The sequence below is a fragment of the Ruegeria sp. CDSB136 genome, assembly GCF_059610965.1.
The window spans coordinates 57,672-115,342 of the sequence record NZ_JBXWOP010000016.1 but is presented as its reverse complement, the minus strand read 5'-3'; the positions used below and the strand labels follow the sequence as shown (position 1 = coordinate 115,342).

The following is a 57,671-nucleotide window of genomic DNA, read 5'->3' as shown; positions in this document are numbered from 1 at the left end:
TGACCATTCTGGAAAACTGCACGCTGGCCCCGATCTGGGTGCGCAAGACGCCCAAGAAAGAGGCTGAAGAGCGCGCGATGCATTTCCTGGAAAAGGTCAAGATTCCGGAACAGGCCGACAAGTATCCCGGCCAGCTGTCCGGTGGACAGCAGCAGCGTGTGGCGATTGCCCGCTCGTTGTGCATGATGCCTCGGATCATGTTGTTCGATGAACCAACATCGGCGCTGGACCCCGAGATGATCAAAGAGGTGCTCGACACCATGATCGAGCTGGCCGAAGAAGGCATGACCATGCTGTGTGTGACCCACGAGATGGGCTTTGCCCGTCAGGTCGCAAACCGCGTGATCTTTATGGATGCCGGCCAGATCGTGGAACAGAACGAACCGGAAGAGTTCTTCAACAACCCCAAAAGCGAGCGGACCAAGTTGTTCCTCAGCCAGATTCTGGGGCACTGAACCTGCAATTAAATCCGGAAAAAGGCGGGGTCTGGCCCCGCCTTTTTCAGTTCAAAAGTTCGCGCGGGATTGCGAAGCCCAGGACCTTGCCGCTGTGCCGCTGCAAGCCTCTCCAGGTGTTGATGTCAAATCGAATAATCGTCGTCGCGCAGGTGGGATAGTCGTAGAACCGCACATGGTCCGGTGGGTATTTCACAATCTGATCCGCAAAGGCGGCAATACCGGGATTATGACCCATCAACAGTACGGTGCGTCCGGTCGCCTGTTGCAATACCTTCATCATTTCAGCGGGATCGGCCAGATACAGGTCGCGGGTGAAGGTGGTCCTGGCAGCAGTCAGCCCCATCCGGTCCCAGGTTTCGCGGGTCCGAGTGGCCGAAGAACTCAGAACTTCATCCGGAAGCCAGGCGTTCCGTGACAGCCATTTTCCGACGGCCGGGGCTGATTTACGCCCGCGCTTGTTTAGCGGGCGATCATGGTCGTTGCTCAGCGGAATGTCCCAACTGGACTTGGCGTGACGGGTCAGGATCAGGGTGCGGGTCATGATGGGTGAAACGCCTTCATATGATGCGCAGATTGTTCTGCCAGCCGCCCGGCACCCGCACTTAGCGGGCAGGCAAGTCGCGCGAGACAACCGCCAGCCATGCAGGTCTGGCCTTCCGGCGTGGTCAGATGTGCATGGCAGGTGTCGACGTCGTAAAAGCTGTGGGTCGACAAAGCGCCAACCGGGCAGGCCGAAGTGCAGGGGGCATGGCAGGTGGCGCAGGGGCTTGGTCCTTCGGCGGCAGGTATTGGGAACTCTTCGGCAAAATGCAGCGCACCGCGGAACGAGATCATCATGCCAACAGTGTCATGCACCAATGCGCCAACCGGACTTTGAAACGTGCGCCCGGACTTCAGCGCCCAGTCGATGAAGGGTGTGTAGGGCGGCCCGCCGAACGGATAGTATGGCGTGGCACCCAGTGCGCCAGCCATCGCGCCGACAACCCGCAAGGACCATCTGTCGACCGGGTCCGCCAGCCCATCCGCCCATTCGGGCGACGCCTTCAAAACCGGCCAGAATGTCTGCGCTGCACCCAGCAGGATCAGGGTGCCGCCATCCAGCTGCTTGGCGCCGCTATGCCGGGGGTGCTGCGCACCCATCACGACCAAGGCCGACCGATCAGCGGCTGCTGTCACGTCAGAGTATGTCACTTGCGCCGAAACGGCAGTGTCAGGCTCCATCCCAGCCGGGTTGGTTGTTCGTCCCGCCATTGCAGTCCCACCTTCATCCTGTCATGCCCGTCACCTGGCTGCGCCACATAGGTGCCCATCAATCGATCCCAGACTGACAGCGCAAAGCCGTAATTGCTGTCATGTTCTTCCCTGTGCACCGAATGGTGAACCCGGTGCATGTCAGGCGTCACAAGAACCCTACGCAACACCGCGTCCACGGCAAGGGGGAGTTTGATGTTGGAGTGATTGAACAGCGCAGTTCCGTTCAACAGAACCTCGAACAGAACAACGGCAAGTGCACTGGGACCCAATGCATAGACCAGCGCGATTTTCAGTATCATGGACAGTGCGATTTCGATGGGATGAAATCGCACGGCGGTCGTTACATCCATGTCCCTGTCCGCGTGATGCACCCTGTGCAGCCGCCAGAGGATCGGCACCTTGTGTGTCACCAGATGCTGCAGCCAGATTGCATAGTCCAGAATCAGCACGCTCAGAAGAATTTCCAGCCATCCGGGCCAGGCGGTCCTGTTGAAAAGCCCAATCCCGTGATGACTGGCGTCCACCGCCGCCCCAACGGCCAGCAACGGGACCCAGATTGCCATAACCCTCAGCGTCAGGGTGTTGAGAAGCGTTATGGCAAGATTGGTTTGCCAGCGCCGTCGTTTCGAGCAATCTAGCGAACGTCTGGGTGCAAATGTTTCGGCAATTGCGAAAACCGCAAAAAGCCCAAGGAAAATTCCCAGCCGAATAATGGATTCGTGCTCCATATATTCACATTCAGGCATATTAAAGCCCGAGACAAGACCGGGAAATTCACATAGGCGTCAGTCCGGCCGGATCAGAGAGCCCGCACCGTGTTCGGTGAACAATTCCAGCAATACGGCATTTGGGGCACGGCCATCCAGGATGACAACCGCCCGAACGCCACTGTGCAGCGCGTCCAGAGCGGTTTCCGTTTTTGGGATCATGCCGCCGGCAATCGTGCCTTCGCGGGTCATCTCGCGGATCTGTCCGGCTTTGAGTTCGGTTACCACCTCTCCGGCTGCATTCTTGACGCCGGATACATCGGTCAGCAGCAACAGTCGATCCGCCTTCAGGGCCGACGCGATGGCTCCGGCAGCGGTATCGCCGTTCACGTTGAAGGTTTCACCGTCTTTGCCTGCTCCGAGCGGCGCAATCACGGGGATTACATCATGCGAGAAAAGATCATGCAGCAGTTTGGGATTCATCTCGGATGGTGTGCCGACGAAGCCCAACGAGGAATCCGTCTGCTCGCAAACCATCAGGTTGGCGTCCTTGCCGGACAGCCCGACCGCCGTTCCGCCCTGACGGTTGATGGCCTGCACGATCCGTTTGTTGACAAGGCCAGACAGCACCATCTCGACGACTTCGACCGTGGCCTTATCGGTGACCCGCTTGCCATTCACGAAATCCGACTGGATGTCCAACTGATCAAGCATCGCGTTGATCATGGGTCCGCCACCATGCACGATGACCGGGTTTACCCCGACCTGCCGCATTAGCACGACATCGCGGGCAAAGCTTTCCATCGCCTCGTCGCTGCCCATGGCGTGACCGCCCAGTTTGATCACGACGATCGCGCCGTCATACCGCTGCAGGTAGGGCAGTGCGCTATTCAGAGTGGCGGCGGTGGCAATCCAGTCCCGGTTCATGTCTCGTGTCTTCATGGCTTAGGTCCTTCTGGCGAACCGTGTTAGGGCCTTTGGACGGTGCTGCCAAGGGCGAAGCTACTCAAGATGTGCAATGATCGAGCGCAGGGTCGGTATTCCGTCCCCTTTCTCGGAGGAGGTCAGCACAATCTCGGGGTAGGCGGCAGGGTGTTTAGACAGCGCGGTGCGGACCTGATCCAGCACCTTCTCACGCTCCTTGGCCTTGACCTTGTCGGCCTTGGTCATGACGCATTGAAAGGTCACGGCGCTGGTATCCAGCAGCTTCATGATCTCGTCGTCCACAGGTTTTACTCCATGGCGCGAGTCGATCAATACAAAAGCGCGGCGCAGGGTTTGACGTCCGCTGAGGTACTGTTTCAGCAGTCGCTGCCATTTCTCGACTACTTTGACCGGCGCGTTGGCATAACCGTAACCGGGCAGGTCAACCAGATAGAGGTCGGGCCCTTGCGTGAAAAAGTTGATCTCCTGCGTGCGGCCGGGCGTGTTCGATGCGCGCGCCAATCCCTTGGTCCCGGTCAGCGCGTTGATCAGGCTGGATTTCCCCACGTTCGAGCGGCCCGCAAAACACACCTCAAGCCGGTCGGGGGCGGGCAGGCCGTCCATGGCAACCACGCCTTTGACGAATTCGGACGGGCCAGCAAACAGCTTGCGCCCGGTTTCCTGCGCAATCGCATCCGGCGCGTCCGCCATTGGAAAAGGAAGCGTGCTCATACCGGTTCTACCTTGTCGCCGACACGGATATCTCCGCCCTGGATAACTTCGGCGTAGACGCCAAAATCCTGATGATCCCAAGCGTTCAGGGCGCCCAGCGTGTCTGCATCCCGCGTGCCGGTTTCCGGGTTGGCGGTCGTGGCCAGACAGCGCGTGATACGTTCCCGAACGCTCAGAACGGCCTGACCGATGCGAATGTCGCGGTTCAGCCAGTCAAACTCTTCCCACAGGGGCAGCCCGTCGAACCAGATGTTGCCGCGCCAGCGGACAAGGGATAGATCCTGCCCCAGCTTCTGCTCGACCGCCCGGTGCGAGGCCATATTGCACAGGCTGATCGAGGGGAAGTCACTGTCGGTCATTCCCCGTCCCGGAACCCGGATAATCCGTGCCGACGCAGCCCTGTCGACGGGCATCAGCGGTTTGACCCAGTCCAGAAAATCATCCTGCTGCGTGTCGGGATCGAAGCTGATCTCGGGGCGCCGCGGGTGGTTGAGCGTCACGGTGCCGCCGTTCATCCGGGCCGATATGGCCGCCAGTTGCGGGGCTTTGGAGCAGCGGCTGAAATTGGCACAGGGCGCCCATTCCGAACCATCGGCTTTTGACGCCTCGTGTGCGACGGCCCAAACGCGATCCCCGGGCATTGTCTGCCCGGGGGTCACGGTTACATCACTCAGGCTTTCCCGCCCGTGACTTTTGATTGGATGCCGCCAGAGGCTGGTGACAGACCCGCTCATTTGTCATCCGTCTTCGGGGTCCGCTTGAACCCGGACTTGATGTTGCCGAACACGTCCGGCGTGTAGCCCTGGCTGCGCATGATCAGGTACTGCTGCGTGAACGTGATCGTGTTGTTCGCAATCCAGTAAACCACCAGGCCGCTGGCAAACCCGCCCAGCATGAACATGAAGACCCACGGCATCCAGGCAAAGATCATCGCCTGTGTCGCATCCGTTGGTGCCGGGTTCAGTTTCTGCTGCAGCCACATCGAGATACCCAGCAGCAGTGGCAAGATACCGATGAACATCAGCGCCATCAGCGTATCAGGCTGCGGTCCGGCCCAGGGCAGCCATCCAAAGAAGTTGAAGATCGAGGTCGGGTCCGGCGCGCTGAGGTCCTGGAACGGGCCAAACCAGGGGGCCTGACGCAGTTCAATGGTGACAAAGATCACTTTATACAGCGAGAAGAAGATCGGGATTTGCATCAGGATCGGCAAACAGCCAGCGGCCGGGTTCACCTTTTCCTTTTTGTACAGCTCCATCATGCCCTGCTGCATCTTCTGGCGGTCATCGCCGGCTGCCTCTTTCAGGGCCTCCATCTGCGGCTGAAGTTCCTTCATCTTGGCCATCGAGACGTAGGACTTGAACGCCAGCGGGAACAGGATCGCCTTGATGATCAGGGTCAGGCCGATAATCGACCACCCCATATTGCCGATCAAAACGTTGATGTTGTGCAGCAGCCAGAAAATCGGTTTGGTCAGGAAGTAAAACCAGCCCCAATCGATGCTGTCCACGAACTTCTGCACACCTTCCGCCTGATACTCGCGGATGGTTTCCCATTCCTTGGCGCCTGCAAACAGGCGGGTGGTGACTTCCTCGGTCGCGCCGGGCGCAACGGACAGGGTCGGCAGTACGGTTTCAGTTTGATAAATCTTGCGGCGCGCGTCGTATTTTGCCGCCGCCTTGAAGGCCGAACCTTCAGCCGGGATCAGGGTGGTCATCCAGTAGTGATCGGTAAAGCCGACCCAGCCACCTTCCTTGATCTGAAAGACTTCGGCTTGCGCGCGTTCATTCGGATCAATGTCGAAGTCGCGGACATCGCCATAATCGATCTCGTCCAGAACGCCGTCCGCCATGACCATGACGCCTTCGTGCAGGATAAAGAAGTTCTTCAGGCCCGGCAGGTCACCATCCTCACCCATCCCGTGGCGCGCCAAAATGCCATAGGGCGCCATGCCAACTTCGGACTGCGTGGTATTCTCGACCGATTGCGTGACCGAGAACATGTAGTCTTCATCAACCGACACGGTGCGTCGGAAGATCAGGCCCTTACCGTTGTCCCAGACCAGTGTGACCGGGCTGTCGACGGTAAGCGTGTCGCCTTGTTCAGTCGACCAGAGCGTGTTCGGCCCAGGGACATCCGCGCCGGCAACGCCCGCCCCGGGCGCCCAGCCATACAAGGCGTAATAGGCAGAATCGGACCCGACGGGCGAAAGCAGCTCGACGATCGGGGCGCCTGCTTCGATCGAGACCTTGTAGTCTTTCAGAAACAGCTCATCGATGCGCCCGCCGGCCAGGGACATGCTGCCAGACAGGCGAGGCGTGTCGATCTGAATGCGCGGGGCCTCGGCTTCGGCTTGTGCTTCTTCTGTGACAGCAGATGCATCGCCGACGGCTGTGTCACCCGCTGCGCTCGGAGTCTGAAGCTTACTGCCCTCGGAGGCGCTGACTTCCACCTGATCCGGTGTCGGTGCCTGTTCCGGGGGTGGGAAAAGGACGAACCAGACGAGGATCACCAGAAAGCTGAGCGCAGTTGCGAGGATGAGATTCTTGTTCTGATCGTCCATCTGGGACAGCCACCTTGAGCTGGGAAACACATCGGAGGTGTTCAACAGAGTGCAGCCCCAAAGGTCAAGTGGAATCGCCCGTCAATTTGCCACCGGAAGGGATTGCGCCTTGCAAAATCCCGGATTTCATCCGGTTTGCCGTCCAATCCCGGGAACCTTGTTCACTTTTGCGCGGTGCGAAGCGATCCAGTCGAGCGTCTGCTCGAGTGGCATCGGTTTGCCAATTCCGAACCCCTGCACATGATTGCAGCCAAGCTGCGCCATCAGGGCATGCTCGCCCGGGGTTTCCACCCCTTCGGCCAGTGTTTCCAGGTTAAGCCGTTCCGCCATCGTCAGGATGGCACTGGCCAATTGTTGCTGACCGGGATCCCGATCGGATTTTGTCACAAAGGACCGGTCGATCTTGATCCGCGAAACATCAAAGCGCTTAATGGACGCGATCGAGGCATGACCGGTGCCGAAATCATCCAGATCGATACAGCATCCCAGCGCGGCCATTCCGGTCACATTGCGGGTGATGACGTCATCGGGGCGTTTGGCAAATACCGTTTCGAGGATTTCGACCGCAAGCCTGTCCGGTGTCAGGTCAAACTGGTCCAGTTCCCATTTCAGGCGATCCATGAGCCCCGGGTCGCGGAGTTCATCGGACGAGAAATTGATACCGATCCGAGGAACCACAACGCCAGCCCGGTCCCAGGCCTGCATGGCAGTAAACGCATGGTGGCACATCGCATGGCCCAGCCGTTCCATCAGTTCCGCCTGCTGGGCGAAGGGTAGAAACACCTGCGGGCCCAACACACCTTTTTGCGGATGCTCCCACCGGGCCAGTGCCTCAAAACCTGTGACGCGCCCTGTGTCTGTCGAGATTTGAGGCTGAAACCAGGGGCGAATTTCACCATTGTCCAACGCTGCCTCGAAATCTTTGCGCAGGTTTGTGCGGATCCGGGACCGGCGGCGCGTTTCGACGGAATAAGCCCGAATGGTCGAAGGGCCGTTTCTTTGTGCTTCGGCAAGTGCGGCGTTCGCCGCCTCGATCCCGTCGGTTGCGTCACCGTCGAAGTCATGAGGCATCAGGCAAAACCCGATCGAGCACGAGACGCAAAGCCCGGCACCATTCAGCATGATCGGTTCTTCGATAGCAGTTTGGATGCGGCCGGACATCTGAATGCAGGATTCCAGGTCAAGATGCGGAGATGCCCCAAGACCCAAAGCGATTTTGTCTCTGCCGTCCCGGGTCACGATGTCCTGGGACCGGATCGTGGACAAGGTCCGGCTGCAGGCCAGTTCGGCGATATGGGCGGCCGCCGCCTGCCCGTGCAGGTCTAGCAGCGACCCATAGTCATCCAGTGAAATCACGAAACAGGCCGAGCTTTCCATATTTTTCCTCGCGCCATCCAGCAGGTTCCCCAACCTGGTACGAAACACCTGTTCCGGCATCATCCCGCCAGAGTTGTCGCGAAGTGAATTCCCAATCGCAGGCCAGATATTTGCAGCGCTCGCTCCGGCATGGATCAGGGGCAAGCCCAATGCGACGATCAACAGCACTTGCTCTCCGCCGATCCAGAAGGCTGCAAGGCTGAGTGCCGGTATGAAGGCCAGTGCGGAAGGGCCGTTCAGGCCCGCGACAATCGTGTTGAGGACTCGTTTAAAGATTGATCGGTTCCGCATTGGTTCTAACGGCCTTCAGCTTGGACTCAGCGCGCAAGCCCAACCGTAGGAAACCAAACTGAGTCAGTCGTTAACGCAGACGCGGAATTTCGTCCGATTTTTCGTTTTTTTGACCCGGATCAAGCGAAAGATTCGCGAAATCGAACAATTTCGGGTCCAGCAGATGCGAGGGCCGCGCGTTTGTCAGGGCCCGGAACATCACCTGACGCCGGCCGGGGCTGTTCTTTTCCCACTGATCGAGAATCTGTTTCACCTGTTGGCGCTGCAAGCCGTCCTGACTGCCGCAGAGGTCACAGGGGATGATGGGATAGTTCATGGCGGTTGCGAATTTCGCGCAATCGGCCTCGGCCACATGGGCGAGGGGGCGGAAAACGAACAGGTCGCCCTCTTCATTCACAAGTTTAGGCGGCATGGTGGCCAGACGCCCGCCGTGGAAGAGGTTCATGAAGAAGGTTTCGAGAATGTCGTCACGATGATGACCCAGTACCACGGCCGAGCAGCCCTCTTCCCGGGCGATGCGATACAGGTTGCCACGGCGCAGGCGTGAACACAGCGCGCAATAGGTGCGGCCCTGTGGAACCTTGTCCATCACGACGGAATAGGTGTCTTGATATTCGATGCGGTGAGGAACTCCCATGCGTTCCAGAAACTCGGGTAGAACGGTGGCGGGAAAACCCGGCTGACCCTGATCCAGATTGCAGGCCAGAAGGTCGACCGGCAGCAGTCCGCGCCATTTCAACTCGTGGAGAACCGCAAGAAGGGTATAGCTGTCCTTGCCGCCTGACAGGCAAATCAGCCAGCGGGGCGGTTTGCCTTCCTTGTCATGGGCGGACGGGTCCACCATCCCGTAATGCTCAATGGCCTCACGGGTCTGGCGCACGATGCGCTTGCGCAGCTTTTTGAACTCGGTGGTCGAGGGCGCACCAGCAAAAAGCGGGTGGATATCGTCAGCTTCGTCAAACATGGGCTGCCCCTACAGCAGTTGCGGCAACCGGGCAAGTGGGCGGGTCAGCCCAGACGCGCCAGCAGGGCGTCGGTGTCCAATCCTGTGACCGATCCCGGGATGCGACCGCTTTCACCTGACAGACGCGTGGCAATGAAGCCGTCGGCAACTGGGCCGGGGGCATGTCGCACCAACTGCGCCGCCGCCAACAAAAGTGCTGTACGCTCGGCGAACCACCGTGCCTCTGCCTCGGGTGGCAGGTCGGGCCAACGGTCGCGATGCGCCTTCAACGCTGCGTCATAGCCCCGGTCTGCACCTCTTGCGGCGTCCAACTCGGCTTGCAGTACCTCGGCGGCCAGCGGTTCTCTGATCAGGGTGCGCAGAATGTCGAGGCAGATCACGTTGCCTGACCCCTCCCAAATGCCGTTTAGCGGGGCTTCCCGATAGAGCAGGGGCAGAGGGGTATCCTCGACATAGCCCATGCCGCCCAGCACCTCCATCGCCTCGACCACGACAACCGGACAGCGCTTGTTGTTCAGGAATTTGGCCAGTGCGACGCTGATGCGGGCAAAGGACCTGTCTTCGGGCGACCTGCCTTCGAATGCCTTCGCAACCCGCATCCCCAAAGTTAGAGCGCTCTCCCAATCCAGTGCCAGGTCGGCCAGCACGGCGCGCATCAGGGGCTGGTCGATCAGACGGCGCTGAAACGCGGTTCGGTGGCTGACCCAATGATGTGCCTCGGACAGGGCGGCACGCATCAGTCCGGCCGGAGCCATGGCAGTGTCCAGCCGGGTGTGGTGCACCATTTCGATGATGGTCTGAACGCCAGCGCCTACGTCGCCCAGCTGATAGGCCAGCGCGTCGTGGTATTCGATTTCGGCAGAGGCGTTGGATCTGTTGCCCAGCTTATCCTTCAGACGCATCAGATGGATCGCGTTGCGCTCGCCCTCCAGCCAGCGGGGAACAAGGAAACAGGTCAGCCCACCCGGCGTCTGCGCCAGCGTCAGGAAGCCGTCCGACATCGGGGCCGAGCAGAACCATTTGTGACCGCGCAGACGCCAGTGACTGCCGTCGCGGGTGGCAATGGTGGTATTGGCGCGCACGTCCGAGCCACCCTGTTTCTCAGTCATCGCCATACCCAATGTGGCGCTGGCTTTTTGGTCGATCGGGCGCGTCGACGGATCATAGCTGTGCGCCATGAGATTTGGGCGCCAGACCGAGGCGATCTGCTGATCGACCTCAAGCGCCGGGATCGCCGCATAGGTCATGGTCATCGGGCAACAATGCCCCGGCTCGACCTGTCCCGCCAAGTAGACCATGGCTGCGTGGGTGGCGTGCCCACCCGGCTGACCGTCCCAGGCCATTGCGGCGTAACCGGCGGACTGGCTGACCTGCATCATCTGGTGGTAAGCGGGGTGAAACCGCACCTCGTCCAGACGCCGACCGCCCTGATCGAATACCCGGAGTTCGGGCGGCTGCCGGTTGGCTTCGCGCCCCAACTCTCGTGTTTCGGCACGTCCAAGTGTTTCGCCGAAAGCCGCCAAAGGCGCTGCGCGCGCGCCGGACATGTTCACCGTGTCTCGAAGCACCGGATCGCAGGCCCACAGGTCAATGTCACCACGAACTTGCGGTTGGTTGTGGACGGTGTGCGTGGGCAGAGTGCGGCGTGCGTCTGGTGGCATCAGAACCTCGGGTTGGACTGATCCGAATGTTGAGCGCAGGTTCAACCGGGTCAAGTCTGACCGGGGGTCATTAAGTTCTGCTCTGCTCGTCAGGGCTTTCCGGCACGGGGTCGTAGCCGTCACCGCCCCAAGGGTGGCATCGGCCGATCCGTCGGGCGGCCAGCCACGCGCCCTTGATCGCACCGTGTTTTTCCAATGCTTCAAGCGCATAGGCCGAACACGTGGGCTGATAGCGGCAGTTGAACCCGACCCAGGGGCTGAAAACCAGCCGATAAGCCCTGACAGGCAGGGCAAGGACATGAGAGAACAGGGTCATTTCCGCGCACCGTGGATTTTGCGCAGCGCATAACGGAGGTCATCCAGAAGGGCGTCAAACGGGCGCGCGGCGGTCACTTCGGCGCGACCGACCAGTACATAGTCCCACCCATCAAGCCCACTGACGGGCAGCACAGCGCGGGCGGCCTCGCGCAAACGCCGCTTGGCGCGATTGCGGGCAACGGCATTGCCGACCTTCTTTGAACAGGTAAACCCGACGCGAATTCCGGTCGCCTCGTGCGGCGCGCGTTTGCGGCCCTGCACCATCATCGAGGATGTGCCCTGTCTGCGCGCGCGGGCGGCTTTCAGAAAATCGGATCGTTTCGTGAGAACGGTCAGAGTTTCAGGCGCGCAAACGGACGCCGCCGGGGGCGTTTCCCCGGGCTGGTTCTTACCATCCACGAGGGGCCTCCGGCGGCGTCATGTTCATAACCTGACAGGTCGAGCGGTTTACGCGCTCAGCGACTTGCGGCCACGAGCGCGGCGCGCGTTCAGGATCTTGCGGCCGGCCTTGGTGGCCATGCGAGCGCGGAAACCGTGGCGGCGTTTGCGAACCAGGTTCGAAGGCTGATAGGTGCGTTTCATCGCTCCGTCTCCAATCTATGCGGTCGGGTGCGGCGCGGATTCGCCTGCCCGTGGTGTTCGAAGCCCGTCCTCTACTGGGTAGCGGGGGGTAAGTCAAACCCCAAGGTGGGGGTTTTAGCGGCTTTTGCAACAATTCTGTAACCCAGCCCGTGAAAAGGTTTCAAAAAGACGGGTCAGCGGCCCCAAACCCTCACATTCCCGGACAAAAACATCAAGGCAGCGTGAGGCCCCTGTTGCCGAGGCGCCATGCGGCGCATGTTGTTTGCAGAATGAAACACACGAAACCGGACAGCCACATGAGTGATGCAACTCAGGCCCCGCACAGAGGGCTTGCGCGACATATTCCGTTGCTGGTGATTCTTACCGTTGCGGCGGTGGGGTTTTTCACGCTGGGCGACTATCTGACATTCGACACTCTGCGCGACAACCGCGAGGCGCTTTTGGCGTGGCGTGATGCCAATTACTGGGCAATGGCCGGTGCTTTCGTGACGATTTATATTGTCATCGTGGCATTTTCGTTGCCGGGTGCGGCGGTGGCCTCGATGACCGGCGGGTTCCTGTTCGGACTGATCGCCGGAACCGTCTTCAACGTATTTGCGGCCACGGTCGGTGCATCGGTGATCTTTCTGGCCGCGCGCTGGGGGTTGGGCGAAGCCCTGACGGCTCGCCTCGAATCTTCGGAGGGCAGCATCAAAAAGCTCAAGGACAGTTTGCGCGAGAATGAAATTCCGGTGCTGTTTCTGCTGCGCCTTGTACCCGTCGTGCCGTTTTTCGTGGCCAACCTTGTGCCCGCTCTGGTGGGCGTGAAATTCCGCAATTTTCTGATCACCACGGCGCTGGGCATTATCCCCGGAGGGATTGTGTACACCTGGATCGGCGTGGGGCTGGGCGGTGTGTTCGACCGGGGCGAGACGCCTGACGTTTCGCTGCTGTGGGAACCCTTTGTCATAGGTCCAATCATCGGCTTGTGTGTCCTGGCCGCTTTGCCGATTGTCATCAAATCCGTTCGAGGCCGAAAGGACGCCTGATTCATGCAAGATCTGAAAGCCGATATCCTGGTGATCGGAGCCGGGTCAGGGGGGTTGTCCGTGGCCGCAGGGGCCAGCCAGATGGGGGCAAACGTCATCCTGCTGGAAGGTCACAAGATGGGCGGCGATTGCCTGAACTTCGGATGTGTTCCGTCCAAAGCCCTGATCGCCAGCGCCAACGCAGCCCATGCGCAGGCCCATGCTTCGGTGCTGGGCGTGGCGGATGTGGCTCCGCAGGTGGATTATGCTGTGGCCAAAGATCACGTCCGGGACGTTATCGCCCAGATCGAACCGATGGACAGCCAGGAGCGGTTCGAGGGCTTTGGCGTCAAAGTTATCCGCGAATATGGCAGTTTTGTTTCTCCGACCCATGTGCAGGCGGGTGGTCACCTGATCACTGCGCGGCGTGTGGTGATCGCAACGGGTTCTTCCCCCCTGGTGCCGCCGATCCCCGGGTTGGATCAGGTGCCGTATTTCACCAACGAGACCATTTTTGACCTGCGCGACAAGCCCGATCACCTTCTGATCATCGGCGGCGGGCCCATCGGCATGGAGATGGCGCAGGCCCATATTCGGCTGGGATGCAAAGTCACTGTGATCGAAGGGATGACAGCACTGGGCAAGGATGACCCCGAAGCGGCCGAGGTTGTTTTGGAGACTTTGCGCGCGGAAGGCGTGGTGATTCACGAAATGGCAATGGTCGCGCAGATCAGGGGCAACGCTGGCACGATTGAGGTAGTGACCGAGAATGGTGACGTCTTCTCGGGCTCGCATCTGTTGCTGGCGGCGGGGCGCAAGGCAAACACAGACCGCCTGAACCTTGAAGCCGCCGGGATCGAGCTGACCCCTGCCGGGATTAAGGTTGACGAGGCGTTGCGGACCACCAATCGCAAGGTCTATGCCATCGGTGACGTCGCTGGTGGGCTGCAATTCACCCATGTGGCCGGATATCACGCCGGGATTGTCATCCGCTCGGCGCTGTTCGGCCTGCCGTCCAAAGCGAAGACGGCGCATATCCCGTGGGCCACCTATACTGATCCGGAACTGGCGCAGGTGGGTCTGACCGAAGCGCAGGCGCATGCACACCATGGTGACAAGGTCGAGGTCGCCCGTTTTGACTATCATCACAATGACAGGGCGATTTCCCAGCGGAAAACGAAAGGCTTCATTAAGGTCATGGTCGTAAAAGGCCGGCCCGTGGGCGCTACAATCGTGGGTCATCAGGCGGGCGAACTGATCAACTTGTGGTCGCTGGCCCTGGCCAATAATCTGAAGATGGGTCAGGTCGCCGCGATGGTGTCCCCCTATCCGACGATCGGAGAGCTTAACAAACGCGCGGCGGGCGCTTATTTCTCGCCAAGGCTGTTTGAGAATCAGACAGTTAAACGAGTGGTCAGGTTCGTCCAGCGCTGGATCCCCTGACCGGGAAAGGAGCGCATATTGAACTCGCTGTCGGGCCGATTTCTGATCCTGACGACGGTCTTCGTGATGTTGGCCGAGGTGCTGATCTTTGTGCCATCGATTGCGCGGTTCCGCGAAGATTTCCTGCTGAACCGTCTTGAACGGGCCCAGATCGCCTCGCTGGCGTTGCTGGCTGATGACATGCTGGCCGAAGATCTGGAGGCCGAACTTCTGGCCAATGCGGGCGTCTACAATGTGGTGTTGCGGCGTGACGAGGTGCGTCAGCTGATGCTGTCCTCACCGATCCCCGAGCCGATCACCAAGACCTACGATCTGCGCGACGCGAGCCCTTGGGTTCTGATCCGGGACGCGATGGCCCGGCTGTTCACTCCGGAAAACGAAGTCATCCGAGTGATAGGCGAGCCGGTCAAGGGTGCCGGGCTGCTGATCGAAGTGACGATCGACAGCGCGCCGCTGCGCATGGCGATGACGGACTACGGCCTGCGAATTCTGGGGCTGTCCTTCGTGATTTCCATCATCACCGCCTTTTTCCTGTTTCTTGCGGTGCGTGTCGTTCTGGTGCGTCCGATCAAAAGCGTGGTCGGATACATGCAGCGTTATGCCAGCGCACCTGAGGATGCGCGCGGCATCATCTCGCCGGATTCCCGGGTGACGGAACTCAGGGAAGCCGAGGAGGCCCTGCAAATGTTGCAGAAGGAGCTGACGCAGGCCCTGAAACAGCGTGAACGCTTGGCTCAGTTGGGTGGGGCCGTGGCCAAGGTCAGTCACGATTTGCGCAACATTCTGACCTCGGCACAATTGTTCACGGACCGCATCGAATCCAGTGACGATCCGGTGGTTCGGCGTCTGGCCCCCAAGCTGGTGAATTCGATCACCCGTGCGGTGTCCTTATGTGAAAGCACGCTGGCATTTGGCCGCGCCGAGGAACCGGCACCCACATTGACCATGGTCCGGTTGCGCGATGTCGGTGAAGATGTTGTGGCCAGTGAAAGGCTGGCGGTTGCCGATTCTTGCGTGGAAATTGTCAACAACCTGCCGCAGGACCTGATCGCCCGCGCCGACCCCGAGCAGATGTTCCGGGTCATGATGAATCTTGTTCGCAACGCGCGTCAGGCGCTTGTCGCCTCGGGCAAGCCCGGGAAGATCACGATAGAAGGCCGTGAAGACGACGATAGCTGGTGCGTTGAAGTCCGCGACAATGGTCCGGGCCTGCCCCCGAAAGCGCGGGAAAACCTGTTTACCCCGTTTCAGGGCGGCGTCCGCAAAGGAGGTTCGGGTCTGGGCCTCGCGATATCGCAGGAACTGGTGCGCGGACATGGCGGAGATCTGGTGCTGAAGCACACAGGTCCTGACGGAACCACCTTTGAAATAAGCCTGCCGCGCGGCGACCGGACTTTTTGAAAGTTTTTTTGAGAATCGACTTGCACGTCCCCGGACCTGGGTCTAAATACCGCCTCACCAACGCGGACCGATAGCTCAGCTGGATAGAGTACTTGACTACGAATCAAGGGGTCGGGGGTTCGAATCCTCCTCGGTCCGCCACTTGGTGATTTCCCTGAATTTTGTTGAACAACACTAGGTCGCTAAAACCTTTGCGTCATATGATTGTAGCCGCGCTAGCGGGTTTCATTGAATTTTCGCCAATGACACCAGTATACTTTCATTAAGTGGTATTTTTGTTGTAGTTTCATGTCGGCGCTCAGCGGAATGCTGGCAAAGAAGCTGGTAGAAAATCTTGGTCCGGGACGACACGGTGACGGTTCTGGCTTCTATCTTGTTGTAGATCCATCGGGCGCACGGTGTTGGATCGTACGTGTTACGGTCAAAGGGCATAGAACCGCACGGGCGCGCCGCTTCGAACGGACTTAGGTTTAGGCGGCGCGGATGTAGTCAAACTGAACCAGGCTCGAGAACGAGCCCTCGAATAGCGGCGAATAGCGAAAGCCGGGTGGAACCCGCGCTTCAACGCCAAGCGCGAAATTCCAACTTTTGAAGAACTCAGCCGGCAGGTTCACATTGACCGCCTGCCAACATGGAAGAATGCCAAGCATGGCCAGCAATGGCTCAACACTTTGCGCTATTATGCGGTCCCCAAGATCGGCCGTATGCCCGCAGATAGCATCGATCAGCCCGAAGTGCTGATGTGCCTGTCGCCCATCTGGACTGAGAAACACGAAACCGCAAAGCGACTGTCGATGCGGATAAGGACGGTACTCGACGTGGCGAAGTCCAACGGCTTTCGCTCGGGCGAGAACTCGGTGACCGCAATCCGCGAAGGTAAGATGCTGCCCAACGTCAAAGCCATGGTCCAGCACCATGACGCGATGCGTGGCGAGAGGTGCCCGCGTTCTATACCGAGTTGCAGACCCGCTCTGCTGTGGCTGCCAAGGCGCTCATATTTGCCTTAAAACAGCGTTCGATGTGTTCTGTGTGACATACAAAAGCCGGCTTCGGGTTACTCGTGACATTACTTGCGAATCCTAAATAGTCGAAACTATTTTGCGATAATTTCCAATACAAGAACTAGAATAACGTATCTCTTGATGGGCAGCGCGCTCGCGTGCTTCACTTTTGTGGCTATGTCAGCCTCAAGTTTCGCTGGCCAAAAAGGACCGGAAGGCACGACCTTCCCGAAAAAAATTCCAAGCGCACCACCGTCCGAAAGGGTGAGAAAAACAAGCGCGGAAGTTTCCCAATATGGAGATACCAGATGAAAAGAATTGCAACGCTACTAGGAAGTGCTTCGGTCGCGATTGCCGGCCCGGCTATGGCCGCAGATATCGTGATCGGTGTGCCGAACTGGGCCTCGGTGAATGCCACGGCACATATTCTTGAGGTGGTGATCGAAGAAAACCTTGGTCTGGACGTGGAACTGCAAAACGGCACGAATCCGATTGTCTTCGAAGCCATGGACAGCGGCTCGATGCACGTCCACCCAGAAGTGTGGATGCCCAACCAGCAAAACCTGCATGACACATATGTCAAAGAAAATGGCACGGTTGTCATGAACCAAAACCCGGTTCAGGCCGAGCAGGGCATGTGTGTCCCGACCTACATCGCTGAACAGCATGACATCAAGTCAATTGACGACCTGAGTGACCCGGACAAGATGGCGATCTTCGATACAGACGGGAATGGTACGCCTGAGGTCTGGATCGGTGCTCCGGGCTGGGCTTCGACCGTTGTCGAGAAGATTCGGGCCAAATCTTATGGCTATGATCAGATATTCGACCTGACGGAATACGAGGAAACCATCGCCTATGCCAACCTGGCAAACGCGACCAAGGCGGGCGATCCGTGGATCGGGTTCTGCTACAGCCCCCACTATATCTTCGTGACCCAAGACCTGACGGTTCTTGAAGAGCCGGCTCATGACCCTGCCACCTGGACAATTGTTCAGCCAACCGATGACCCGGATTGGCTGTCGAAATCCGAAGCGTCCACGGCCTGGAACGGCGCAACTCTTCACCTGCACTACGCGAAAGAGCTGGAAGAGAGTTATCCTGAAGTGGCCGCTCTGTTCAGCAACTATCAGATGTCAGGAGATGATCTGAGCGCGATGGGCAAGGCTCTGGCTGTAGACAACGTCGAAGCCGCGGATTTTGCCAAGCAGTGGGTGGCAGAGAACGAAGATACCGTGATCGGCTGGCTAACCAACTAAACTACGACCTTGCAGGCCGTCGCGGAAAATCGCGGCGGCCTTTTTTCTGTTGGGCAGGGCTATGCCCTGTGGGGGATAAATGGACGAACCTGTCGTAAAACTGGAAAACGTTTGGAAGATCTTCGGCGCACGTGCTGAAGAGGCAATGCAAGCTGTCCGAGACGAAGGAATCGGCAAGCCGGAAGTTTTGGAACGGTTCAACTGCGTTGTCGGTGTTCAGGGTGCCACATTCGAAGTGCCGCGTGGCGAAATCTTCTGCATCATGGGGTTGTCCGGTTCGGGCAAGTCCACGTTGGTACGACACGTGAACAGATTGATCGAGCCGACGGCCGGCCGGATCGAAATCCTGGGTCACGATGTATCGAAACTATCGGAATCCGAATTGCGCCGCATTCGCGCCCAGCAAATCGGCATGGTCTTTCAACATATGGCGCTTATGCCTCATCGTTCCGTCCGCGATAACGTGGCTTACCCCCTGGAGATCAGAAAGGTCCCGAAATCCAAACGTTGGGCTGTTTCGGATCACGCTTTGAGCCTGGTAAACCTAACGGGTTATGAGGACCGCCTGCCCAAGGAGCTTTCCGGCGGGATGCAGCAACGCGTGGGGATCGCGCGGGCGCTGGCGTCGGACCCCGAAATCCTGTTGATGGATGAACCCTTTTCCGCCCTTGACCCTCTGATCCGCCTGCAGTTGCAGGACCAGTTCAAGGCGCTTGTAGCGCAGCTAAAAAAGACCACGCTGTTCATCACTCATGATCTGGATGAAGCCATTCGCATAGGTCACCGAATTGCGATCATGAAAGATGGGGTGATCGTACAGATCGGCACGCCGGAGGATATCGTCATGAACCCATCCGACGATTACGTGCGCGAATTTGTTCAGGGCATCTCCAAGCTCAAACTGGTCAAAGCGCATTCCATCATGGAACCGATGGACAGCTATTCAGGGCCACTCGACGGTGCGCCCAGGGCGGACGAAGGCGCGGATCTGGACCAACTGATCGATCTGGCCGTGAATTCGGAATTGCCGGTCGTCATAACGGATGCGGGCAGTGACGTGGGTGTCGTGACCAAGCCACGCCTGTTGCGTGGTATTCAGGGGGGCAAAAATGACTGACGCAACTTCTGAGCTTAAAGTAACGGCCGCCTCTGACATCGAGGTTGATCGCGAGGCTCTTGATATTTCCATCAAGAAGTTCGCTGGTCCGAACGGAGCCTATTACGTCAACGCCTTTCACAAAATCCACGACGCTACCAGTGCAATTCCCAACACGTTCAACACGTGGGCGGCGGTGCTGGGGCCGTTCTGGTCCGCGTCACGGGCCATTTGGGGCATGTTCTGGACGTTTCTGATCCTCGAGATCATCGCGTGGGTCCAAATCGGCAGAGGCGCGTGGGGCAATCCGGGTGCAGACTTTGCAGAGCGTGCCGCCCGTCAGCAAGAGCGCGCAGCCGAACTGCTGGCCCGAGCGGCGGACGCAACTGAAAAGGCGGATATCGATCGGTTCACCAAGCTGGCTGAGAACATTCAGAAAGCGGCTGATACCAGCTTGGAAAGGGCCGCTGCTGCCCAGTCCGAGGCCACGGGTATTCTTATCACCGGGTTGCTGATGTTGCTGGTTTTCAAGGTGGTTCAGGGTTTGTATGCCGACCGAGTCTACGAAAAACAGTATTCAAACTGGCGTATCGACCCGGGCAGCACGGAAAGCGGACGCTCGACCCGAAACACGGTTTTGGGCGCAATCCTTGTCGCCGCCATTGGTCCCTTGATCGTTTACAAGTTCACCGTAAACGCGTCGCTTCCTTTGCTGGATGCTTTCCCCGAGCAGCAGGTATCCGCGATGATATTGGGAGAGGGCAACGGCACGTTGTTCTCAAACCTGGCTGGCTGGATGGAAGAAAAGATAGACGCGGCCGCTGCAGCAGGGGGCGACGTCTTCGACGGGATAGTAGCCGGTGTGCGTTCTGTTCTTGATGCGTTGACAGTGGCACTTATCGGCTCACCTTGGCCAGTTGTCATGCTGGTCATCTGTGTGACCGCATGGCGCGCGGCGGGACCAAGGGTTGCCATCTTCACCGCAGCTTCGTTGGCCTATATCGCTTTGCTGGGCTATTGGGACGTAGCGATGGAAACCGTTGCTCTGGTGGGTGCGGCGGTGTTGCTCTGCGTTGTCTTCGGCATTCCGCTGGGTATCTGGTTTGGCAAGTCTAAGCGCGCTTATCGCGCGGCGGAACCGGTGCTGGACTTGATGCAAACGCTTCCGGCCTTCGTTTACCTTATCCCGATCATTGCCTTCTTTGGCACCGGCAACCCGCCGGGCATTCTGGCCACGATCATCTTCGGAATGCCGCCGGTTATTCGACTGACGGCACTGGGAATGCGGGGCGTTCCGGAGAGCATCAAGGAAGCCGCCGTCGCCTTTGGGGCCTCGAAATGGCAGTTGCTGAAAGACGTGGAAATCCCGCTTGCCTTGCCATCGATCATGACAGGTGTGAACCAGACAATTCTGATGTGTCTTTCCATGGTCGTAATCATCTCGCTGATAGGTGGTGGCGGCTTGGGCAAAGAAATCCTGGAGGCACTGCAATATGCCGCCAAGGGGCCGGGCCTGCTGGGCGGCTTCGCAATTCTGTTCCTCGCCATGGTCATGGACAGGATCGTGCAAGGCGCATTCCGGCGAGAAGACGAGAAAATCTAACCATCTGCGCCCCCGGTTCTTTCCGGGGGCGTTTTTCATTGACCGGAGAAAACAATGGCCGATCGCTACGAACAGTCCATGATGGACAATCTGTATTGGTGGGGCGTGCCTACTCTGTTTCGTTGCCCCAATGTCGGGCCCAAGGGGCAGGACATTGCATTGGCAGGCGTGCCGCACTCAACCGGAAACGGCACGACTGAGAGGGACCAGCATTTGGGCCCACGCGCCTTGCGGCACGTCTCGGCCGTTCAGCGCAGGGTGCATTCAGTTTTTGAGATCGACCCATGGAACAGTGCGCGGATTACCGACGTGGGGGATGTGCCGTTCCCGAAGGCGAACGACAATGAGGATTGCATCGAACGGATCACCGAATTCTACAAGGACATCGACGCGGCCGGTGCACGCCCGGTTTCTGTCGGCGGAGATCACTCCATCACTGGTGGGATAGTACAGGCGTTGGGATGTGGAAAATTGGCCGGCGGAGAACCTGTCAGTTTCCTGCATCTGGACGCCCATACGGATGTTTTTACCAAGGTTGACCACTTCCTGGGGGCCAAGAAATCAGCGGCACACTGGGGGGCTTATCTGGCCGATCAGGGGCAGGTGGATCCGGCACGTTCGATGCAGATCGGCTTGCGGGGCCATCCACGCAGTCTGGACTGGCTGCAGCCTTCTTACGACTATGGCTACAACATCGTGACAATGCGCGAATTTCGTCAGCGCGGGCTGGAGGATGTCGTGGCCCAAACCAAAGAGGTGCTGGGCGACCGGCCGGTTTACATCACGTTCGACCTGGATTGCCTTGACCCAACCGTTGCGCCCGCAGTCTCTAACCTTGAGCCGGGTGAAAAGGGGTTTGACATCGATGAGGCGGTTGGAATCCTGAGAGCGGCGCGCGGGTTGAATATCGTTGGCGGTGATGTGGTTTGCATGATGCCCACAAAAGACAGCCCCAACAACATCACTGCCCTGACCGCCGCAGCAGTGATGTTCGAGATGATTTCGATGATTGCCGAAAATGTCGCCGCGGATTAACTGCGGCGCGCCTCGACAGCTTGGGCCAGGACACAAAGTAATTCGAACATCAGCGAAATACCCAGCCACGCTGTCCCACCCTCAGGATCGAAGGGTGGCGACACTTCGACAAGATCGGCACCGACAAGGTTCAGGCCAGCCATCTTGCGAATGACCTGCTGGGCCTGAAAACTGTTGGGCCCGCCAATTTCGGGTGTTCCGGTGCCGGGCGCATAGGTCGGGTCCACGAAGTCGATGTCATAGGTGCAGTAGGTCGGCTCCGTTCCGACAATGCTGCGCACTTCATTCATCACATCTTCGATGCCCCGGTCGAACAGTTCTTCGATGCGGATGATACGGATGCCCTGCGCTTCACCCCATTCGATGTCTTCGGTGTTGTATGCCGTGCCGCGAATTCCGACCTGAACAAAGCGTTTGAGGTCCACCAACCCTTCCTCAACAGCGCGGCGGAACGGGGTGCCGTGCGTGAATTTGTGGCCGCCGAAATAAGTGTCGAACAAGTCCGTGTGACTGTCGAACTGGATGAGGCCAACCGGGCCCGAGGCGGCCAGGGCACGCAGAACAGGCAGGGTGGTCAAGTGATCCCCTCCGGCAGTCAATGGCGTGATATTGCGCGCTTTCAGCTTCGAATAGTAGCGAGTGACCCGTTCCAGCGTGTCTTCTATGTCGACCGGATTGGGGGCGACATCTCCTAGGTCCGCGCAATTCGCCTGCGAGAATGGCGCGACGCCCGTGACCGGGTTCATCGCCCTGATCATCGTGGAGTAATCCCGAAGTTGCCGCGGGCCATGCCGTGCGCCCGGGCGATTGGTGGTACCGCCGTCCCAAGGGATGCCGACAAGGCCCAATTCGACATCCGAGATGCGTTCGTGATCCAGATCCAGAATGGGCAGGCGCATGAATGACGGTATGCCCGCAAACCGGGCAAGCTCCATGGCTGAAACCGGTTGAAAAAATGAATCGGCCATGGCTTCCCATCCTCTGCAAGTTTCTTCAGTGACCCTAGCGGTTCAGCAACGGGCTGGGAATGCCTGTAAGACTTCAGGTCAGGATACGAAAACGTCGGCGAATTTCGGCGTCCTGCTCGGAGGTGAGATACTCGGGGTGATGCGAGCTCAAAACCTCTCTGGCGACTTGCCGGGCGGATGACCATGCGTCCCTCGCACCTTCGGTTTCCCATGTGCGCGGCTCCCGGCGATCAGCGAGCTGAGGATAAAAGTAATCTCTCTCCATTGCTTCATATGTATGTGCGCTGCCCAGAAAGTGCCCGTCACCCAAAACCGAATTGCAAATGGCGTCAAAGCCGAGATTCGCTTCGGTGACCTCGATCCCGCGCAAGACCCGATAGGTGTGAGAGTGCATTTCGTTGTCCAGCACAAAGGCCTCGAAACTTGCACCCAACAGGGACGCAGTCATGCCTGAACTTTCATAAATCAGGTTGCCACCGGCCAATGCGGCTGCAAGCGACGTGATGCCTTTTTCAGCCCCGTACTGGGCATCAATGGCCTTGGCATCTGCCATCGAAGCGGCCACGCCCGAAGGCAGTCCCAGCCAGTTCGTGATCTGCGCCGAGGCGGCATTCAGGATCGCTGTCTCGCCGCTGCCGCCTGCAAATGAACCGGTTCTGAGGTCTACGATGAAGGGCCAATTGGAAAAAATCATCGGAAAGCCGGGTTTGATCGTGTTGACCATCACGAGACTGGCAAGCGTTTCGGCCAGTGACTGCGCCAGAAATCCGGCCAGGGTCGCCGGAGCGGTTGCGCCCGCTTGCGCAGCCGTGATGCAGGACATTGGTATGTTATGGGCGATGCACTCATAAACGACGTCCACCGCGTCTTCGCCATATCGCATCGGTGAAATAACCGGGCTGATGTGCGCTTTCAGGAAAGGACGTTTGGCGAACTCACCGACCCCTCCGGCGACGATGTCCAGCATCTCGACAATGGGGCGGACATGTTTGGCCAGCGTGAAAGAGGTGGCGACCGGTTTGGTCGTATTCCGCACCAAGGCGTAAACCGTATTGACGTCCAGATCAAACACGTCCGGGACATCCGTTGCCACGCAGCACCGGGTGAACCAACTGACATTGGCCAGTGTGTCCTGTAGTCGGGTGAAGTCATGCAGATCAACCAATGTAGAGGGACGATAAAGCCCACTGTCAATGTCGAGCGTCTGAACAGCCGCGCCGCCAGTGCCAAAGTACACACGATCCCCGCCCACATCGATAGACCGGCTTTCATCCCGGCCATGGAACATGAAACTTTTGGCAGCGGAATTAATGGCTTGCTGGACCATTGAACGTGGGAAAACCAGCCGCCCCGGTTCCCGGTCCCGTGCCCCTGCGGCCCTTAGGTCGGCGGCAAGCCTATCCGGTACATTGCCCATGCCCAGCTCTTCCAGGAGCCGCAGGGCGGTATCAAATACCTGTTCTATTTCCACGTGGTTCAAAGGTTTGTACGAACCACCTGTCTGACCGGGTGGGCAGGGATCGAATGCTGGCTTGGCTGCACGCTGTGCGTGCCGCGCTTTCCGACCGCTGCGTTTTGAGCCCTCCGATGACATGTATCCCAATCTCTTTGCGTCTTCGTTGCACCGTAAGGCGCAAAACACACGGGCATCAAAGGAGAATTGCCGATTTCAGAATCCGAAATTGCGGTTTCGATTTTACAGTACCGACGACTGCCCTGTTGTCTGCCCAACCCGTTATTCAGCAAGACTTGTGCCGAAACCGAGGGAGCAAAGACCATGAAGTCGCGTACCAGAGTCGTTGTGATCGGAGGCGGGATCGCTGGATGTTCGACGCTGTACCACCTGACCCAAGAGGGTTGGACAGATGTGGTTTTGGTTGAACGGAACGAACTGACCTCGGGCACGACCTGGCATTCGGCCGCACAGGTCACAAATTTCGGGATGAACCAGACCATGGTGGGTCTGAAGTCTCATTCGATCCGCCTGTACAAGGAACTGGCCGACGATCCGGATTACCCGATCAATTACCATCACGGAGACGGCGGAATACGTCTGGCGAATATAGAAGCGCAGATGCAGGGCTACCGTCACTTCGCATCCATGGCGCGGGGCATGGATGTACATTTCGAGGTGATCGATGCGGATGAATGCGCCCGCCGCCACCCGTTGATTTCGACCGACAACCTGATCGGTGGGCTATGGGATCCGTTGGACGGTGACATCGACCCGGCCCAACTGTGTCAGGCCCTCGCGCGACGGGCGCGCAAAGCCGGTGCGGAAGTGTACAGAAACACGCCTGTAACAGCTTTGACGCAGCACAACGACGATACCTGGACCGTGCATACCGAGCACGGAGACATCGACTGCGACATAATCGTCAACGCCTGTGGTTACCGGGTCAACGAGGTTGGCACCATGATGGGAGTTCATCATCCCGTGTCCTCCATGGAACATCAGTATTTTCTGACCGAAGAGATCGAGGCCATCCGGGATGCCGGGCACCGGATGCCGCTGCTGCGCTGCCCAATCAGCGACTACTATTGCCGACAGGAAAAGAACGGTCTCTTGCTCGGGTTCTACGAGCAGGGGTGCAAAACATGGGGAATGGACGGGATCGATCCAAACTTCGTGAACGCACTTTGTCCGGATGATCTGGACCGTGTAACTGATGTGCTCGAGGGTGCATTTGCGCGGATGCCTGCCTTGATGGAGGTGGGCATTCACACGGTCGTAAACGGGCCGATCACTTATTCAATTGATGGTGCCCCGTTGGTTGGGCCGATCCCGGGCAAGCGCAATGCGTACTGCATCATTGGTCTGCGAGCCGGGTTGGGCGAAGGCGGCGGGCACGGGTGGCTGTTGGCACAGCAGATCGTGCATGGTGAGGCATGTTATGACACTTGGTGCCTCGACCCGAGGAGGTTTACAGGGCACGCGAACGTAGAACTCACTGCTCTGAAGGCGATTGAGGATTATCAGAACGAATTCAGGTTCCACTTTCCACATGAACACCGCCCAGCCGGCCGTCCCGCCAAAACGACGCCTCTGACGCCTATTCTCGCATCCGAAGGGGCGGAGTTCACGGTAGTCAATGGATGGGAAAGGGTGGATTACATCAAACCTCACCCTGATTTCGCGCCGTCACTCAGTTTCGATTTTGACGAAACCTTCGATCTGGTTGCTGCCGAAGTCGATAACGTTCGCACTGGTGTCGGGTTGGCGGAAGTAAACGGGTTCAACCGGATTGAGATCACCGGAGTGGACAGGCACGCGTTTCTGGATCGGATGTTTTGCGGAGTTGTGGGTAAGCGCGAAGGGCGTGTTGGGTTGGGCTATCTGCTGAACCATCACGGTATGGTCAAGGCGGAAGCAACTGTTGCCAATCTCCCTGCCAGTGATCGCGGTCCAGCACGGGTTTGGTATGGCTCTGCCGCAGCGAGCGAGTATCACGATATGGACTGGCTACAGAAGCATCTGCGCAACGATGAAGACGTTCAGATGCGCAGCTTGACGAATGACCAAACCATTCTGGTTTTGGCTGGCCCCAAGTCGCGCACTGTGCTTTCTGACTGTGCCAGAGGTGATTGGTCTGCGGACGCATTCCCCTGGCTCAGCGTACGAGAGTGCTTTGTCGGCATCGCTCCTGCCACGGTCATGAACCTTAGTTTCTCGGGAGAGTTGGCCTATGAGATCCATGTCCCAAACGCCTCTCTCTATGCGGCCTATCTTGCGCTGCGGGAGGCGGGCGAAGGGTACGGGCTGAACCTGTTTGGTGCCAGAGCGGTTGACTCGATGCGCATGGAAAAAAGCTTCCTGCACTGGAAAGCCGATTTGATCACCGAATTTGATCCTTGGGAAACGGGGCTGGACAGGTTTGTGCGTCTGGACAAGGGCGAATTTATTGGGCGTGAGGCGCTGTTGAAGCGGCAGTCAGAAGGGCTTCGCCGCAAGCTGGTTCCCCTGCGCATTGATGCAACGCGTGGTCCGGCGCATCCCGGCGCGTCTGTCATGCTGGGCGATAAGGTCGTGGGGACTGTTACCTCTGGGGAATGGGGTCATCGTACAGGATTGAACCTGGCGCATGCATTTGTTCGTCCGTTCATCTCTGAGGTTGGCAGCGAAATGGAGCTGGATAGTTGCGGGCAGCGTTTTGGCGCGACGGTCATAACGTCCAGCCCGTACGATCCGGAATTCGCCCGCATGAAAGGTTAAAAACGACATCTCAGCCAACTTCATTGTTGCCGCAAGGGCGAATCTTTGCTTCGCTAGTTTCGAACTAATCGAAACAATGGTCGGTTGCCGTGTCCAAATCGCTGAGCCTTAGGTGGCTGGAAGTTTTTCAGTTGATCGCCAAGTCCGGATCGATTCAGAAGGTTGCATCCGAAACGGATTTGTCGATCAGTACAGTATCCAACCATCTGCGCAGTCTTGAAAACGCGCTGGGCATCGAATTGGTCGACCATGGACGCCGTCCAATGGGGCTGACACCGGCAGGAGAAGTGTTTGCCCGCTACGTCCGTGAAGGCCTGACCGTATTGAAACGTGGCGAAGCCGAGATCCGTACGGGCAACTGGCAGCACGCGACGGACCTGCGATTGGCTTTGATTGACGATTTCGACAACCAGATCGCGCCCGATCTCGTTCGGTTTTTGGCTCAGGCTCTTCCGCGCTGCAATTTCCGGCACTTCACACGCCCCAGTCACGAGATTCTCGCCAAACTACAAGAGCATAAATTGGACGTTGGTGTTGCCACAAGGCCGCCGGGACGCACTGAGGGGCTGATCGAATACCCTTTGATGCGCGATCCTTTCATCGTCGTTCTTCCCAACAAGTTTGAAGGTTCGCCCGAAGAGTTGTTTACACCAGAGGCGGAATTGCCTTTGTTAAGGTATTCGCGTGACTACGTGATTGGCAAACAAATCGAAATTCAGTTGGCCCGAAGCAAGTTCAGCCTGCCCAACCGGTTTGAACTTGAATGTAATCAGTCCATCATCGGCCTGGTTGCACAGGGCAGCGGATGGGCCATCACAACTGCGGCGTGTTTTCACCGAACGCAGCGGTTTCACAACAGTGTCAAAGCCATGCCGTTTCCTGGCAGGAACTTTGTGCGGACAGTGTCACTTTTTACGACCGAAGTGTACCCGGCGACTACATCACTGCTGATCCAGAAGGCCATGGGAAAACTGATCCGGCAGCATTTTACAAGACCGATGTGCGCCAGGCACACCTGGCTGAAAAACGAATTCCGCACCATGGAAATGGACAGTGCCTAGCCACCATCAATGACTGGCAGTTCTGGCATTCCAAAAAAACAAAACGCGGTTCTGATACCGGCCCGTCGGCATCTTCTGTGGTTCCGTTTGAGAACCCAAAAACTTCCCATGGGTCCAAACCAGAACCCGTCAGACCGATTTCCCGTCGGTCCTTCGGTTCTGAAACGGAACACTAAAACTTACCACTCCCTGCTACGTTAGGCAGGCATCCTAGAATACCGCGCGCTGCTGCCGCCATCGGACAATTTGCAATTCAGCACAGGACCGGGACCAAGCTTAACTATGAATGTCCGCTCTGTTCGCGACTCGGTAGTTTCTGTGGAATTGTCGAGCGTTTGCTGAATGATATCGAAGCTACAGTCGAGAATTGGGTTTGTTTCTGGGTGCTGATGCCAAGCCGATATAAAAGTTACTTGTGTCAATGGGCCGCCTCAGTCCAACATGACATGGTACTTTTGGTAGGATGGCAAGAAAATTTTTCAGAAATTCATCCAATAGATATATGTGTAGCGGAAAATTTAGGCTCCTCCTCGGTTCGCCACTTGGTATTCTGTAAGGCACACATGGTTCTGGCACCAGCGACAAAGCCTTGCCGTTTTCACCTCATTCCCTTCATCCAGCGTCCAAAAACCGATTTCATAGATCCTGACTTCCTATTAGCAAAATCAGGGCCGACATGCGGATCAGGCTGGCACCGATTCATCCTAAAAAAGAAATCCAGAACTTGGCTCGTCAGAAGTGCTCGGCGGCAATCAATGCACGGCAAGTTGACCTGTGCGAACGTCGCATTTGGTGGAGAGCTACCATCAACAAAATAGCCTCAAAGCACCAGAACACAGTCATCTGGCAGCGGTATTGTAAGTGGACAGCATCTTCTTCAAGGCGAAGTATGAGGCTTTCGGAGTACGTTTCATCGTATCGAAATCCACATCAACCAGACCGAAGCGTTTTTCGTACCCCAAGGCCCATTCGTAATTGTCCAGCAGAGACCAAACAAAGTACCCCTTGACGGAAACGCCCTGATCGAGAGCCTCCTGAACGGCGGCAAAGTGCTGATCCAGATAGCTGATACGATCATCGTCTTGTTGGCGCTCTGGGCTGGCCATGCCGTTTTCGGTCACATAGATCGGAAGGTCGCCGGTGTATTCGCGCGCTGTTCGGATCAGGAACCGGCTCAGCGCGGCTGGGTCGATTTCCCATCCCATTTGGGTCTTGGGCAAGGGCCCGGGGATTTCGGTCAGACCGGGCCAGGCGGTGTTCGCAGGGGCGATCAGTTTGCGGGTGTAGTAGTTCAATCCACACCAGTCGACAGGAGCGCCGATGATGTCGAAATCATCCTGCCAGCCGGGCGGAAGGTGGGGTTCCAACCCTTCCAGCACATTCTGAGGATAGGCCTTGTTGAACACGCCACCCAGAAAGAACCGATTATAGATCCCATCATAGAGATCAGCGGCCTGCCGCGCTTGCGGACTGTCATCGGCGGGTTCGGCCCATTCAAGATTGAACACGCCGCCCAGATTGGACATGCCCAGACTGCGCATTGCCTGAATCGCGTGGCCATGGGCCAGCAGGACGTGATGCATGGCTCGAGCTGTGGCCCGAATGTCCCGCAATCCCGGGGCATGAAGTCCTTCGAAATGACTCAGCCAACTGACGCACCAAGGCTCATTGATGGGGGCAACGCTGTACATTCGGTCGCCGAGCCGGCTCATGATGACCTCGGTGAAATCGGCAAACCAACTGGCGATTTCCCGGTTGCGCCAACCGCCCAGGTCAGCCAGAGCCGACGGCAGTTCCCAGTGATAAAGCGTCGCGCACGGGCGGATGCCACGCTCCAGCAGCGCATCAGTCAGCCGGTCGTAATAGTCCAAACCTTCCTGATTGATCGGTCCGCGCCCCTCGGGCATCACGCGTGCCCAGCTGGTCGAGAAGCGATAGCAATCAAAACCTGCGTTGCGCACAAGATCGAAATCCTGTTCAAACCGGTTCAGGTGATCGCAGGCCAGATTCCCATTTTCCCCCCGCACGACGTTACCGGGCGTCGCGGCAAATGTATCCCAATGGGTGGACCCTGCACCGCCTTGGGCGTGACCTTCGATTTGATAGGCCGACGTGGCGACCCCAAACAGGAAATCAGACGGAAAATCGTTTCGCGTAAAGTTCATCGTCGGAACCTGTCGGGTGCAGGGCCGGTTGACTTGCCGACAACCAGCTCCGCCTCAAGCAATCTGGTTTTGACCGGGTCCTCAGGCGATTTGATCCGCTCGATAAGCATCTCGGCGGCCAGTTCTCCTGCGTGTCGCACTGAAGAGCGCGTGGCTGTGAAAATGGGGACGTCCTGCCCGTTCTTTAGGTAAGAAAGGTCATCGTCATGAGCGATGACCGAGACATCCCGACCGATCCGGAGGCCCGCCTCGTCCAGCGCCCGCCGTACTCCGATCGCTGAAATCATCGAGGACGCCAGAATGGCAGTCGGCGGTTCATCCAATTGCAGCATGTCGTGGGTTTCGCGGTGGCCGTAGACTTCGGTCATCTCGGCGCTTCGCATCAGTTGCGGGTCCGAGGTCAAGCCTGCCTGTTCCAAGGCCTGCTGGTACCCTGTACGGCGTCGTTGCGCGAAATCCATATCTTCAAGCCCGTTGATCAGGGCGATCCGGCGATGCCCTAAATCGATCAGGAACTGTGTGGCGCGCAGGAACGAGCTTTTGTTGTTTACGTCAATCCAGTCATATTGCACATCCGCCCCCGTCGAACGCCCATGCACGATGAACGGTACCGCCATCCGCGACAGCAGATCAATTCGGTGTTCGTTGACTTTGGGGCCCTGCAAAACGACGCCATCCACGGCACCGCGCTGAAACAAACTGCGATAGGCCCCTTCGATCGACGTATCATCGGCGGTGGTGAACATCATGTCATAGCCATGCGCCGCGTATGTCCGAGCGGCACCAGCAACAAAGTCACCGAAGATTGGGTTCACCATCTCGTGCTGGGACGAACTGGGGATGACATGCCCAATCACCATGGATTTGCCGGTCGCCAGCCCCTTGGCGCGGATGTTCGGGCGATAGCCATGTTTGGCAGCAGCAGCCTGAACGCGCATCCGGGTTTCCTCGCTCACTTCGGGGTAGCCGTTCAGAGCGCGGCTGACCGTCGTTTGCGAAAGGGCAAGAATTTCCGAGAGCTGCTTCAGGTTCATGATTGTTTCAAAGCGCCTTCAAGTTTTGGCTGTTACCTGTTGTGTGGTCAAATGCTCGTTCCGTCAACCCGTTTCAATCAGCCTTTTGATTATTAGCGTTTTGCAACGCGAATATTGACAGGCGGGAAATGTTAGCGGATAAACTGTATATCCAAAGCGCTTTGGATGCTGAGTCTCTGTGGCGCAAGGAACTGTTGGGAGGAAAATTCATGAGAAACGCGCTTTATGCAGGTGTGGCCACATTTGCTTTGCTGTCCGGAGGCGTCCAGGCGCAGGGCGAGATGATCCACGCCGTGGGCGAGGGCGGCTTTGACTGGGACGGCTTTCAGGCCTTTGCGGACGCCCATGACCTGGCCGGTCAGGACCTTACCATTTTCGGGCCGTGGCTTGCGGGCGAAGGGAAGTCATTCGAAAATCTGGTCGCCTATTTTGATGAGGCCACCGGAGCGAATTCCAGCTATGTCGGATCGGACTCGCTGGAGCAGCAGATCCTGATTGATGCGGCCGCTGGCTCCGCTCCGAACTTGACGGTTTTCCCGCAGCCGGGTCTCGCCGCGAACATGGCCAAGAACGGATACCTGACGCCGCTTGCCGAAGGGTCGGCGGACTGGATCAAGGACAATTTCGCTGCCGGCCAGTCCTGGGTCGATTTGGGAACCTTTGAAAACGCCGATGGCGCCAAAGATTTCTACGGCTTTTTCTTCAACGTCAACGTGAAGTCGCTTGTCTGGTACATCCCGGAAAACTTCGAAGACTTCGGGTACGACGTCCCGCAGACCATGGAAGAGTTCAAGGCGCTGATGGATCAGATGGTCGAGGATGGCGAGACGCCGCTTTGCGTGGGGCTTGCATCCGGCGGTGCGACCGGGTGGCCCGCGACCGACTGGGTCGAGGACCTGATGTTGCGTACACAGCCGCCCGAAGTCTACGACCAGTGGGTCTCGAATGAGATGAAGTTCGATGATCCGCGCGTGATCGCGGCGATTGAGGAATACGGCAGCTTTACCCGCAACGACGACTATGTCGTGGGCAACGCCGACGACACCGCCGCGATTGACTTCCGCGACAGCCCCAAGGGTCTGTTCGACAGCCCGCCTGCCTGCATGATGCACCGTCAGGCGTCGTTCATTCCCGCCTATTTCCCGGAAGGGACCGAATTGGGTGTAGATGCCGATTTCTTCTACTTCCCGGCCTATGCCGAGAAAGATCTGGGAACTCCGGTTCTGGGTGCGGGCACGTTGTTCACGATCACGAACCCGAACCCGGCGGCCGAGGTGTTCATGGAGTTCCTCAAAACGCCCTTCGCGCATGAGATCATGATGTCTCAGGACGGATTCCTGACGCCGCATCTGGGGGCAAATCCCGAGAATTACGCCAATGATACCCAGCGGGGACAGGGTGAAATCCTGACCAACGCAACCACGTTCCGCTTTGACGGGTCGGACCTGATGCCGGGCGCGGTCGGCGCGGGTACGTTCTGGACCGGTATGGTCGACTATTCCTCGGGTGCGAAGGACGCAGCCACAATTGCCGGAGAAATCCAGTCTTCGTGGGATGCTGCGAAGTAAGTGACGGCTGGGGCGGCCCTGACGCCGCCCCAATTTCCAAACCAACGAGGGCATCATGACACCGGCACTTCAGGGCCTGCTGACCATCGCCATCGGTGTGTCGGGTTGCGTGGGCTACTTCTACCTCTCCAACCAGTTTCTGGACAAAGTCCTGTTCCCGCCGCGCGGGCCCAACGCAGGGCGCAACATCAACCGGGCGAACATGATCCGGCCCTGGTTGTTCCTGTTCCCGGCACTTGCTGCGCTGGGCTTGTACCTGGCATACCCGGTGGTCGAGACGCTGCGCCTGTCGCTCACTGAACGCGTGCCCGGCGGTGGGTACAGATGGGTAGGCCTTGATAATTACACCCAGATGGCCAAAGAGCCGAAATTCTGGGAGGCCATGCGCAACAACATGTTCTGGCTGATCGTTGTGCCGGCCATGTCCACCGCTTTCGGCCTGCTGGTTGCACAACTGACCGACCGCATCCGATGGGGTAATTTTGCCAAATCGCTGATCTTTATGCCAATGGCGATTTCATTCGTCGGCGCTTCGGTGATCTGGAAACTCGTCTATGACGCGCGCCCGGCGGAACAGGACCAGATCGGCATCCTGAACGCGCTTTATATCTTCTTTGGCGGCACCGAACCGCAGACATGGCTGACGGTTCCGTTCTGGAACAGTTTCTTCCTGATGATTGTTCTGGTTTGGATTCAGACCGGGTTTGCCATGGTGATCCTGTCGGCCGCCCTTCGCGGCATCCCCGAAGAAACTGTCGAGGCCGCCATCCTGGATGGCGCGAACCCGTTTCAGATTTTTTTCAAGATCAAGGTGCCGCAGATCAAAACCACGATTCTGGTCGTCTGGACGACGATCACCATTACCGTGCTGAAAGTCTTCGACATCGTCTTTGCCATGACCAACGGCCAGTGGGAGACACAGGTTCTGGCCAACTACATGTATGACAAGCTGTTTCGCGCCAACGACTGGGGGGTGGGCTCGGCCTCGGCCATGGTGATCATGTTGCTGGTCACACCGATCCTGATCTGGAACGTGCGCAATGCGCGCAAGGAGATGGAGTAGGCCATGAACGATATTGCGGGAACCAGACCAGCGCTGCGCTGGGTCGTTCATGCCTCGGTCGTCTTTCTGGTGGTCCTGTGGATCATTCCGACGCTTGGTCTTTTGATCTCATCCTTCCGGACGGCGGACCAGATTTCCAGCAGCGGCTGGTGGCGGTCACTCTTCCCGTCCGAGCAGAATCTGACCCTGCGCAGCGCGGCACCCGAAACGCAGGTGCTGGAGAATGAGCTTTACGTAATCCAGGGGCAGCTGTTTGGCGATGAAGAGCAAATCAGGATTTCAGGCTGGGGCATCAGCGCACGCGAAATTGACGCCTTTGCCCCCGGTGAAACCGCCGAGCTGCGCGGAGGCGGCACAATAACAGTCGATGCAGACGGCAACTATCGGATGGAGAATGCCGAAGCATTCAGCGGCAAGCGCGGCGCGCGTGTATTTGTGACGGCTGAATTGCCGCCTGAGTTTACATTGGACAACTACAAAAAAGTTCTGTTGGACCAAAGCAGTACGGACAGTATGGCAAAGGCGTTCTTCAACACGCTGACAGTCACAATTCCCGCGACGATCATACCAATCCTTGTTGCAGCCTTTGCAGCTTATGCCCTGGCGTGGATGGAGTTTCCGGGCCGGGCCTTGCTGATCGCCGCTGTGGTTGGCCTGTTGGTGGTTCCGTTGCAACTGGCGTTGATTCCGCTGTTGAAATTCCACCTGAGTATCGGGGTTGGGAAAGGTTATCTGGGCGTTTGGTTGGCGCATACGGGCTTTGGCATGCCGCTGGCGATCTACCTTCTGCGCAACTACATGGCTGGATTGCCACGTGATCTGATCGAGAATGCGCGGGTCGACGGGGCGACCGAGTTCCAGATCTTCACCAAGCTGATCCTGCCGCTCAGCTTCCCGGCGCTCGCGTCCTTCGCAATCTTCCAGTTCCTGTGGACGTGGAACGATCTTCTGGTGGCCAAGGTCTTCCTGATCGACGCAACCGGCCAGACCACGGTGATGACCAACCGCATTGTCGAGCTTTTGGGCACCCGCGGAGGCAACTGGGAAATTCTGGCGACCGCAGCCTTTGTATCGATCTTTGTGCCTTTGGTCGTTTTCTTCGCAATGCAAAAATACCTGGTCCGGGGCCTGCTGGCCGGGTCCGTTAAATAAAGGCGTCTGATGAACGTGCAGAACACTGTGGAACTTTCCAAATCAACAAAGGCCTCGTCAGACTGGTGGCGCGGCGGGGTGATCTATCAGATCTATCCGCGCAGTTTTCAGGACAGCAATGGCGACGGCATCGGAGACCTGAAAGGTATCACCCGGCGTCTGGATTACATCGCTTCGCTAGGTGTTGACGCGATCTGGATTTCGCCCTTCTTCAAATCTCCGATGAAGGATTTCGGCTATGACGTCAGCGATTATCGCGACGTTGATCCGATGTTCGGATCATTGCAGGATTTTCGCGAACTGCTCGATCAGGCCCATGCCAAGGGGCTGAAAGTGATGATCGATCTGGTGCTTTCACACACATCAGACCAGCACCCGTGGTTCATCGAAAGCCGTGCCAGCCGGGAAAACCCGAAATCCGACTGGTATGTTTGGGCCGATCCGATGCCGGATGGCACACCGCCCAACAACTGGCTGTCGATCTTTGGCGGATCAGCGTGGCAGTGGGACCCGCGCCGCCTGCAATACTATTTGCACAATTTCCTCACGTCGCAGCCGGACCTGAACTTCCACAATGCACACGTTCAGGACGCCTTGCTGGATGTTGCCCGGTTCTGGCTTGAGATGGGCGTGGACGGGTTTCGTCTGGACACGATCAATTTCTACTTCCACGACAAACAGTTGCGCGACAACCCGGCGCTTCCGATCGAAGAGCGCAACGCGTCAATCGCGCCAGCGGTGAACCCCTATAACCACCAAAACCACCTGTATTCCAAAAGTCGGCCTGAAAACATTGCCTTCCTAGAACGCTTGCGGGCGCTGACAGACGAATATCATGGTCGCGCCTGCCTGGGCGAGGTTGGCGATGCGCAGCGTGGGTTGGAAATCATGGGTGAGTACACGTCCGGCGACAAGCGGATGCACATGTGCTACGCCTTCGAGTTTCTCGAAAAACGCGCACTGTCGGCTGATTATGCGAAACAGGTTTTTGATCAGCTTCAGGCCAAAGCCGGGGATGCGTGGCCGTGCTGGGCGTTCTCGAACCACGACGTGCCACGCCACGCCTCGCGCTGGGGCCTGGACGATGCGGCCATTCGACAGCACGCAGTCTTGATGATGTGCCTGCGCGGTTCCGCCTGTCTGTATCAGGGCGAGGAGCTGGGCCTGCACGAGGCCGATGTTTCGTTTGAAAAACTGCAAGACCCTTACGGCATTGAGTTCTGGCCCGAATTCAAGGGCCGGGATGGCTGCCGTACGCCGATGGTCTGGACGGCGCAAGACGAACATTCGGGCTTTAGTACGGGTGAGCCGTGGCTACCGGTCAGTCCCATGCAATCCGAACGGGCCGTGGACCGGCTGGAGGTGGACGATCAATCGATGCTCCACCACTATCGCCGCGCAATTGCGTTGCGCCATGCTCATCCTGCGCTCGCCTCGGGCACGCAATCCGATATGAACCAGGTCGGTCCGGCCCTGACGTTCTACCGCGAAGACGCTTCTGAAACGGTGTATTGCGCGTTCAACCTTGGAACAGAAGCAAGACAGATCGAACTGCCAGAAGGCAACTGGCGGGTCATCGGGCAAGACCTGGGCGGTGTTGATGGCGAACGCGTCGTGGCGCTGCAACCTTCGCAATTCTGCCTGATGGTTAAGGACAAGGGGTAAACCATGTCGGAACTCAAGCTTACAGATGTGGCGAAGTCCTATGGTCCGGTCGATGTACTGAAGCATATCGATCTGGACATCGAGAAAGGCGAGTTGATCGTCTTCGTCGGCCCTTCGGGGTGCGGCAAATCTACCTTGTTGCGGATGATTGCCGGGTTGGAAAAGATTACTGGAGGAACGCTGGAAATCGAAGGGCAGGTCATGAACGATGTGCCGCCCGCCCAGCGAGGCATAGCGATGGTGTTTCAGTCCTACGCGCTCTATCCACATTTGACCGTGCGCGAGAACATGGCGTTTGCGCTCAAGATCGCCAAGATGCCCGCCGCCGAGATCGATGCCGCCGTCGAACGCGCCGCACAGACCCTTCAGCTGGATCCGCTTCTGGATCGACTGCCCAAGGCCCTGTCGGGAGGTCAACGCCAGCGTGTCGCCATCGGGCGGGCCATTGTACGGGACCCCAAGGTCTATCTGTTCGACGAGCCGCTCTCAAATCTTGACGCTGCGTTGCGCGTTGCAACCCGTATCGAGATCGCGCGGCTGAAAGAGGCAATGCCCGACAGCACCATGATCTACGTGACCCATGATCAGGTCGAAGCGATGACCCTGGCCAGTCGGATCGTGGTTCTGGCCAACAAGGGCATTGCGCAGGTGGGCACACCGCTGGAACTGTACGAAACACCGGACAACGAATTCGTGGCGCAGTTTATCGGCTCGCCGTCCATGAACTTGATGCCCGGCAAAATATCCGGGACCGGGGCACAGACATCGGTCAAACTTGATGCGGGCGGCACGGCAGTTTCATCCATTCCAACCAATCCCGATCAAATGGGTCTGCCGGTAAACGTTGGCGTACGCCCCGAAGACTTTTTCGCCGACGATGCCTCTGGGTTTCTGGACGGCAATGTCGATTTCATCGAAGCCTTGGGAGAAGTCACCCTGCTGTATTTGGCCAGCAGGGCAGGGGCCGAAGGCATCGTCGCCAAGTTTCCGGGTGTCGAACGAAGTCTGCGTGGACAAAATGTCAAACTGAACGCTGATCCGGGCAAGGTGCATCTATTTCACAATGGCTTATCTTTGCGGAAATAATGATCGGCCACCCAATCAATGTTGTGAGAATGGGAGCGCAATTCATCTGGGCCTGACGTTGCCCACTTGGCTTGGCCAATGCATCCATCATCAAAGCACAGAGAAAAGTCGAGAATTTTCTAGTCTGGCAAATATCGTTCAAGCAGAGCATCTACCAGCCCTTCTTGAAGGCGGTAGCCTGTCGCCTGGTCAACACGCAGAATGTCTTCAATGATTATAAATTGCTCCATGCCAGTCGTCATGGACAACCGCATCGCCAAGTCTTTAATTTCCTTGGGTTTCATAGATTTTTGCGCTGGTTCAAGTGCCTCAGCAAAAGCAGCAACCCGTCTCGCGCCCCGCATTTTGGTCGTACCCTGCTCAAGCGATGCTTTCAGAGACTCTGCAAGAAACTGCCGGAAATAAGCTTCATGTTCGCGTGAGAAATCCAGATAGTAACGCGCGACAGCGTGTACTCGATCCCGGACATCATGAACCCCCTGAAGCAGCTCAGACGTTGGTTTGACTTCAATGTCCAGAGTCGCATCCAAAGCCAATACGCCCGGATCGGAAAAGTATCGGTAGACCGTCGCACGACTGATTTTGGCATGTTCAGCCACTTTTGCCAGCGTCACTTCCTGTCCCTCCGACATCAGTTCACGAGCGGCCGAAAGAAGCGCATCACGAGTTCGTTTAATTTGGTTTGTTCGGCGCGCCAAGTTAACTCCTTTCATAATACACTTGTCTCATAAGTGGATTTATGTATCATAATGGTATTAATTTTCGAGTAAAGGGAGTAGCTGCAATGACTGAACCTCGCCCTCGGGTTTATCATCTTCTTGGAAATCTTCTGACATTCCATGCTTTTCCCAGCGAAACAGGAAATCGATGTACAATTGTCGAGATCAAAACGGCGCCGGGGGCCGGCGCACCGCCCAACCATCATGCCGGTGAAGATGAAAGCTTTTATGTGCTTGATGGGGAATTCGAGTTTCTTGTGAACGGCGAAACCCACAGTGTAGAGAGTGGTGATTTTGTAAAAGTGCCGGACGGTGCCGTTCACGCCTTTACATGTACCGGAGCGAGGCCCGGTCGATTGCTCTGCATTAATGCCCCTGGCGCTATGCATGACACGTTCTTCACTGAAGCTGGTGAAGCCATGCCCGACGGAACAACAGACATTCCTGCCCCGGATGGACCACCGGATATTCCCGCAATCATGGCCGTAGCCGACAGGGTTGGAATGACGATTCTGGTGCCCACCGAAGTCCCCAGCTAACAGAATTTCAGTTTGGGCCCGGAAGCAACTTATCAGATGCTTCCGGGTCCAAACTCGCGCATGCATTGGTCTCTAGTTGCTCGCTCGCCTCGCCATGCGTGAGCTTCTGCTACGCATTGCCTTGCGGAGGGTCTTTTCTCAAGGGGAAAGGTCGTCGTTAGATGAGCCAAAATTGAATCCAATTTTGCTTAGATTGACCTTCTGCACCCGGTTCACGCTCTGACTTGCCAGTCGGGGACTATTCCTATCGACTGCAAGCTGACACATTTGGTCGCAACAGTCATTTTGGCGACAATGCGCCGCCAAGGTCGAAGTGGTTTGGAAACATTGAGCTCAAGAAGCGGAAGATGATCCTTATTGCCTCGGTTCGGTCAAAAGAATCCGGGTGCAGCAGGTAATCGGTCCACATCCCTTCCAGCATAGCAAGCGTGCCATGAGTTGCGTCACGTGCAACCTGATTGGGGTGTTCGATTTCAGCTTCCTTCGCAATCCGGGCGAACGCGTTGAAAACAAGGTTCCGTAGCTTCGCGTCCCGCGTGTCGGAGAAGGCGGCTATCGCCGCTCGGTTTCTGGCCTCACCGCGAAACGCGTACCAAATTGAAACGCTTTTCTTGTTGAGGATGGTTTCACCCAAATCACCCCGAACAATCATCTCGATATGCTCCTGGCCAGTTTGCCCGGTCGTTTCCAGCAAGGCATAAATGCCATTGTAGTATTGCTCGGACGAATAGCGGGCGGCTTCGTTAACCAGGTTGTCCTTGCCGCCGAAATGAAGGTGAATCATGCCGCGGGACAGCTCGGCGCGCTGGATGATTTCGCTTACGGATGTCTCTGAAATACCCTTCTCTGCGACCGAGTCGAGCACCGCTTCGATCAGGGACAGGCGATTTCGTTCGCGTATTTCTTGTCGTCTTCCGGTCATATGGTCAGGCGGTTCTGTTTGTTTTCAGCCTATTGCGGTGCCTTCTAGCGGCCATTGTGACTTTGGCCAGCCCTAGTTGTGAAATTATCTGTTGACACAGCTGGCCTGAAAATTCCAGATTTAAATGGACGATTGTCCATTTTGTGATGTACGTCGTCGCACCACCGCAAGCAAAACTCAGCAGGGAAGCATGGCTGGAGTCATAAGAAGCGAAACGGGCAAGGGCCTGGCACTGAGCGCGCCTGCGACGCTCTATGTCGGCTTGCTTGTGGCCGTGCCTCTTTGCATTCTGGTGGCCTACAGCTTTTGGACCCAAACCTATGTCGAGATTGATCGCACCCTGACCTGGGCGAACTACCAAGAGGCGTTCACCGACCCCTTGGTGCGGCACCTGATGATCCGGTCGGTTGCAATAGCGGGGGCGGTGACACTGTCGACGGTGTGTTTGGCCTATCCCATCGCCTATTTCATTGCGTTTCGGACGCAGAAGAAGACCCTGTGGCTATTGCTGATCACCATCCCCTTTTGGAGCAGTTACCTGCTGCGGGTGTTCAGTTGGAAACTGATCCTTGGATTTAACGGCGTGATGAATTCGGCCCTGATTTCGCTGGGGCTGATTCAGGAACCGCTGACATTCCTGCTCTACAACGAGTTTGCCGTTGTGCTCACGCTTGCGCATGCCTGGGCGCCGTTTGCGATCCTGCCGATTTACGTGTCGCTCCAAAAGATCGACCGTAGCCTGTTGGAGGCCGCAACCGACCTTGGGTGCAGCAAACTTGAAAGGTTTGTTCGCGTGACGCTGCCCCTGACGGTGCCGGGGATCATCGCGGCTTGCCTGATCATTTTCATCCCGACTGTGGGCGACTATGTCACCCCGGCTCTGGTCGGTGGATCGCAGGGCAAAATGGTGGCGAACCTGATCCAGGTACAGTTTGGCGCCGCCAATAACTGGCCATTGGGCGCAACCCTGTCTCTGCTGGCAATGCTTTCGGTCGGCTGCGTCGCGATCCTGTTCGTGGTGGTCGTCACCGCCTTGGGGCGGAGGATTCGATGACCAAGGCGTTTCGTATCCCGTGGTTGCTTGTCTATGCCATCGCCTACCTGGTGTTTCTCTACCTGCCGGTTCTGCTTTTGCCGCTGTTTTCGTTCAATGACGGAACCATCGTGGCCTTCCCGCTAAAGGGCTTCACGTTGAAGTGGTACGCGCAGTTGGGTCAGCAGGACACACTGTTGCAGGCGATGGTGAACTCGCTGATCGTGGGCAGCGTGACCGCCCTGATGGCAACGTCGCTGGGCCTGTTCGCCGCGCGCGCTTATGTCCGCTATCGCTTCACAGGGCGGGAGTTGTCCGAGGGACTGGTCATGCTTCCTTTGGTCATCCCCGGCATCATCGTTGCCAGTTCGATGCTGGTTCTGTTCATCAGCATCGGGCTGAAACCATCGCTGACAACCGTAATTCTTGGCCATGTTTTCGTGGCTCTGCCCTTCGCAGTGTCGATCATGAAGTCCGCCTTTGACGATTTCGACCAGTCTTTGGAAGAGGCCGCCTTCGACCTCGGCGAAAGCGTTGTCGGGACGTTTCGGCGCGTCACTCTGCCGATTGTTGCTCCGGGCATCATCGCCAGCTTGCTGGTCACGTTCACCGTGTCCTTTGACGAATTCGTGCTGGCCTTCTTCCTGTCCGGCAACAGCCCGACACTGCCGGTCTATATCTGGAGCCAGATCCGGTTCCCCGCAAAGCTGCCCAACACGCTGGCCCTGGGATCGCTGCTTTTGCTCTCGTCGGTCCTGCTGCTGCTGATTGCCGAATACTTCCGCCGCCGCTCCACGCAATCTTCGGATTGAAGCCAAAGGAACAAACAAGATGAGCGAACAGAACATCATCGAGATTAAGGGCGTCGAAAAACGCTTTGGGTCCTTTGTGGCGGTGTCCGATCTGAACCTGACTTTGAAAGAGGGTGAGTTCTTTTCGCTGCTGGGGCCATCGGGTTGCGGAAAGACAACGGCTTTACGCATTATTGCGGGCTTTCAGGATCATGAAGAGGGTGAAGTCCGGATCGATGGACGCACCATGGGCGAGGTGCCTGCAAACAAGCGGCCTACCAACATGGTGTTCCAAAGCTATGCGATCTTTCCGCATCTGAATGTGGGCGACAATGTAGGGTTCGGTTTGCGCAAGACAAAGCTGTCGCGGAAGGAAATCAAGGAACGCGTTGCCGAAGCGCTTGAGATGGTGGAACTCGGCGGGTTGCAGGACCGCAAGGCCAACGAGTTGTCGGGCGGGCAGCGGCAACGTGTGGCGCTTGCACGGGCGCTGGTCATGCGGCCAAAGGTGTTGTTGCTGGATGAACCACTGTCCGCGCTGGACAAAAACCTGCGCGAAGCGATGCAGTTGGAAATGCGCCGCCTGCAGCAGAAGCTTGGCATTACCTTCGTGATGGTGACGCATGATCAATACGAAGCCATGACCATGTCCGACCGCATCGGTGTGATGTTCGCCGGTCAGCTCAAACAGGTCGACAGACCCGAGGTGCTGTACTCGCAGCCATGCAACCGGGAAGTGGCCGCTTTCATCGGCGGTATGAATTTCCTGAATGCTGACGTGACTGCTGAAAACGCCGACACGCTGGACGTGAATGTTCAAGGGTTTGGCTCGATGACAATTGGGGTGAACCCGAATGTTCAGGTGCATGACAAAGATCTGCTGGTCGGCGTTCGGCCTGAGCAGTTGGAAATCAGCGCGGAAAAACCGGATGGATATGACGCGAATGTTCAGGGCAAGGTGTCGGACGTCGCCTTCTATGGCGAAAGCGTCCACTATTATGTGCGCGTCGACGGGTTGCCGGAAAGCATCGCCGTTGCAGTGCCAAACTACTTTCACACAGTCGATCACAACCGGGGCGATACTGTCTGGCTTGGCGTTCAAAGCGCCTCAGTGATCGACTTGGGCAAACGTGAATCTTTGGGAGGAGAGAAATGAATAAAGCAGCATCAATCGCCGCAGCAGTGGTTGCCACCTTTACCGCCAGCCAAGCGCTGGCCAACGCGGCGGACCTGACCGTCTTCGACTGGTCCGGATACGAGGATCAGGGGTTCTACGGCGACTATGTCGAAAAGTACGGCGGCGCGCCCAGCTATACTTATTTCGGTAGCGTGGAAGAAGCGTTCACCAAGCTTCAGTCCGGGTTTGAAGCAGATCTGGCCCATCCCTGCACGGATGCGCTGAGGAAATGGGTCGCGGCGGATATGCTAAAGCCGATCGACACCAGTAAGCTTGAAAACTGGGACAAGCTGATGCCCAAGATCAAGGAAGTCGATGGCATCACGATCGACGGGCAGACCTATATGGTGCCGTTCGAATGGGGCAACACCGGCCTGATCTATCGCACCGACATGATTTCGGCGGATGATGTGTCGCTGCAACTGCTCGCGGATCCTGCCTATCAGGGCAAGGTTGCCATTCCGGATGCCGCCTCCAGCGCATTTGCCATGGCCGCATTGGCGACCGGTGCCTCAAGCTATACCGATATGAGCGACGAGGAATTCCAGAAGGCGGCGGATTACCTGCGCGCGATTCATCCCAATGTGCGCTTCTACTGGTCCGATGCGGGACAATTGGACCAGGCGATTGCCAGTGGCGAGGTGACACTGGGTTGGGGCTGGAACCAGTCGGAACTGAACCTGATCTGGAACGAAACCCCGGCCGTCATGATGCGTGATGTGGACAAGGGTATCGCCACCTGGGTCTGCGGCTATGTGCATCTGAAATCCGCCAAGCAGTCGGATGAGCAGGTCTATGACATGCTGAACGCGCTCAGCTCTGCCGCCAGCGGCAAGTACATCATCGAAAGCTGGGGGTATGCCCATGCCAATGAAGACGCGTTTGCACAAGCAGACCCGGAGCTGATCGAAACCTATGGTTTCTCGGACGTGGACAGCTTCTTTGAGGGCAGCCTGTTCTTCGACGCGGTCAACCCCGAGCTGGAAGCCAAGATGCTGAAAGAGTTCGAGCGCATCAAAGCAGGCTTCTAAGCAGACCTTAACAACACAACCGGAGATGGCGGGACAGACGGTCCCTCCATTCCCACGACAACATTTCCAATTTTCTGGAGGAAGCGCGGCAATGTCAGGCGCTGACGGATATTCTGTTCTTTTCGAACCGGTTCGGATCGGGCCAGTAACGGCCCGAAACCGGTTCTACCAGGTGCCCCACTGCAACGGCATGGGGCATCTCAGACCTCAGGCCGAGGCTGCAATGCGGGCGATGAAGGCCGAGGGTGGTTGGGCTGTCGTGTCCAATCAAGAGACGGAAATCCATCCGACGTCCGACCTGTCGCCTTTCGCCGAAAACCGGCTCTGGGATGAGCGGGATATTCCCGCCCTGCGCCTGATGACCGAGGCGGTGCACGAGAAGGGCTCGCTGGCGGCCATCGAACTGGCGCACAACGGCCACCATGCGCAAAACCACCTGAGCCGCGCGCCCTTGCTGGCCCCATCAGAGCTCGCCCTGCAAACCGCGTATCCCAAGCAGGCCCGCGCGATGGACAAGTCTGACATTCGCGAGTTTCGCAAGTGGCACCGTGCGGCGGCGCGACGCTCGCGTGAGGCGGGTTTCGATATTGTTTATATCTATGCCGGTCATCACATGACCCTGCCGCATCACTTTCTGTTGCCGCAGTTCAACGACCGGACCGATGAATATGGCGGTTCGTTGGAAAACCGGGTGCGCCTGACCCGGGAGCTTCTGGAAGAAACCAAAGAAGAGGTCGGCGATGATTGTGCCATCGCCCTTCGGTTCGCGGTCGACGAAATGCTGGGACCCGACGGGATGCAGGCGCAGGAAGAAGGCCGTGCCGTTGTTGAACTGCTGGCAGAGCTGCCGGATCTCTGGGACGTCAACGTCGCGAATTGGAGCAATGATTCTGCGACAACCCGTTTTGAACCCCGCGACGGTTTTCAAACCTCGTATATCGAGTTCGTCAAACAGGTCACGTCCAAGCCGGTTGTTGGTGTCGGGCGCTTTACGTCTCCGGACCTGATGGTGTCGCTGGTCAAGAAAGGTATCCTTGATTTCATCGGGGCGGCACGACCGTCCATTGCCGATCCGTTTCTTCCCAACAAAATCAAGGAAGGTCGCATCGAAGAAATCCGCGAGTGCATTGGATGCAATATCTGCGTTTCAGCGGATTCCTTGGGGGTGCCCATCCGGTGTACTCAGAACCCGACTATGGGCGAAGAGTGGCGGCGTGGTTGGCATCCTGAAATCATTGAGCGCCGGGGAAAAGAGGAAGCCGCGCTTGTTGTTGGCAGCGGGCCAGCCGGGCTGGAATGCGCCATGCAACTGGCGCGTCGTGGCTACGACGTAACTCTGGCCGAAGCAAAGCAAGAGCTTGGCGGCCGCGTATTGCAGGAGTCCGGCCTGACCGGCCTGTCTGCCTGGAAACGCGTGGCAGATCACAGGATCTACGACCTGCAACAACGCGGGAACGTTCAACTGTTCACCGACAGCCGCTTGTCGGCGAATGAGGTTGTTGAGCTAGGCATTCCCAACGTCTTTCTGGCAACCGGTTCAACTTGGCGGCGGGATGGTCGCGGGAAATCCGCATTTCGCGGCATAGCAATAGAGGCTGGCACCCGGGTTTTCACTCCGGACGACATCATGTCAGGGCAGGTGCCGCAGGGCGGTCCTGTTCTGATCTATGACGATGATCAGGCCTATCTTGGTGGCGTGCTGGCGGATCATCTGGCTCAGGCCGGGCGTGAGGTTGTCTTTGTGACCCCGGCCTCGATGGTTTCGCCATTTACCGAATTGACGTTGGAACAGATCAAAGTTCAGCGCAGTCTGTTGGAAAAGGGCGTTCGATTGGTTCTGTCCAAGACCTTGGCCAGCATCGCGCCCGGTCAGGCAAAAGTACAATGCGCCTATACCGGCCGAGAACAATCCATCGAATGCAGTTCTGTGGTTTTGATCACGCAGCGAACGCGAGAAACCGGCCTCTATGATGAACTTCGTGGTTTGACCGACAGCCCGATGACAAAGCTGGAACTGATCGGCGACGCGGCAAACCCCGGTTTGATCGCGGACGCTGTATTCTCGGGTCACATGGCTGCCAGGAATTTCGAACGCGACGCGGGCGACATCGACCGCGAGTATTTCCGCCGGGAAATCGTTTCCCTTGAAGCTGAATGAGGTGCGCCATGCCAAAAGATGACTTGCAAGTAATGCGCGAACTGATGGAGGCGCAGCGGGAAGGGTTCGCCTTGCCGCGCCATTTCTATACCTCTCAGGCGGTTTATGACAACGACATCAGTACGTTCTGGAACCGCAACTGGATCTGGGTCGGGCATGTCAGCCAGATCTCTGAACCGGGTGACTATTTCCTGTTCGATTACGGCCCCGAGTCCGTGATCATCGTTCGGGATCGCGAGGGTGAGGTGCGCGCGCATCTGAATGTCTGCCGTCACCGGGGATCGCGGGTTTGCATTGAACAGAAAGGCAAGGCGCGCAGTTTCATTTGCCCCTATCACGCGTGGACCTTCGACCTGAACGGCAAGCTGCGAAACGGGCGATCAATGGGCCCGGACTTTGATCCCGGCCAGTACGGGTTGTTCCCGGTTCAGGTGAAGATTTTCCAGGGCCTGATCTTTGTCTGTGTCGCTGAAGACGCCCCGCCTTTGGATGCAGCGCTGGAAAGGCTGGCCCCGCTTTCAAAGCCATTCGACCTAGAGAACCTGAAGGTCGCGCATGAAGCCTCATATCCGGTTCCGGCAAATTGGAAGCTGGCCTTGGAGAACTACCTGGAATGCTACCACTGCGCACCATCCCATCAGGATTATTCCCGCAGTCATTCCCTGAAAGACCCAGCGCAAGTTCTGGAATTCAGCGGGGCACTTCACGAGCGGATGGAAGAAGCCGGAATTCCCGCTGAACAACTGGACCTCACCGGGGAAAACGCGACCGCGCCGGGTGCAGATGTCTACTGGCGGCGCTACCCGCTGTTCCCCGGCTATTTGACGGGCAGCAAGGATGGCGGGCCTCTGGCGCCACCCTTGGGTGATCTGAAAACTCACGATGGGGGCGCCACCGATCTGGGGGTTGGGATGCTCAACTACTTCCTCGTCTACGCAGATCACGTAGTTGGTTATCGGTTCGTCCCACGCGCCCTTCAGGAAACGGACATTCAGATCGTCTGGTACGTGCGCGGCGACGCGGAAGAAGGTCGCGACTATGACAAGGATGCACTGACATGGCTTTGGCATGTCACGTCGCTCGATGACGAACGGATCATCCGCCACAATCAGGAAGGTGTGAATTCACACCATTTCATCCCGGGGCCGCTGTCCGAGATGGAATGGAGCATTCCCGGCTTCTATCGCAACTACTTCAGCATGATCTGAGACGCGCAAAATTCGGAGAAGAACGATGACAGAAATTACGCAGCGCAGATCACGACGGCGCGGGGGCGGGCGTGAAGCACGCGCGGCCGTGCGGACCAGCAATACCGCCTCGCAGGCGATCTGGCCCGGCATCCCCGGTGGCCGGTACAAGCCGCTGTCAGACGCCGATATGGCACGCATCCACGAAGCCGCGCTCGGCATTCTGGAACGCACAGGCGTCGGCGATCCCACGCAGGAAGTCCTTGATCTTGTGATGCCCAAGGGGGCGACAGTGAACGAGCACGGCAGGCTGTGCTTTCCGCGCGCCCTGATGGAGGACCTGTTGGCCAAGGCGGCCAGTGAATTCTATGTCCACGCACGCGGATCGCGAGCCGGCAAGGACGACATGCATTGCACTAAGGACAAGGTGTATTACGCAAACTCCGGCACCGCTGTGACAACGTTCGACGCCGAAACGCGCAGTTACCGGCCATCAACCCTCAAGGATATTTATGATTTCACCCGTCTGGTGGATCGGCTCGACAATATTCACATGACCGGCGACACGGTTCTGGCAACGGATGTTCCGCAGGATTATAAGCATGACATGAGCATGCTCTATGCCATCCTGGCGGGTAGCGAAAAACCGTCCTGCCTGACCTTCCGCACGCGCGAGCATATTCAGGACGCGATCCATCTGTTCGATCTGGCTTCGGGCGGGGAGGGCAAGTTCCTTGAAAAGCCCTCAGTCATCTTTGGTGGCTGCCCAATCGTTTCTCCCCTTCGCTTTGGGCGGGATAATCTGGAGATCCTGATCGATACCGCGAAAATGGGTCTCGTTTGCGATCTTGCAGTTCCGCCGCAAGCCGGGGCGACATCACCCGCGCCGCTGGCGGGGACCTTGGCGCAGGCGGTGGCCGAGACCCTGTCATGCGTCGCCATTGCCAACCTGCTCAACCCGGGCACACCGGTCGTCTTCGCGGCCTGGCCCTTCATCACCGACCTGCGCACCGGGTCGTTCACGGGCGGCAGCGGTGAACAGGCGCTGATTTCGGCCGCAGCCATTCAGATGGGCAATTTTTACAACCTGCCGACCAGCGTCGGATGTGGCATGACGGATTCCAAGATCCCCGACGCGCAATATGGTCTGGAAAAGGCGCTGACCTTCGCCTTGGCGGCCCATGCCGGGGCCAACCGGCTCTGCGAATTTGGCGGGATGGTCGGCAGCCTGATGGGGTGCAGCTTCGAGTCCATGGTCATCGACAATGAGGCCGCCGGAATGATCTCGCGAACGCTCCGTGGAATTGAAGTGAGCGACGAGACGCTTTCCGTCGACGTCATCCATGAATGCGCGATTGACCCCGGCCACTTCCTCGGCAACGCGCAGACCTTGCAATACATGGAGACCGAATATGTCTATCCGACCCTGTTAGACCGGGAACTGACCGACACATGGGAAAAAGCCGGGCGTCAGGACATGTTTGAACGCAGCCGCTCGGTGGTGGATGACATTCTGTCCAATCACTACCCGAACTACTTTGGCAGCAAGGCCGATGCGGAAGTGCGTTCGAGGTTCCCGATCAAACTGCCGCCCGAGGCGATGCGGGCGGGGTGAACTCTGCGGTTAACAGCAAAGGCATCGCAACGTGCAGGATTGCGATGCCGCGCTGTTGTAGTGCCTAAGTCCAAAACGCGCCCTTGTGCGTCAGGTCTTTGATTGCCAGACGGCCTCCAATTTCAAGAAGGCCGAACGCCTGGTTCAACTCGCCTACTGACTTGCCAAATCCAACCACCCTTCTTCGGGTTCTGAAACCGCTAGGCAAGGCAATCATGAACCCGCCGGCCCCTCCGCTTGCGTCTCGTGGTTCAAGCGGCGCAGGTCGTTTATCATTGCTTTGGCCAGCGAGATGCACATGAGCAGCAACACTACGCTGAACGGTAGCGCGCCAATGATCATCGAATTGGTCAAAGCCTCTAACCCGCCGCCACCGGCAATCAGCAAGGTTCCAATGACAAGCGTCAGCAGCGCGCCCCAGATAACGCGATGAAGCAAACCGGTGTCTTCAGACCCACCGGACATGATCGTGTTCATCACGAGAATGCCGGAGTCGGCGGACGTGACGAGGAAGGTCATGGTCAACACCACACACATGACGCTCATGATGATGAGGAAGTCGCCCGAAATCATTTCCCCCAAGGTGACAAACAGTGTCGCTGTTGTTGATGCGGCAAGGATTGACCCGTTGGCGTCCCCATTCAGCTCCATATCGATAGCGGCCCCACCCAGAATGGCCATCCAGGCGAAGCACACAAGGGACGGAGCAATAACCGCGCCAAGGATGAATTCGCGCACCGTGCGCCCCTTCGAGATACGCGCCAGAAAAAGACCCACGAAAGGCGAGAACGCGATCCACCACGCCCAATAGAAGGTCGTCCATCCGGCCTGCCATTCAAACAAGCGCCCCTGTGTGCCCGCGTCATAAGCCGCAGTCTTGGTTGCGTCGGAAAGATTGGCGGTATCGTTTCTCAACCCTTCCAGGAAGGCAGCTTTTGTACCCCAGGCATCTGTTGCGCCCGCAAACAGCTCTTCGACAAAGGGAGCCGCCTCGGCCGGCAGTACGGACGCGTACTCGATCTCCGATATTGGGCGATAAGCCTGAAAACTCAGCGAGATGAAGTTCTTGACGTAGTCGACCAGCGCCGTTGCATAAGTCGTTGCGGCAAACGCAAACGAGCCAAAAACAATGAACACTGCCAGCAATACCAGGGACAACAGCAGGTTGATGTTCGACAGGTATTTGACGCCGCGCCCCACACCAGAAACGGCCGAGAGTGTCGACATCATCATGACCAGAACCAGCGCCGTGATCAGTCCGGCGGTCGACGGCTTCATTGCGGTCGGCGCACTTTCCACAAGCCAATTCGCGCCGGTAATCAGAAACGCGCCATCGACCAGTTGAGAAACGCCATAACCGATCGTCACAGCCACGCCGAGTATCGTCGCCACGACGCCGAGTATATCGATCACATGGCCTGCAATTCCGTTGGAGTATTCTCCGAGCAACGGTGTCAGCGCCGTCCGAATTGTCAGCGGCATGCCCCGGGTATTGGCGTAGTAAGCAAGGCTCAGGCCGGTGACCACGTAAATTGCCCAAGCGTGAAAGCCGGTGTGCAAAAACGTATAGCGGTAAGCGCCTTCAATTGCCTCCTCACTTTTTGGAGCAACTTGCCCGGAAACGGTCAGTGGATTTGTCTCCCACAAACCCAGTGGTTCAGCGGTTGCGTAGACCATAAGACCCACGCCGAGACCCGCGCCAAACATCATCGAAAACCATGAAAAGTTTGAAAATTCCGGCGTCTCAACTTCTGCCCCAAGCCGCATTCGCCCGGTCGCCGGAACAAGCGCAACAAGAAAAAGGAAGAATACAAACAGACCGACCGAAATGTTGTAAAAGGCGTTGAATTCGGCCAGCAACCCTGACTTCCAAGAACGCAACGTGTCGTTTGCAGATAGCGGCCAAACCAACGCCCACAGGACCAGCAGCGAAACCGAGAATTTGCTGAACAGCGCAATCGGCAGGTTATATCCTTTGTAAAACCCGGTCCGCTGCGTTTCTATTTTGAGGTCTGTGAAGGGGTCCTCAAGCGCCATATTCTAACGGTCTCACATAGGTTGACTGTTTCACTTATGGCGCCGCAGCGCTAATCCCTTTGCAAGAACGCGCGACGCTTTCGACAACCAAAGAATAGACCCGAACAACAACTGGTTTCCACCTTCACGTTTTCTGGTTGGTCAGATGTCTCACAGAAAGTCTCGGTAATTCTGTTGGTTGGGTATTGTGCCAAACATCCTGGTGTTGATCGTGGCAGGTTCCGGGTGGCGCAGTTTTTTGTGTTGGTTTATCAGTTGCACGCAGCGTGCCGTTGTCAGCTTGGCGTGTGTGAACACACGCGGCCAAACTCCAATCTGAAATGACCATTGGGGATCAAATCAAACGCCATGGGAAGGCGGAGCGTGTACGCCTCATAATCAAATCGATCGGGTGCGTAACAAACCCGCTCGGTTCAGGCCGCCATGTGCCATAATATCTCGGACCACAGTCACTCAGATGCGATAAACACATTGGATACCAAGCTCGCCACTACGATTATCGCCGATATCTCGGACAGCACTCCGTTCTATGAGTCGATGGAGGATGATCAGGCGCGGAAGCTGATACAATTCGAGATCGACCGACTGCGCGAAGTGACAAGAAAATTTGGCGGAATTGACGTGGGGCAGAAAGGGGATGACGTCCTTTGCTACTTCTTTGATCACGCCGCCGCCGTTCATGCGGCGCTTGAGATGGTCAGCAAGCCCCCGGGAACGGTGCTGTCCGTTCATGCAGGGGTCCACAAGGGCCCCATCGTCATTGCCGAGAATGATATATTCGGCGAAACCGTAAACCTGACGGCGCGGTTGGCGGCGGCGGCCAACCCGGGCGAGGCCTGTCTGAGCGAAACCGTTGTGACCGGATTGCGATCGAACATCCGAAAGCAGTTGATCCCGATTGGAGCGCTGCGCCTGAAAGGCGTCAGCGATCCGGTCAGGGCTTATTCCCTGGTTGCAGCTACAGACGGTCTGAGTACGGTCATGCATTCGCCAACCCGATCCGGCGATGTTCCGCTGGGACAACAGGGCGAGAGTTTCACGCTTGTGCTGTATCACGACGACCAGTCCTGGAGGTGCAGGGAGGGCGAAGAGCTTAGCATCGGAAGGTCCAACCAGTGCGACGTGATATTGCCTCAGCCCTGGGTTTCGCGGCTGCATGCCGTATTCAGCGTCAAAAGCGGCAAGCTTACGCTGACCGACCGAAGTTCGTCCGGAACCTTTGTTCAGATCGAAAACGCAAGGGAAATCCAGCTGAAGCGAGAGACCGTCATGCTGGCTGACAGCGGGCTGATATCGCCGGCGCTACCTGTCCTGCACGCCGATGCGCGCCCGTTGGAGTTTGAAATCGTCCGCCGCTGAATATGATCTGTGTACCGTATTCCCGCTTCTGTGGCGAAAGTCTCAGAAGGAGACCTGCATTTATGTTAGGATCGGCGCGAAAGGTTGGTCTCAGCAAACTTCAGGAGGGAAAGATGTCATTGAATTCTTCTGGAAACCAAGTGCGCCGGGGCTGTCTTATCTTTGGGGCGATCACCTTGTTCGGCAGCATGACCGCCTATGCGCAGTCCACGATGCCCAACGCCTGCCCGGTGGACGGGTGCGAGGTTCAGATTGTTTCGGTCGAAAAAAACGGTGAAGAACTGGTGGTTACCTACGAGGCGAATTTCACGCCTGATGTGTCAAAGAACCACTTTCACGCCTGGTGGGGTGACAGCTATTCGGTCGAACAGGTTGGCCGCAATGCCCAGAGCGATTTCAACGTTGAACAGGGCCGCTGGCACCGGCATGACGAATACCCGAGCTATGTCACCAAAGAGGCGGCTTCCACGGCAGCGCGCGACGGAGGCACGATGATGTGCGTGACTGCCGCCGATCGGGACCACAATATCCTGGATGCGACCAAGTTCCATTGCGTTGACGTGAAAGAGCACCTCTAAGACGCAGACCGCAACATGAGTTTTCCTGCGTTCATTGGCCGGTATGCCGTCGAAAGGGAAATAGCCAGCGGAGGTTTTGCGGCAGTTGTCCTCGCGCGGGATGAGGAACTGGAGGTTCCTGTAACCCTCAAGATCCTCCATTCAAATCTGGCCGCCAATGAAAGCGTCATAGCGCATTTTCTTGAGGAGGCGCGCTTGCTGCGGCGCATCCGGTCACCGCGCGTCGTGTCGGTTCATGACGTAGGGCGGCTGGAAGACGGTCGTCCTTATTTCGTTATGGATTATGCGGACCGTGGGACTCTGGCCGAGCGGCTTAAGCAATTGGACCCCGCCGTGCTGGCAAGGCGCGAGGGTCTGGGCACTCTGATCGATGCACTGGCGGATGGCTTATCGGCGGTTCACGAGGCGAATGTCGTTCATCGTGATGTCAAACCCGCGAATGTTTTGATGCAAAGGGTTAAACGCAGCAGGGACAACGGCAACTCAGCCTCGCTTGACGCACTGGTAGAGCCGGACGAACGCGTCTTTTTAGCCGATCTCGGCATCGCCAAGGATCTTGCGATCGATGTGACCGGCGCGACCATGATGGCCGGCACCCCGTTGTATCAGGCCCCGGAACAGGCTGAACATGGGCATCCTGTCACGCCGATGACGGATATCTATTCCGCCAGCGCGTTGATGTGGCATGTCTTGACCGGCAGGCCGCCACCGCCGTTCCATCGTGTTTCTGAACATATCTCCGGGCTGCCGGACATGTGGCGCGACTGCATTGAACACGGCATGGCGATGGACCCCGAAGCCCGGTTTCAGGAAATGTTATCCTGGCGCAGTGCAATGAACGATGCGCTGGATCGCGACCGGCGCGAGGCTGCATCCGAAGCTGTAACCCAGATTTCGGAAAGCCGGGTGGAATGCCCCTATAAAGGGCTTGCTGCCTTTCAGCCCGAAGATTCTGGTTACTTCTTCGGGCGAGAGGATCTGGTCGAGGACCTCGTCAGCCGGCTTCAAAAAAGTCGCATTCTGGTGTTGGGCGGTTCGTCAGGCAGTGGCAAATCCTCGGTCCTGCGGGCTGGTCTTCTGCCGGCGGTTGCTGCAAATGCGATATCGGGCAGTGAAAACTGGCGGGTTTGCATCTTTACGCCAGGTCGGGATCCGATGACTGATCTGTATTTTCAGCTGATCGGCGACAACTCGCATCTGACGGCCCAGATTTCCCTGAACGACTTTATCGCCTATCCCAGCGCCGCGCGCCGTCTAGCAACCGCCAACAAGGGCGAGCTACTGATTTGTATCGACCAGTTTGAAGAACTGTTCACGCTGGTCACGCAAGAGCGCAGAGGCAAGTTCATCGAAGCCCTGTCGGCGATGACCGATCCAGCCGACAGCCGCGTGCGCATCGTGCTGACAATTCGGGCGGACTTCTATGCGTCTTGCGCTGAAATCCCTTGGCTTGCAGATCGCATTTCCGAGAACCAGTTGCTGGTCGGCCCCATGACGCGCCCCGAGTTGCGCAGGGCGATCAGCGAACCTGCGCGCGCGGCCGGGTTGCATATGGACAGATCTCTGATCGACGCCATTGTTGATGAGGCCGGGCGAGAGGCCGGTTCGCTGCCACTGGTGGCGCATTCTCTCTATGAAACGTGGAGCAGGCGTAAAGGCGCGGTTATGTCACTGGACGGCTATCGGCAGGCTGGCGGGGTTGGGGGCGCGATCAGCCAGACGGCCGAGACGCTTTATTCGAGCAGTTTTGACAAGAAACAGCAGGCGGCAACGCAACGGCTGTTTCTGCGTTTGGTCACTCCGGGCGAAGGCACACCCGATACGCGCCGGTTGCTGCCGATAGACGATGTCGAGCGTGACATTGACCCGGACACGACGCGGCGGGTTGTCGAGGCTTTGACGGATGCGCGGCTTTTGACGGTGGATGAAAAATCCGTGCAGATCGCGCATGAAGCGCTGCTTCGTACCTGGCCACGGTTGGATTCGTGGATCGAGGACAGCCGCGACGATCTGCGCATGCGCCAAAGGATTCAGCACGACGCGGCAGAGTGGCAGGCGGAAGACCGAGAACCGGATCTGCTGTATCGCGGAACCCGGCTGCTGGCTTCGCTGGAATGGTCCGAATGCCATGAAAACGTGCTGGGCAGTCAGGAACGCGATTTTCTGGACGCGGCGCGGGAGGCGCGCGAACGGGCTCTGGCCGTCTCCAACCAGCGCAGGATGCGGCGGCGGCGCATCAACCAGATTGCGGTGGGCGCTCTTGCCTTGCTCGCCGCAGGCGCGACGTCAGCTTCATTTCTGGCGCTTCGCGCCTCGCAGCTTGCGGAAAGCAACCGTGAGATGGCCGTTGCGGCCACCGCCGAAGCCAACGAGCGGTTTGCCCGCGCGCTGGGTGCGGCCGCGAACGGCTTGTCGCAAACCGATCCGCTGCTAGCCCTTTCCCTAAGCGCCGAGGCCATCGCCCGCGCCAAATCCGCCGGTTCCACGTCCGAGGCGCGAACCGCAATGCTGATGGCGCGGCAGCAACTGGAAAAACCCGGCCTGATCCCGTTGGGCAGCCCGCTGACAGTTGGCGATGCTCAGACCATGGCCTTTGACCCTTCGGGCCTGAGAGTTGCCGTGGGGCTGCGCGACGGGCGTATTATCATTCACAGTTCCAGCGCAGACGAGGGTGTTCTGGCGGAACTGGTGGGGCATTCGGGTGGTATCAGAGACCTCGCTTTTTCACCCGACGGAACGTTACTTGTTTCTGCGGCGACTGATGGGGATGTCCGCCTGTGGAATGTCATCCCGTCCCGGACCGGCCCGGTCACGACACTGTTTTCCGGCGATGACGTGGCATTTGGCGTGGCTTTCGACGCAAGCGGCCAGCGGGTCGCCTCGGCCACCGGCGACGGCACCGTCCGGCTGTGGGATGTCTTGACCGGGATGCAGATCGGCGCTCCGCTGGCGAAAATGCCACTGGGGTTCAAAAGGGTGGCGTTTTCGCCTGTGTCCGACGGGTTGGTCGCGGGAAATGTGGATGGTGCCATTTTCGGCTGGGTTGACCAGGAATGCGCCCCGGCGTTTCTGCCCATCCCGGGCGGCCCGCTTGGACCTGATCCGGATCATCTGTCCTTTGACAGCACCGGAAGTTCCTTCGCGGTATCCCACACCAACGGCAAGGTTTCGACGATCGGGTTTCCGCAAGGCGCGCCGATCATCGAACGGTTCCCGGATGCGGGACCCATTGTTGCAGCAACTTTCTCGGGTCCTGAAAACGTTTTGATAGGTGCCAGTGCCGATGGAACACTGCGCATGGAAAGTGCAGCCCTGTCGCCCTTGGGTGACGTGGTGCAGGCGCACAGTCAGAGTATCGTGGATATCGGAGTGGCGCGCGAAACGCCGGTGATGGCGACATTAGGCCGGGATCAGCAGATTCGTCTGTGGCGGGTCAACCCGGAACCTGGCGATGGTGATATGCTGGCCTTGCCGGACGGGACGAAAGCGCTGGGGGTAGCGTACAGCCCGAATGGCACGTCTATTGCCGTGGGCGACGACAACGGCAATGTCTGGATCTGGCATGTCGGGTCGGCGATGAAACCCATGTTGCTAAGGGGGCACGGCAATCAGGTCTGGGCCGCGGCGTTTTCAGCTGATGGCCAAATGCTTGTGACAGGTGACAGAGACGGCGACATTCGTGTCTGGGATACTGCGACCATGCAGTCAAAGCAGCGTTTTAACCTGGGCAAAACGCCGGTCTGGTCGGTAGCGGCTGCGGGACCTTCTGCGTTCTTCGCGGCAACTGGGTCCGGACTGTTTCGCTTGGATGTGTCTGAGAGCATCGCTGTCAACCCGGTTGAACCGGGCGAAATCGCCCTGAACCGCGTTGCGGTTTCGCCGGACGAAACCCGCGTTGCTGCCGCGTCACCGGACGGAAAACTCTACATCTGGATAACGGCCAGTAATCAGTTGGAACGGGTTATCGAAGCGGACGATAATACCGTGTGGAGCGTTGCTTTCAGTGCCGACAGCGCGCGGATCGCATCCGCCTCGAGCGACGAGGTGGTCAAGATCTGGGACGTGCAAACCGGCGCTGAACTGGCGTCATTTGGTGGCCATAAGGGCGGCGCGACCGATCTTGCCTTTCTGGCGGATGGTGCAACATTGGTCGCCATCGACAGATCCGGTGAGCTTCATTGGTGGGATACGGTTGCCAATTGGCGGCTCATGCCTGTCCAAAGGGTACATAAGGGACCAAGCTGGCGTATCGCTCTGGCGCCCGGCGGCCAGACCTTTGCGACATCGGGTGAAGAGGGAACCGTCCGTATCTGGGACAGGCTGAGCCTGGAGATTGCCTGTGCGCTGGGCGGCCCGACTTTCGACAAGAGGCGCAGGGGACAGTATCTGGGCAGCGCGGAACCATCGACAAGTTGCGATCGACCGGAGCGTTAGCGCGCGTCTGGCGGCTCACTTTCTTCAAAACGCCCGATGTAGTAGTCTGCGCCAATGGGAAGAAGGAGGCCGCTGCAATGGACTACTACGACCTTGGAAACTACTCCCGGTTGGTTTCGACCACGTCAAACGAGGCGCAACTTTGGTTCGACCGGGGCCTGGCCTGGACGTATGCCTACAATCACGAAGAAGCAATCGCGTGTTTTCGCAAAGCCGTGGGCGCTGATCCCGGTTGCGCCATGGCCCATTGGGGCATCGCCTATTGCATCGGCCCCAACTACAACAAACCCTGGGAGGCTTTCGAGGAAGAGGAAAAGCCTGACTGCATCGATGTGGCCGGTGCCTCGGTCAAGACCGCCTTGGCGTTGCTGGATGATGTTACTCCGGCCGAACGTGCCCTGATCGAAGCGTTGTCGGTGCGCTATCCCGAGACGGCAGAGATT

General features: G+C 57.8%; 47 protein-coding genes, 1 tRNA gene and 1 pseudogene (2 of these 49 cut by a window edge). 29 read left to right on the top strand and 20 right to left on the bottom strand.

What is annotated here, in order from left to right:
* Positions 1-455, top strand: the 3' portion of a protein-coding gene (locus AC2FIR_RS17265) for an amino acid ABC transporter ATP-binding protein (RefSeq protein WP_170613728.1). It extends 337 nt beyond the left edge of the window; only the last 455 of its 792 coding nucleotides appear in the window; the start codon falls outside the window, past its left edge; it ends in the stop codon at positions 453-455.
* 46 nt (positions 456-501) lie between these two features.
* Here the strand turns inward: AC2FIR_RS17265 and AC2FIR_RS17260 are convergent, their stop codons facing one another.
* The 13 genes and pseudogenes from AC2FIR_RS17260 to rpmH all read right to left on the bottom strand — a co-directional run bounded on the left by AC2FIR_RS17260 (position 502) and on the right by rpmH (position 11,828).
* Positions 502-999 (bottom strand): SixA phosphatase family protein, encoded by a 498-nt coding sequence (locus tag AC2FIR_RS17260; RefSeq protein WP_496744897.1) that lies wholly within the window; start codon positions 997-999, stop codon positions 502-504.
* Positions 996-1,709, bottom strand: a complete 714-nt coding sequence (locus tag AC2FIR_RS17255) for a ferredoxin (RefSeq protein ID WP_496744895.1) — start codon at positions 1,707-1,709, stop codon at positions 996-998. The genes AC2FIR_RS17260 and AC2FIR_RS17255 overlap by 4 nt, the downstream gene beginning before the upstream one ends.
* Positions 1,646-2,440 carry a sterol desaturase family protein gene (locus AC2FIR_RS17250; RefSeq protein ID WP_480812531.1) on the bottom strand — a complete coding sequence of 265 codons (795 nt, stop codon included), beginning with the start codon at positions 2,438-2,440 and terminating at the stop codon, positions 1,646-1,648. The genes AC2FIR_RS17255 and AC2FIR_RS17250 overlap by 64 nt, the downstream gene beginning before the upstream one ends.
* Positions 2,441-2,497: 57 nt before the next feature.
* Positions 2,498-3,361 (bottom strand): acetylglutamate kinase, encoded by an 864-nt coding sequence (argB, locus tag AC2FIR_RS17245; protein ID WP_170613723.1) that lies wholly within the window; start codon positions 3,359-3,361, stop codon positions 2,498-2,500.
* A 60-nt stretch (positions 3,362-3,421) separates the two neighbouring features.
* Positions 3,422-4,075 carry a ribosome biogenesis GTP-binding protein YihA/YsxC gene (yihA, locus tag AC2FIR_RS17240; protein ID WP_170619183.1) on the bottom strand — a complete coding sequence of 218 codons (654 nt, stop codon included), beginning with the start codon at positions 4,073-4,075 and terminating at the stop codon, positions 3,422-3,424.
* Positions 4,072-4,809: an MOSC domain-containing protein gene (locus tag AC2FIR_RS17235; protein WP_496744893.1), complete on the bottom strand. Its 738-nt coding sequence runs from the start codon at positions 4,807-4,809 to the stop codon at positions 4,072-4,074. The genes yihA and AC2FIR_RS17235 overlap by 4 nt, the downstream gene beginning before the upstream one ends.
* Positions 4,806-6,635, bottom strand: coding sequence for a membrane protein insertase YidC (gene yidC / locus AC2FIR_RS17230; protein ID WP_496744892.1), 1,830 nt, complete (start codon positions 6,633-6,635; stop codon positions 4,806-4,808). The genes AC2FIR_RS17235 and yidC overlap by 4 nt, the downstream gene beginning before the upstream one ends.
* Positions 6,636-6,761: 126 nt before the next feature.
* Positions 6,762-8,303, bottom strand: coding sequence for an EAL domain-containing protein (locus tag AC2FIR_RS17225; RefSeq protein ID WP_496744890.1), 1,542 nt, complete (start codon positions 8,301-8,303; stop codon positions 6,762-6,764).
* Between the two features lie 70 nt (positions 8,304-8,373).
* The gene (gene ttcA / locus AC2FIR_RS17220; RefSeq protein WP_496744889.1) at positions 8,374-9,267 is read right to left on the bottom strand and encodes a tRNA 2-thiocytidine(32) synthetase TtcA; all 894 of its coding nucleotides are present in this window, start codon (positions 9,265-9,267) and stop codon (positions 8,374-8,376) included.
* A gap of 44 nt (positions 9,268-9,311) precedes the next feature.
* Entirely contained in the window at positions 9,312-10,928 is a 1,617-nt protein-coding gene (locus AC2FIR_RS17215; RefSeq protein ID WP_496744887.1) for an acyl-CoA dehydrogenase family protein, read from the bottom strand.
* Positions 10,929-10,998: 70 nt separating this feature from the next.
* Complete coding sequence (gene yidD / locus AC2FIR_RS17210) at positions 10,999-11,244, bottom strand: membrane protein insertion efficiency factor YidD (RefSeq protein WP_480812536.1); 246 nt, start codon at positions 11,242-11,244, stop codon at positions 10,999-11,001.
* Positions 11,241-11,667 (bottom strand): annotated as a pseudogene (gene rnpA / locus AC2FIR_RS17205) (ribonuclease P protein component). Before rnpA ends, yidD begins: the two are co-directional and overlap by 4 nt.
* Before the next feature lie 26 nt (positions 11,668-11,693).
* The gene (gene rpmH / locus AC2FIR_RS17200) at positions 11,694-11,828 is read right to left on the bottom strand and encodes a 50S ribosomal protein L34 (RefSeq protein WP_005980833.1); all 135 of its coding nucleotides are present in this window, start codon (positions 11,826-11,828) and stop codon (positions 11,694-11,696) included.
* Positions 11,829-12,124: 296 nt separating this feature from the next.
* Here rpmH and AC2FIR_RS17195 point away from each other — a divergent pair, with 296 nt between their 5' ends.
* From AC2FIR_RS17195 to AC2FIR_RS17155, 9 genes are all read left to right on the top strand, one after another.
* Positions 12,125-12,856, top strand: coding sequence for a TVP38/TMEM64 family protein (locus AC2FIR_RS17195; RefSeq protein ID WP_496744885.1), 732 nt, complete (start codon positions 12,125-12,127; stop codon positions 12,854-12,856).
* 3 nt (positions 12,857-12,859) lie between these two features.
* The gene (locus AC2FIR_RS17190; protein ID WP_496744883.1) at positions 12,860-14,278 is read left to right on the top strand and encodes a dihydrolipoyl dehydrogenase family protein; all 1,419 of its coding nucleotides are present in this window, start codon (positions 12,860-12,862) and stop codon (positions 14,276-14,278) included.
* A gap of 15 nt (positions 14,279-14,293) precedes the next feature.
* Positions 14,294-15,679 carry an ATP-binding protein gene (locus AC2FIR_RS17185; RefSeq protein ID WP_480911910.1) on the top strand — a complete coding sequence of 462 codons (1,386 nt, stop codon included), beginning with the start codon at positions 14,294-14,296 and terminating at the stop codon, positions 15,677-15,679.
* Between the two features lie 64 nt (positions 15,680-15,743).
* Positions 15,744-15,820, top strand: a tRNA-Arg gene (locus AC2FIR_RS17180).
* A 392-nt stretch (positions 15,821-16,212) separates the two neighbouring features.
* Positions 16,213-16,686, top strand: a complete 474-nt coding sequence (locus AC2FIR_RS17175; RefSeq protein ID WP_496744917.1) for a phage integrase central domain-containing protein — start codon at positions 16,213-16,215, stop codon at positions 16,684-16,686.
* A 302-nt stretch (positions 16,687-16,988) separates the two neighbouring features.
* Complete coding sequence (locus AC2FIR_RS17170; protein WP_170613702.1) at positions 16,989-17,939, top strand: ABC transporter substrate-binding protein; 951 nt, start codon at positions 16,989-16,991, stop codon at positions 17,937-17,939.
* A 79-nt stretch (positions 17,940-18,018) separates the two neighbouring features.
* Positions 18,019-19,056, top strand: a complete 1,038-nt coding sequence (locus AC2FIR_RS17165; protein ID WP_170678494.1) for a quaternary amine ABC transporter ATP-binding protein — start codon at positions 18,019-18,021, stop codon at positions 19,054-19,056.
* The gene (locus AC2FIR_RS17160) at positions 19,049-20,638 is read left to right on the top strand and encodes an ABC transporter permease (protein ID WP_170613698.1); all 1,590 of its coding nucleotides are present in this window, start codon (positions 19,049-19,051) and stop codon (positions 20,636-20,638) included. The genes AC2FIR_RS17165 and AC2FIR_RS17160 overlap by 8 nt, the downstream gene beginning before the upstream one ends.
* A 54-nt stretch (positions 20,639-20,692) precedes the next feature.
* Positions 20,693-21,673 (top strand): arginase family protein, encoded by a 981-nt coding sequence (locus AC2FIR_RS17155; protein WP_496744881.1) that lies wholly within the window; start codon positions 20,693-20,695, stop codon positions 21,671-21,673.
* On the opposite strand, the gene AC2FIR_RS17150 is transcribed toward AC2FIR_RS17155, so the two are convergent.
* Positions 21,670-22,641 (bottom strand): agmatinase, encoded by a 972-nt coding sequence (locus AC2FIR_RS17150; RefSeq protein WP_496744879.1) that lies wholly within the window; start codon positions 22,639-22,641, stop codon positions 21,670-21,672. The genes AC2FIR_RS17155 and AC2FIR_RS17150 overlap by 4 nt on opposite strands.
* A 73-nt stretch (positions 22,642-22,714) precedes the next feature.
* Complete coding sequence (locus AC2FIR_RS17145; RefSeq protein WP_496762791.1) at positions 22,715-24,235, bottom strand: trimethylamine methyltransferase family protein; 1,521 nt, start codon at positions 24,233-24,235, stop codon at positions 22,715-22,717.
* 183 nt (positions 24,236-24,418) lie between these two features.
* Between AC2FIR_RS17145 and AC2FIR_RS17140 the strand changes: the two genes are divergently transcribed.
* Positions 24,419-26,854 carry a GcvT family protein gene (locus tag AC2FIR_RS17140; RefSeq protein WP_496762789.1) on the top strand — a complete coding sequence of 812 codons (2,436 nt, stop codon included), beginning with the start codon at positions 24,419-24,421 and terminating at the stop codon, positions 26,852-26,854.
* Between the two features lie 89 nt (positions 26,855-26,943).
* Positions 26,944-27,915 (top strand): LysR family transcriptional regulator, encoded by a 972-nt coding sequence (locus tag AC2FIR_RS17135; protein WP_170806004.1) that lies wholly within the window; start codon positions 26,944-26,946, stop codon positions 27,913-27,915.
* Positions 27,916-28,754: 839 nt separating this feature from the next.
* On the opposite strand, the gene AC2FIR_RS17130 is transcribed toward AC2FIR_RS17135, so the two are convergent.
* Both AC2FIR_RS17130 and AC2FIR_RS17125 read right to left on the bottom strand, forming a co-directional pair.
* Entirely contained in the window at positions 28,755-30,080 is a 1,326-nt protein-coding gene (locus AC2FIR_RS17130) for a GH1 family beta-glucosidase (protein WP_496744873.1), read from the bottom strand.
* Positions 30,077-31,114, bottom strand: coding sequence for a LacI family DNA-binding transcriptional regulator (locus AC2FIR_RS17125; protein ID WP_496715524.1), 1,038 nt, complete (start codon positions 31,112-31,114; stop codon positions 30,077-30,079). The genes AC2FIR_RS17130 and AC2FIR_RS17125 overlap by 4 nt, the downstream gene beginning before the upstream one ends.
* 209 nt (positions 31,115-31,323) lie before the next feature.
* Here AC2FIR_RS17125 and AC2FIR_RS17120 point away from each other — a divergent pair, with 209 nt between their 5' ends.
* The 5 genes from AC2FIR_RS17120 to AC2FIR_RS17100 are packed head-to-tail and all read left to right on the top strand — an operon-like array spanning position 31,324 to position 37,648.
* The gene (locus AC2FIR_RS17120; RefSeq protein WP_170619181.1) at positions 31,324-32,682 is read left to right on the top strand and encodes an ABC transporter substrate-binding protein; all 1,359 of its coding nucleotides are present in this window, start codon (positions 31,324-31,326) and stop codon (positions 32,680-32,682) included.
* 55 nt (positions 32,683-32,737) lie between these two features.
* Positions 32,738-33,745 (top strand): carbohydrate ABC transporter permease, encoded by a 1,008-nt coding sequence (locus AC2FIR_RS17115; protein ID WP_170613680.1) that lies wholly within the window; start codon positions 32,738-32,740, stop codon positions 33,743-33,745.
* A 3-nt stretch (positions 33,746-33,748) separates the two neighbouring features.
* A complete protein-coding gene (locus AC2FIR_RS17110) occupies positions 33,749-34,897 on the top strand; it encodes a carbohydrate ABC transporter permease (RefSeq protein WP_496744871.1) in 1,149 nt (382 codons plus the stop codon).
* Positions 34,898-34,906: 9 nt separating this feature from the next.
* The gene (locus AC2FIR_RS17105) at positions 34,907-36,562 is read left to right on the top strand and encodes an alpha-amylase family glycosyl hydrolase (protein ID WP_496744869.1); all 1,656 of its coding nucleotides are present in this window, start codon (positions 34,907-34,909) and stop codon (positions 36,560-36,562) included.
* A 3-nt stretch (positions 36,563-36,565) separates the two neighbouring features.
* The gene (locus tag AC2FIR_RS17100) at positions 36,566-37,648 is read left to right on the top strand and encodes an ABC transporter ATP-binding protein (protein ID WP_496744867.1); all 1,083 of its coding nucleotides are present in this window, start codon (positions 36,566-36,568) and stop codon (positions 37,646-37,648) included.
* 119 nt (positions 37,649-37,767) lie between these two features.
* On the opposite strand, the gene AC2FIR_RS17095 is transcribed toward AC2FIR_RS17100, so the two are convergent.
* Complete coding sequence (locus AC2FIR_RS17095; protein ID WP_496744866.1) at positions 37,768-38,346, bottom strand: TetR/AcrR family transcriptional regulator; 579 nt, start codon at positions 38,344-38,346, stop codon at positions 37,768-37,770.
* A gap of 86 nt (positions 38,347-38,432) precedes the next feature.
* On the opposite strand from AC2FIR_RS17095, the gene AC2FIR_RS17090 reads away from it, so the two are divergent.
* Positions 38,433-38,906: a cupin domain-containing protein gene (locus AC2FIR_RS17090; RefSeq protein WP_321251132.1), complete on the top strand. Its 474-nt coding sequence runs from the start codon at positions 38,433-38,435 to the stop codon at positions 38,904-38,906.
* A 280-nt stretch (positions 38,907-39,186) separates the two neighbouring features.
* Here the strand turns inward: AC2FIR_RS17090 and AC2FIR_RS17085 are convergent, their stop codons facing one another.
* On the bottom strand, positions 39,187-39,828 hold the full coding sequence (locus AC2FIR_RS17085) for a TetR family transcriptional regulator C-terminal domain-containing protein (protein WP_170613667.1): 642 nt from the start codon (positions 39,826-39,828) through the stop codon (positions 39,187-39,189).
* A 190-nt stretch (positions 39,829-40,018) separates the two neighbouring features.
* On the opposite strand from AC2FIR_RS17085, the gene AC2FIR_RS17080 reads away from it, so the two are divergent.
* The 7 genes from AC2FIR_RS17080 (at position 40,019) to AC2FIR_RS17050 (ending at position 48,820) form a co-directional block, all read left to right on the top strand.
* Positions 40,019-40,882, top strand: coding sequence for an ABC transporter permease (locus AC2FIR_RS17080; RefSeq protein WP_480812551.1), 864 nt, complete (start codon positions 40,019-40,021; stop codon positions 40,880-40,882).
* Complete coding sequence (locus AC2FIR_RS17075; RefSeq protein ID WP_480812552.1) at positions 40,879-41,673, top strand: ABC transporter permease; 795 nt, start codon at positions 40,879-40,881, stop codon at positions 41,671-41,673. The genes AC2FIR_RS17080 and AC2FIR_RS17075 overlap by 4 nt, the downstream gene beginning before the upstream one ends.
* A 19-nt stretch (positions 41,674-41,692) precedes the next feature.
* Positions 41,693-42,808 (top strand): polyamine ABC transporter ATP-binding protein, encoded by a 1,116-nt coding sequence (locus AC2FIR_RS17070; protein WP_321251139.1) that lies wholly within the window; start codon positions 41,693-41,695, stop codon positions 42,806-42,808.
* Entirely contained in the window at positions 42,805-43,860 is a 1,056-nt protein-coding gene (locus AC2FIR_RS17065) for an extracellular solute-binding protein (RefSeq protein ID WP_480812554.1), read from the top strand. Before AC2FIR_RS17070 ends, AC2FIR_RS17065 begins: the two co-directional genes overlap by 4 nt.
* A 91-nt stretch (positions 43,861-43,951) precedes the next feature.
* Positions 43,952-46,018: an oxidoreductase gene (locus AC2FIR_RS17060; protein WP_496762786.1), complete on the top strand. Its 2,067-nt coding sequence runs from the start codon at positions 43,952-43,954 to the stop codon at positions 46,016-46,018.
* 8 nt (positions 46,019-46,026) lie between these two features.
* A complete protein-coding gene (locus tag AC2FIR_RS17055; protein WP_496744861.1) occupies positions 46,027-47,226 on the top strand; it encodes an aromatic ring-hydroxylating oxygenase subunit alpha in 1,200 nt (399 codons plus the stop codon).
* A 25-nt stretch (positions 47,227-47,251) separates the two neighbouring features.
* Positions 47,252-48,820, top strand: coding sequence for a trimethylamine methyltransferase family protein (locus AC2FIR_RS17050; protein ID WP_496744859.1), 1,569 nt, complete (start codon positions 47,252-47,254; stop codon positions 48,818-48,820).
* 213 nt (positions 48,821-49,033) lie between these two features.
* Here AC2FIR_RS17050 and AC2FIR_RS17045 read toward each other — a convergent pair whose 3' ends face one another.
* Complete coding sequence (locus AC2FIR_RS17045) at positions 49,034-50,857, bottom strand: BCCT family transporter (protein ID WP_480490595.1); 1,824 nt, start codon at positions 50,855-50,857, stop codon at positions 49,034-49,036.
* 471 nt (positions 50,858-51,328) lie between these two features.
* Between AC2FIR_RS17045 and AC2FIR_RS17040 the strand changes: the two genes are divergently transcribed.
* The 4 genes from AC2FIR_RS17040 to AC2FIR_RS17025 form a co-directional block, all read left to right on the top strand.
* Positions 51,329-52,216, top strand: a complete 888-nt coding sequence (locus AC2FIR_RS17040) for an adenylate/guanylate cyclase domain-containing protein (RefSeq protein WP_496744856.1) — start codon at positions 51,329-51,331, stop codon at positions 52,214-52,216.
* Positions 52,217-52,329: 113 nt separating this feature from the next.
* Positions 52,330-52,794: a hypothetical protein gene (locus AC2FIR_RS17035; RefSeq protein WP_170806019.1), complete on the top strand. Its 465-nt coding sequence runs from the start codon at positions 52,330-52,332 to the stop codon at positions 52,792-52,794.
* Between the two features lie 15 nt (positions 52,795-52,809).
* Positions 52,810-57,228: a WD40 repeat domain-containing serine/threonine protein kinase gene (locus AC2FIR_RS17030; protein ID WP_496744854.1), complete on the top strand. Its 4,419-nt coding sequence runs from the start codon at positions 52,810-52,812 to the stop codon at positions 57,226-57,228.
* Between the two features lie 77 nt (positions 57,229-57,305).
* On the top strand, positions 57,306-57,671 hold the beginning of the coding sequence (locus AC2FIR_RS17025; protein WP_496744853.1) for a hypothetical protein. 1,281 nt of this gene lie beyond the right edge of the window; only the first 366 of its 1,647 coding nucleotides appear in the window; the start codon lies at positions 57,306-57,308; the stop codon falls past the right edge of the window.

What these genes read in the sequence shown, in the direction of transcription:
- AC2FIR_RS17035 (WP_170806019.1), top strand. Translation starts at nt 52,330, where the DNA reads ATGTCATTGAATTCTTCTGGAAACCAAGTGCGCCGGGGCTGTCTTATC.
- rpmH (WP_005980833.1), bottom strand. Translation starts at nt 11,828, where the DNA reads ATGAAACGCACCTATCAGCCTTCGAACCTGGTTCGCAAACGCCGCCAC.
- AC2FIR_RS17165 (WP_170678494.1), top strand. Translation starts at nt 18,019, where the DNA reads ATGGACGAACCTGTCGTAAAACTGGAAAACGTTTGGAAGATCTTCGGC.
- AC2FIR_RS17090 (WP_321251132.1), top strand. Translation starts at nt 38,433, where the DNA reads ATGACTGAACCTCGCCCTCGGGTTTATCATCTTCTTGGAAATCTTCTG.
- AC2FIR_RS17120 (WP_170619181.1), top strand. Translation starts at nt 31,324, where the DNA reads ATGAGAAACGCGCTTTATGCAGGTGTGGCCACATTTGCTTTGCTGTCC.
- AC2FIR_RS17145 (WP_496762791.1), bottom strand. Translation starts at nt 24,235, where the DNA reads ATGTCATCGGAGGGCTCAAAACGCAGCGGTCGGAAAGCGCGGCACGCA.
- AC2FIR_RS17130 (WP_496744873.1), bottom strand. Translation starts at nt 30,080, where the DNA reads ATGAACTTTACGCGAAACGATTTTCCGTCTGATTTCCTGTTTGGGGTC.
- AC2FIR_RS17140 (WP_496762789.1), top strand. Translation starts at nt 24,419, where the DNA reads ATGAAGTCGCGTACCAGAGTCGTTGTGATCGGAGGCGGGATCGCTGGA.
- AC2FIR_RS17045 (WP_480490595.1), bottom strand. Translation starts at nt 50,857, where the DNA reads ATGGCGCTTGAGGACCCCTTCACAGACCTCAAAATAGAAACGCAGCGG.
- AC2FIR_RS17055 (WP_496744861.1), top strand. Translation starts at nt 46,027, where the DNA reads ATGCCAAAAGATGACTTGCAAGTAATGCGCGAACTGATGGAGGCGCAG.
- AC2FIR_RS17110 (WP_496744871.1), top strand. Translation starts at nt 33,749, where the DNA reads ATGAACGATATTGCGGGAACCAGACCAGCGCTGCGCTGGGTCGTTCAT.
- AC2FIR_RS17050 (WP_496744859.1), top strand. Translation starts at nt 47,252, where the DNA reads ATGACAGAAATTACGCAGCGCAGATCACGACGGCGCGGGGGCGGGCGT.
- AC2FIR_RS17065 (WP_480812554.1), top strand. Translation starts at nt 42,805, where the DNA reads ATGAATAAAGCAGCATCAATCGCCGCAGCAGTGGTTGCCACCTTTACC.
- AC2FIR_RS17150 (WP_496744879.1), bottom strand. Translation starts at nt 22,641, where the DNA reads ATGGCCGATTCATTTTTTCAACCGGTTTCAGCCATGGAGCTTGCCCGG.
- AC2FIR_RS17105 (WP_496744869.1), top strand. Translation starts at nt 34,907, where the DNA reads ATGAACGTGCAGAACACTGTGGAACTTTCCAAATCAACAAAGGCCTCG.
- AC2FIR_RS17190 (WP_496744883.1), top strand. Translation starts at nt 12,860, where the DNA reads ATGCAAGATCTGAAAGCCGATATCCTGGTGATCGGAGCCGGGTCAGGG.
- AC2FIR_RS17155 (WP_496744881.1), top strand. Translation starts at nt 20,693, where the DNA reads ATGGCCGATCGCTACGAACAGTCCATGATGGACAATCTGTATTGGTGG.
- AC2FIR_RS17170 (WP_170613702.1), top strand. Translation starts at nt 16,989, where the DNA reads ATGAAAAGAATTGCAACGCTACTAGGAAGTGCTTCGGTCGCGATTGCC.
- AC2FIR_RS17030 (WP_496744854.1), top strand. Translation starts at nt 52,810, where the DNA reads ATGAGTTTTCCTGCGTTCATTGGCCGGTATGCCGTCGAAAGGGAAATA.
- yihA (WP_170619183.1), bottom strand. Translation starts at nt 4,075, where the DNA reads ATGAGCACGCTTCCTTTTCCAATGGCGGACGCGCCGGATGCGATTGCG.
- AC2FIR_RS17125 (WP_496715524.1), bottom strand. Translation starts at nt 31,114, where the DNA reads ATGAACCTGAAGCAGCTCTCGGAAATTCTTGCCCTTTCGCAAACGACG.
- AC2FIR_RS17085 (WP_170613667.1), bottom strand. Translation starts at nt 39,828, where the DNA reads ATGACCGGAAGACGACAAGAAATACGCGAACGAAATCGCCTGTCCCTG.
- AC2FIR_RS17075 (WP_480812552.1), top strand. Translation starts at nt 40,879, where the DNA reads ATGACCAAGGCGTTTCGTATCCCGTGGTTGCTTGTCTATGCCATCGCC.
- AC2FIR_RS17225 (WP_496744890.1), bottom strand. Translation starts at nt 8,303, where the DNA reads ATGCGGAACCGATCAATCTTTAAACGAGTCCTCAACACGATTGTCGCG.
- AC2FIR_RS17255 (WP_496744895.1), bottom strand. Translation starts at nt 1,709, where the DNA reads ATGGCGGGACGAACAACCAACCCGGCTGGGATGGAGCCTGACACTGCC.
- yidC (WP_496744892.1), bottom strand. Translation starts at nt 6,635, where the DNA reads ATGGACGATCAGAACAAGAATCTCATCCTCGCAACTGCGCTCAGCTTT.
- AC2FIR_RS17100 (WP_496744867.1), top strand. Translation starts at nt 36,566, where the DNA reads ATGTCGGAACTCAAGCTTACAGATGTGGCGAAGTCCTATGGTCCGGTC.
- AC2FIR_RS17060 (WP_496762786.1), top strand. Translation starts at nt 43,952, where the DNA reads ATGTCAGGCGCTGACGGATATTCTGTTCTTTTCGAACCGGTTCGGATC.
- argB (WP_170613723.1), bottom strand. Translation starts at nt 3,361, where the DNA reads ATGAAGACACGAGACATGAACCGGGACTGGATTGCCACCGCCGCCACT.
- AC2FIR_RS17215 (WP_496744887.1), bottom strand. Translation starts at nt 10,928, where the DNA reads ATGCCACCAGACGCACGCCGCACTCTGCCCACGCACACCGTCCACAAC.
- AC2FIR_RS17195 (WP_496744885.1), top strand. Translation starts at nt 12,125, where the DNA reads ATGAGTGATGCAACTCAGGCCCCGCACAGAGGGCTTGCGCGACATATT.
- AC2FIR_RS17070 (WP_321251139.1), top strand. Translation starts at nt 41,693, where the DNA reads ATGAGCGAACAGAACATCATCGAGATTAAGGGCGTCGAAAAACGCTTT.
- AC2FIR_RS17115 (WP_170613680.1), top strand. Translation starts at nt 32,738, where the DNA reads ATGACACCGGCACTTCAGGGCCTGCTGACCATCGCCATCGGTGTGTCG.
- yidD (WP_480812536.1), bottom strand. Translation starts at nt 11,244, where the DNA reads ATGACCCTGTTCTCTCATGTCCTTGCCCTGCCTGTCAGGGCTTATCGG.
- AC2FIR_RS17235 (WP_496744893.1), bottom strand. Translation starts at nt 4,809, where the DNA reads ATGAGCGGGTCTGTCACCAGCCTCTGGCGGCATCCAATCAAAAGTCAC.
- AC2FIR_RS17250 (WP_480812531.1), bottom strand. Translation starts at nt 2,440, where the DNA reads ATGGAGCACGAATCCATTATTCGGCTGGGAATTTTCCTTGGGCTTTTT.
- AC2FIR_RS17260 (WP_496744897.1), bottom strand. Translation starts at nt 999, where the DNA reads ATGACCCGCACCCTGATCCTGACCCGTCACGCCAAGTCCAGTTGGGAC.
- AC2FIR_RS17080 (WP_480812551.1), top strand. Translation starts at nt 40,019, where the DNA reads ATGGCTGGAGTCATAAGAAGCGAAACGGGCAAGGGCCTGGCACTGAGC.
- ttcA (WP_496744889.1), bottom strand. Translation starts at nt 9,267, where the DNA reads ATGTTTGACGAAGCTGACGATATCCACCCGCTTTTTGCTGGTGCGCCC.
- AC2FIR_RS17160 (WP_170613698.1), top strand. Translation starts at nt 19,049, where the DNA reads ATGACTGACGCAACTTCTGAGCTTAAAGTAACGGCCGCCTCTGACATC.